The organism is Acidithiobacillus sp. HP-11, from assembly GCF_015100075.1.
In the GTDB taxonomy this organism is placed as follows: domain Bacteria; phylum Pseudomonadota; class Gammaproteobacteria; order Acidithiobacillales; family Acidithiobacillaceae; genus Acidithiobacillus; species Acidithiobacillus thiooxidans.
Window position 1 is genome coordinate 1 of sequence record NZ_JACKYY010000029.1, and the last position, 40,466, is coordinate 40,466.

At 50.2% G+C, this 40,466-nt stretch carries 41 protein-coding genes and 5 pseudogenes; 31 read left to right on the forward strand and 15 right to left on the reverse strand.

Going from position 1 to position 40,466, the window contains the following annotated elements:
• The 3 genes from H7F08_RS09480 to H7F08_RS09490 all read left to right on the forward strand — a co-directional run.
• On the forward strand, window positions 1-533 hold a 533-nt coding region (locus H7F08_RS09480; RefSeq protein WP_193640413.1), incomplete at its 5' end, for a metallophosphoesterase.
• Window positions 534-545: 12 nt separating this feature from the next.
• Window positions 546-830 carry a hypothetical protein gene (locus tag H7F08_RS09485; protein WP_193640414.1) on the forward strand — a complete coding sequence of 95 codons (285 nt, stop codon included), beginning with the start codon at window positions 546-548 and terminating at the stop codon, window positions 828-830.
• 22 nt (window positions 831-852) lie between these two features.
• Entirely contained in the window at window positions 853-1,275 is a 423-nt protein-coding gene (locus tag H7F08_RS09490; RefSeq protein WP_193640415.1) for a hypothetical protein, read from the forward strand.
• Between the two features lie 109 nt (window positions 1,276-1,384).
• Here the strand turns inward: H7F08_RS09490 and H7F08_RS09495 are convergent, their stop codons facing one another.
• Complete coding sequence (locus tag H7F08_RS09495) at window positions 1,385-1,945, reverse strand: metallophosphoesterase (protein WP_193640416.1); 561 nt, start codon at window positions 1,943-1,945, stop codon at window positions 1,385-1,387.
• Window positions 1,946-2,168: 223 nt separating this feature from the next.
• On the opposite strand from H7F08_RS09495, the gene H7F08_RS09500 reads away from it, so the two are divergent.
• The 9 genes from H7F08_RS09500 to H7F08_RS09535 all read left to right on the forward strand — a co-directional run bounded on the left by H7F08_RS09500 (window position 2,169) and on the right by H7F08_RS09535 (window position 10,733).
• Window positions 2,169-2,432 (forward strand): superinfection immunity protein, encoded by a 264-nt coding sequence (locus tag H7F08_RS09500; protein ID WP_193640417.1) that lies wholly within the window; start codon window positions 2,169-2,171, stop codon window positions 2,430-2,432.
• Window positions 2,433-2,528: 96 nt separating this feature from the next.
• Complete coding sequence (locus H7F08_RS09505) at window positions 2,529-5,495, forward strand: type I restriction endonuclease subunit R (protein ID WP_193640418.1); 2,967 nt, start codon at window positions 2,529-2,531, stop codon at window positions 5,493-5,495.
• On the forward strand, window positions 5,485-5,607 hold the full coding sequence (locus H7F08_RS15675; protein WP_264674693.1) for a hypothetical protein: 123 nt from the start codon (window positions 5,485-5,487) through the stop codon (window positions 5,605-5,607). The genes H7F08_RS09505 and H7F08_RS15675 overlap by 11 nt, the downstream gene beginning before the upstream one ends.
• Window positions 5,604-6,893, forward strand: a complete 1,290-nt coding sequence (locus H7F08_RS09510) for a restriction endonuclease subunit S (protein ID WP_193640419.1) — start codon at window positions 5,604-5,606, stop codon at window positions 6,891-6,893. The genes H7F08_RS15675 and H7F08_RS09510 overlap by 4 nt, the downstream gene beginning before the upstream one ends.
• 2 nt (window positions 6,894-6,895) lie before the next feature.
• Entirely contained in the window at window positions 6,896-7,417 is a 522-nt protein-coding gene (locus tag H7F08_RS09515; RefSeq protein ID WP_193640420.1) for a zeta toxin family protein, read from the forward strand.
• Entirely contained in the window at window positions 7,414-7,632 is a 219-nt protein-coding gene (locus tag H7F08_RS09520) for a hypothetical protein (RefSeq protein ID WP_193640421.1), read from the forward strand. Before H7F08_RS09515 ends, H7F08_RS09520 begins: the two co-directional genes overlap by 4 nt.
• A gap of 35 nt (window positions 7,633-7,667) precedes the next feature.
• The gene (locus H7F08_RS09525) at window positions 7,668-9,275 is read left to right on the forward strand and encodes a type I restriction-modification system subunit M (RefSeq protein ID WP_193640422.1); all 1,608 of its coding nucleotides are present in this window, start codon (window positions 7,668-7,670) and stop codon (window positions 9,273-9,275) included.
• Window positions 9,276-9,306: 31 nt separating this feature from the next.
• Window positions 9,307-10,122 carry a PD-(D/E)XK nuclease family protein gene (locus H7F08_RS09530; RefSeq protein WP_193640423.1) on the forward strand — a complete coding sequence of 272 codons (816 nt, stop codon included), beginning with the start codon at window positions 9,307-9,309 and terminating at the stop codon, window positions 10,120-10,122.
• A gap of 2 nt (window positions 10,123-10,124) precedes the next feature.
• Complete coding sequence (locus H7F08_RS09535; protein WP_193640424.1) at window positions 10,125-10,733, forward strand: hypothetical protein; 609 nt, start codon at window positions 10,125-10,127, stop codon at window positions 10,731-10,733.
• 15 nt (window positions 10,734-10,748) lie between these two features.
• Here the strand turns inward: H7F08_RS09535 and H7F08_RS09540 are convergent, their stop codons facing one another.
• Window positions 10,749-11,816: a helix-turn-helix transcriptional regulator gene (locus H7F08_RS09540; RefSeq protein ID WP_193640425.1), complete on the reverse strand. Its 1,068-nt coding sequence runs from the start codon at window positions 11,814-11,816 to the stop codon at window positions 10,749-10,751.
• 219 nt (window positions 11,817-12,035) lie between these two features.
• On the opposite strand from H7F08_RS09540, the gene H7F08_RS09545 reads away from it, so the two are divergent.
• The 12 genes from H7F08_RS09545 to H7F08_RS09600 all read left to right on the forward strand — a co-directional run bounded on the left by H7F08_RS09545 (window position 12,036) and on the right by H7F08_RS09600 (window position 22,037).
• Window positions 12,036-13,937 carry an AAA family ATPase gene (locus H7F08_RS09545; protein WP_193640426.1) on the forward strand — a complete coding sequence of 634 codons (1,902 nt, stop codon included), beginning with the start codon at window positions 12,036-12,038 and terminating at the stop codon, window positions 13,935-13,937.
• A gap of 58 nt (window positions 13,938-13,995) precedes the next feature.
• Window positions 13,996-14,322: a hypothetical protein gene (locus tag H7F08_RS09550; RefSeq protein ID WP_193640427.1), complete on the forward strand. Its 327-nt coding sequence runs from the start codon at window positions 13,996-13,998 to the stop codon at window positions 14,320-14,322.
• Between the two features lie 359 nt (window positions 14,323-14,681).
• The gene (locus H7F08_RS09555; RefSeq protein ID WP_193640428.1) at window positions 14,682-15,713 is read left to right on the forward strand and encodes an ADP-ribosylglycohydrolase family protein; all 1,032 of its coding nucleotides are present in this window, start codon (window positions 14,682-14,684) and stop codon (window positions 15,711-15,713) included.
• Between the two features lie 184 nt (window positions 15,714-15,897).
• Window positions 15,898-16,338 (forward strand): ribonuclease H family protein, encoded by a 441-nt coding sequence (locus H7F08_RS09560; RefSeq protein ID WP_227485410.1) that lies wholly within the window; start codon window positions 15,898-15,900, stop codon window positions 16,336-16,338.
• Between the two features lie 76 nt (window positions 16,339-16,414).
• Window positions 16,415-17,404: a hypothetical protein gene (locus H7F08_RS09565; RefSeq protein ID WP_193640430.1), complete on the forward strand. Its 990-nt coding sequence runs from the start codon at window positions 16,415-16,417 to the stop codon at window positions 17,402-17,404.
• Window positions 17,405-17,455: 51 nt separating this feature from the next.
• Window positions 17,456-18,037, forward strand: coding sequence for a hypothetical protein (locus H7F08_RS09570; protein ID WP_193640431.1), 582 nt, complete (start codon window positions 17,456-17,458; stop codon window positions 18,035-18,037).
• A 24-nt stretch (window positions 18,038-18,061) separates the two neighbouring features.
• Window positions 18,062-18,388, forward strand: coding sequence for an H-NS histone family protein (locus H7F08_RS09575; protein WP_193640432.1), 327 nt, complete (start codon window positions 18,062-18,064; stop codon window positions 18,386-18,388).
• Between the two features lie 4 nt (window positions 18,389-18,392).
• Window positions 18,393-19,406, forward strand: a complete 1,014-nt coding sequence (locus H7F08_RS09580) for a hypothetical protein (RefSeq protein WP_193640433.1) — start codon at window positions 18,393-18,395, stop codon at window positions 19,404-19,406.
• Between the two features lie 282 nt (window positions 19,407-19,688).
• The gene (locus tag H7F08_RS09585; RefSeq protein ID WP_193640434.1) at window positions 19,689-20,195 is read left to right on the forward strand and encodes a hypothetical protein; all 507 of its coding nucleotides are present in this window, start codon (window positions 19,689-19,691) and stop codon (window positions 20,193-20,195) included.
• A gap of 35 nt (window positions 20,196-20,230) precedes the next feature.
• Window positions 20,231-20,782, forward strand: coding sequence for an AP2 domain-containing protein (locus H7F08_RS09590; RefSeq protein WP_193640435.1), 552 nt, complete (start codon window positions 20,231-20,233; stop codon window positions 20,780-20,782).
• A gap of 110 nt (window positions 20,783-20,892) precedes the next feature.
• The gene (locus H7F08_RS09595) at window positions 20,893-21,294 is read left to right on the forward strand and encodes an MbcA/ParS/Xre antitoxin family protein (RefSeq protein WP_142086104.1); all 402 of its coding nucleotides are present in this window, start codon (window positions 20,893-20,895) and stop codon (window positions 21,292-21,294) included.
• A 2-nt stretch (window positions 21,295-21,296) separates the two neighbouring features.
• On the forward strand, window positions 21,297-22,037 hold the full coding sequence (locus H7F08_RS09600; protein ID WP_319803359.1) for an RES family NAD+ phosphorylase: 741 nt from the start codon (window positions 21,297-21,299) through the stop codon (window positions 22,035-22,037).
• A gap of 238 nt (window positions 22,038-22,275) precedes the next feature.
• Here H7F08_RS09600 and H7F08_RS09605 read toward each other — a convergent pair.
• A pseudogene (locus H7F08_RS09605) lies at window positions 22,276-22,484 on the reverse strand (integrase core domain-containing protein); the annotation flags it as partial.
• A gap of 494 nt (window positions 22,485-22,978) precedes the next feature.
• On the opposite strand from H7F08_RS09605, the gene H7F08_RS09610 reads away from it, so the two are divergent.
• Window positions 22,979-23,218 carry a hypothetical protein gene (locus H7F08_RS09610; RefSeq protein ID WP_193640437.1) on the forward strand — a complete coding sequence of 80 codons (240 nt, stop codon included), beginning with the start codon at window positions 22,979-22,981 and terminating at the stop codon, window positions 23,216-23,218.
• On the opposite strand, the pseudogene H7F08_RS09615 reads toward H7F08_RS09610, so the two are convergent.
• A pseudogene (locus H7F08_RS09615) lies at window positions 23,207-23,386 on the reverse strand (transposase); the annotation flags it as partial. The gene H7F08_RS09610 and the pseudogene H7F08_RS09615 overlap by 12 nt on opposite strands.
• Between H7F08_RS09615 and H7F08_RS09620 the strand changes: the two are divergent.
• A pseudogene (locus tag H7F08_RS09620) lies at window positions 23,383-23,550 on the forward strand (transposase); the annotation flags it as partial. The pseudogenes H7F08_RS09615 and H7F08_RS09620 overlap by 4 nt on opposite strands.
• On the opposite strand, the gene H7F08_RS09625 reads toward H7F08_RS09620, so the two are convergent.
• From H7F08_RS09625 to H7F08_RS09650, 6 genes are all read right to left on the reverse strand, one after another.
• Window positions 23,547-24,083 carry a sulfur oxygenase reductase family protein gene (locus tag H7F08_RS09625; RefSeq protein ID WP_227487853.1) on the reverse strand — a complete coding sequence of 179 codons (537 nt, stop codon included), beginning with the start codon at window positions 24,081-24,083 and terminating at the stop codon, window positions 23,547-23,549. The pseudogene H7F08_RS09620 and the gene H7F08_RS09625 overlap by 4 nt on opposite strands.
• Before the next feature lie 73 nt (window positions 24,084-24,156).
• Complete coding sequence (locus H7F08_RS09630; protein WP_193640438.1) at window positions 24,157-24,330, reverse strand: CsbD family protein; 174 nt, start codon at window positions 24,328-24,330, stop codon at window positions 24,157-24,159.
• Window positions 24,331-24,377: 47 nt separating this feature from the next.
• A complete protein-coding gene (locus H7F08_RS09635; RefSeq protein ID WP_193640439.1) occupies window positions 24,378-25,013 on the reverse strand; it encodes an ABC transporter substrate-binding protein in 636 nt (211 codons plus the stop codon).
• 28 nt (window positions 25,014-25,041) lie between these two features.
• Window positions 25,042-25,500, reverse strand: coding sequence for a DUF3568 family protein (locus H7F08_RS09640; protein WP_193640440.1), 459 nt, complete (start codon window positions 25,498-25,500; stop codon window positions 25,042-25,044).
• Window positions 25,501-25,583: 83 nt separating this feature from the next.
• A complete protein-coding gene (locus tag H7F08_RS09645) occupies window positions 25,584-25,844 on the reverse strand; it encodes a hypothetical protein (protein ID WP_075323839.1) in 261 nt (86 codons plus the stop codon).
• Between the two features lie 28 nt (window positions 25,845-25,872).
• A complete protein-coding gene (locus H7F08_RS09650; RefSeq protein WP_075323840.1) occupies window positions 25,873-26,145 on the reverse strand; it encodes an EexN family lipoprotein in 273 nt (90 codons plus the stop codon).
• Window positions 26,146-26,617: 472 nt separating this feature from the next.
• Between H7F08_RS09650 and H7F08_RS09655 the strand changes: the two genes are divergently transcribed.
• Window positions 26,618-27,409: an autotransporter outer membrane beta-barrel domain-containing protein gene (locus H7F08_RS09655; protein WP_193640441.1), complete on the forward strand. Its 792-nt coding sequence runs from the start codon at window positions 26,618-26,620 to the stop codon at window positions 27,407-27,409.
• 649 nt (window positions 27,410-28,058) lie between these two features.
• Here the strand turns inward: H7F08_RS09655 and H7F08_RS09660 are convergent.
• Window positions 28,059-32,627: an autotransporter outer membrane beta-barrel domain-containing protein gene (locus tag H7F08_RS09660; RefSeq protein WP_193640442.1), complete on the reverse strand. Its 4,569-nt coding sequence runs from the start codon at window positions 32,625-32,627 to the stop codon at window positions 28,059-28,061.
• 520 nt (window positions 32,628-33,147) lie between these two features.
• Between H7F08_RS09660 and H7F08_RS09665 the strand changes: the two are divergent.
• Window positions 33,148-33,445: pseudogene (locus H7F08_RS09665) on the forward strand (transposase); the annotation flags it as partial.
• A gap of 644 nt (window positions 33,446-34,089) precedes the next feature.
• Here the strand turns inward: H7F08_RS09665 and H7F08_RS09670 are convergent.
• The 4 genes from H7F08_RS09670 to H7F08_RS09685 form a co-directional block, all read right to left on the reverse strand.
• The gene (locus tag H7F08_RS09670; protein ID WP_024895248.1) at window positions 34,090-35,373 is read right to left on the reverse strand and encodes a Y-family DNA polymerase; all 1,284 of its coding nucleotides are present in this window, start codon (window positions 35,371-35,373) and stop codon (window positions 34,090-34,092) included.
• Window positions 35,374-35,379: 6 nt separating this feature from the next.
• Window positions 35,380-35,853 (reverse strand): LexA family protein, encoded by a 474-nt coding sequence (locus H7F08_RS09675; protein WP_193640443.1) that lies wholly within the window; start codon window positions 35,851-35,853, stop codon window positions 35,380-35,382.
• Window positions 35,846-36,112, reverse strand: coding sequence for a hypothetical protein (locus H7F08_RS09680; RefSeq protein WP_024895250.1), 267 nt, complete (start codon window positions 36,110-36,112; stop codon window positions 35,846-35,848). Before H7F08_RS09680 ends, H7F08_RS09675 begins: the two co-directional genes overlap by 8 nt.
• A 94-nt stretch (window positions 36,113-36,206) precedes the next feature.
• Window positions 36,207-36,872: an SOS response-associated peptidase gene (locus H7F08_RS09685; protein WP_193640444.1), complete on the reverse strand. Its 666-nt coding sequence runs from the start codon at window positions 36,870-36,872 to the stop codon at window positions 36,207-36,209.
• Window positions 36,873-36,945: 73 nt separating this feature from the next.
• Here H7F08_RS09685 and H7F08_RS09690 point away from each other — a divergent pair, with 73 nt between their 5' ends.
• The 3 genes and pseudogenes from H7F08_RS09690 to H7F08_RS15735 form a co-directional block, all read left to right on the forward strand.
• Complete coding sequence (locus H7F08_RS09690; RefSeq protein ID WP_227487854.1) at window positions 36,946-39,144, forward strand: ATP-dependent RecD-like DNA helicase; 2,199 nt, start codon at window positions 36,946-36,948, stop codon at window positions 39,142-39,144.
• Between the two features lie 480 nt (window positions 39,145-39,624).
• Complete coding sequence (locus H7F08_RS09695; protein ID WP_193640445.1) at window positions 39,625-40,038, forward strand: DUF6883 domain-containing protein; 414 nt, start codon at window positions 39,625-39,627, stop codon at window positions 40,036-40,038.
• Window positions 40,039-40,094: 56 nt separating this feature from the next.
• Window positions 40,095-40,244: pseudogene (locus tag H7F08_RS15735) on the forward strand (DUF4926 domain-containing protein); the annotation flags it as partial.
• Between the last annotated feature and the right edge of the window lie 222 nt (window positions 40,245-40,466).

Genomic DNA, 40,466 nt, shown 5'->3' on the forward strand with positions numbered 1-40,466 from the left:
GTCATCCCGATGTTCTCTATCGGCTCATGGATCAGGTGCGCTTTGATGTCGATACGGATCGCCTGTTCAGCGTGGGCGATCTGGTGGATCGGGGTCCAAACAGTGCCGCAGCACTGGATCTGTTGGATGCCCCCTGGTTTTATCCGGTGCTGGGCAATCACGACGCCATGCTGTTGGCGACCTTGAATCTGAGCTGTTTGCGGGAGATGGAGCGGGCTGAATCCCAACGGACGGCAGCCTACGCCGATCTTTTCAACCAAAACGGCGGATGGGATTGGCTGCGTCTGTATCGCAGTGAGGAAGAACGCCTTGAACAGTGGCGATCAGCCCTTGCACAGGTGCCATTGGTCCGCATCGTTGACGCAGAGAATAGGACACCGGCAGGGCGTTTTCAGGTGCTGCACGCCGATCTGGCTGCAGAACGGGAGAATATGATGGCCGTGTGCTGGAATGATACCGATCTCGCAGCAGACACCCATCCCCGTTGGCAGGAGGCGCATCCGGTCATCGGTTATGACGCAACGGGGACTTAGGAAGATCATTTATTGTGGGGACGGAGTTTGCGTTATGCCCTGTCCCATGAAATCCCCATCGTTCCGAACGCGTTATCCCGGACTTATGTGGGTCATACCATCACGCCACCCCGGGAAGGCCGTTTATTGCAAGTCGCCGGACATGTGTTTCTGGATACGGGGGCCGCCCATCTGGACCAGCCCGAAAAATATCGCAATCAGGGTTTGACCCTGTTTTGCCATCAGGAACAGCAGGGCTGGATGACTACGGCCACCGGGATGGAGCGCGTAACGCTGGGCAATGTGCCCGTGCTCTAAAGAAATAAGGGGGAGAAAGCATATGGATATCGCCTTGGAACAGGCCCTGCGGCGGGATTATCCCGTACTGTACAGCCACTACCGGGAAAATCATTTCTGGTGCGAAGACGGCTGGTATCCATTGCTTTGTACCTTGTCACAGACGCTGGAAACCTACGCTCAGGAGCATGGCATCCGTATTCACGTCCATGAAGTCAAACAGAAATTCGGGACAATGCGTTATTATTATGGCTATGACGGCGTGCTGCCGGACCGGCAGAAACATACCCTGTTTCAGATCGTCGAGGAATATGAGAATCGCTCCCGCCGGATCTGTGAGCACTGCGGTTTGCCGGGCACCTTATTGGTCCGTGACGGTTACTGGTATGTGGCCTGCCCGGAACATGCCAAGGACGGTCTCACGCCCGCTGCCTTTCAAAAGTTAGGGTGTACCAATTCGGTGTAGCTGGCTCTTCCGACCAGCACCTATTCGGTGCACCCGTATCTATCTATTAATATATTTATTTATGGTAAGCGGTATAACCGGAATGAGCGTGACACCTCACATCAAAAATTCAGTCCCATTTCCGCAATCGCAAAACATCTGCACGATGCCTCTTGGCGACTTCCGGATCAAAGGGTCCCAGCGCATCGCAAATATCGGCAAGTTGCACGGGCCTGCCACCCCAAACATCCGCACTGACTTCCATAGAACCCGGTTGCGGTTGGAAGTTGCCATGCACATGACCGTATAAATGAATCGTGCCATTCCACATGCCCGGCCATTCCCGCATCGGGTAATGGCACAGAAAAACGCTCTTTTCCTCTACATGAATCTTGGTCATTTCCTGTACGCTGGACCACCCCTTGATCTGATTGGAATGGACAGGATCGTGGTTTCCGCGAATCAGGTGTTTGGTGCCATTCAGCTTGTTCAGAAGCAGCGCGATTTGGTCTGGCTTGAGCATGGAAAAATCGCCCAGGTGATAGACGGTATCCCGAGGGTCCACCACGCTGTTCCAGATACGGATTAATGCACTGTCCATCTCATCAGCATCTGCAAAAGGCCGCTGGCAATAAAGAATGATGTTGGCATGCCCGAAATGACTGTCGCTGGTGAAGAAGGTCCGCAGCATGTATCCCAACCTCAATGCAAAAAATGCATCCTGTCACAACCCGATGAGGCTTTTCCAGATCTGTGGGTAAAAACCCATCCGGTCATGTGCATGAATCGGGATAACAGTAAAAGCTTATTTACGCCCACGTCCCAGATTTGTAAGATCATCAGTAAGGAAAGACTTCTGCTGCTTTCGCAGACTTGATTGTGTTGGCCTGCCCATAGAAAAAAGGATGCCGCTCATGATGCACTGGATGATGGATAGTCGCGCGGGTTTTCTGTTTTTGCTGATAACGGCCTTTGTCATCGCGGCACTGATCTATGCGCTTCCAATCTTTATGGCCTGGACCATAGGCAGTCCATACCTCACTGCCATCACGCTCCTGGACCTCTTTCTGGGCTGGACGGTATTAGGCTGGATTGCCGCTTTAATCTGGGCCATGGCTTCGGGTAACGGCGGCACCTTCGATGAGGATGGTCCCTCCCGGCACAAACCCTCCTTCTGAACCATTTCTGGTTTCTACATCCCTACAAAAATTGACGAAAGCCCCTGAAGCTCGCACCATGCACGGGAGTGTTTACAGGAAGCCGCATCCCGCAACATGACCGAACAAGAAATCGAAGAAGCCCTCATCCAGAAACTGGGCGATTTGAAGTACAGCTATCGCCCGGATATTCATGATCGGGCCGCACTGGAAGCCAACTTCCGGCATCATTTCGAAGCCCTGAATCACGTTTCCCTGAGCGATAGCGAATTTGCCCGATTGCTGGAGACGATTGTGACCCCCGATGTGTATGCGGCGTCTCGCATTCTGCGGGAACGCAACCATTTCGAGCGCGATGACGGTACGGCGCTGCACTATACCCTGGTCAACATCAAGGACTGGTGCAAAAACACCTTTGAAGTGATTCATCAGCTGCGCATCAACACCGATTACAGCCATCATCGCTATGACGTGATGCTACTCATCAATGGCGTACCCGTCGTCCAGATCGAGCTCAAAACCCTGCAGATCAGCCCCCGTCGCGCTATTCAGCAAATCGTCGAATATAAGCATGATCCCGGTAACGGCTATGCCAAGACCCTGCTCTGTTTTCTACAACTGTTCATCGTCAGTAACCGCAGTGATACCTGGTACTTCGCCAATAACAACAGCCGACATTTTGCCTTCAATGCCGAGGAACGCTTTTTACCCCTCTACCAGTTCGCACGGGAAGACAACAGCAAGATCACCCATCTGGATGATTTTGCCGACGCCTTTCTGGCGAAATGCACCCTGGGAGAGATGATCAGCCGCTACATGGTACTGGTCGCGAGCGAACAAAAACTGCTGATGATGCGGCCGTATCAAATCTACGCGGTTAAGGCGATCGTGGACTGTATTCACCAGCATCGCGGTAATGGCTATATCTGGCACACCACCGGCAGTGGCAAAACTCTGACCTCGTTCAAAGCCTCGACCCTCCTCAAAGACAACCCCGATATCGACAAATGCCTGTTTGTGGTGGACCGTAAAGACCTCGACCGCCAGACCCGCGATGAATTCAACCGCTTTCAGGAAAACTGTGTAGAAGCCAACACCCACACCGGTACCTTGGTGAGCCGTCTGCTTTCTGACGACTATGCCGATAAGGTCATTGTGACCACCATCCAGAAACTCGGTTTGGCCTTGGATGGGAATCATCGCTACCACTACAAGGACAAACTGGAACCCTTACGGCATAAGCGCATGGTCTTCATTTTCGATGAATGTCACCGCTCCCAGTTTGGCGAGAACCATCAGGCCATCAAGTCATTCTTCCCGAATGCCCAGCTTTTTGGTTTTACGGGCACCCCGATCTTTGAGCAGAACGCCAATTACCAGCAGATCGAGGGAGAACACGCTTCCTATCGCACCACCGCCGACATCTTCCAGCAGCAGCTTCATGCCTACACCATCACCCACGCCATTGATGACCTCAATGTCCTGCGCTTTCATATCGACTACTACAAGCCCGAAGGGAAACAGGCACCGAAACCGGGTGAAGCCCTGGCCAAACGCGCCATCGTCGAAGCGATTCTCTCCAAGCATGATGCTGCTACCGCTGGACGCAAGTTCAATGCTCTGCTGGCCACCGCATCCATTGTCGATGCCATTGAATACCACACCCTGTTCGAGACCATGCAGGCCGAGAAACAGGCCGAAAACCCCGACTATCAACCGCTGAACATTGCCTGTGTTTTCTCGCCACCACCGGAAGGGAATCAGGATGTCCTGCAAATCCAGGAAGACCTGCCCCAGGAGAAAGCCGACAATGCCCAGGATCCGGATCGCAAGAAAGCCGCCTTACAGGCCATTATGGCCATGTACAATCACCGCTATGGTACGAGCCACCGTATCGGGGAATTCGATCTCTACTATCAGGATGTCCAAAAGCGCATCAAGGATCAGCAGTATCCCCATACCGATCTGCCCCATACCCAGAAAATCGATATCACCATTGTGGTGGATATGCTCCTCACCGGTTTTGATTCTGCCTATCTCAATACCCTCTATGTGGACAAGAATCTCAAGTACCACGGACTGATTCAGGCGTTCTCCCGCACTAATCGGGTGCTCAATGACACCAAGCCCTATGGGAACATTCTCGACTTTCGCCAGCAACAATCAGCCGTAGACACCGCCATCAGCCTGTTCTCCGGACAATCCGGGGAACAGGCCAAGAAAATCTGGTTGGTGGATAAAGCCCCGGTAGTCATCGACCGTCTGCAAGGTGCTCTGGGGCAATTAGAGACCTTTCTGCAGTCACAGGGATTACCCGCTGCCCCTGAAGCCGTACCGCAGTTGCAGGGCGATGCAGCGCGCTGTCAGTTCATACAGTGCTTCAAAGAAGTACAGCGTTGCAAAACCCAATTGGATCAATACACGGATTTAACGCCCGAAGAACGGGAATGCATTGAACAGATGGTTCCGCCAGAAACCTTGCAGGGGTTTCGGGGGGTGTATCTGGATACGGCACAGCGATTACGCGAGCAAAGAGCACAAAACCGCGAGCAGACCAGTCCGGAAGTCGAGCAACTGGATTTTGAGTTTGTCCTTTTTGCCTCGGCCGTAATTGATTACGACTACATCATGACCCTGATCAGTCGTTACACGAACCCCACACCGGGCAAACAAACCATGAATCGGGAAGCACTGGTGGGATTGATTCAATCTGATGCCCAGTTCCTGGATGATCGGGAAGAGATCACCGCCTACATTGATACCCTGAAAGCGGGTAAGGGATTGGATGAATCGGCTATCAGGGAAGGTTTTGAACACTTCAAGAAGCAGAAGCAACAGCAGCGCGTACAAGAAATTGCCCAGGCGCATGGACTGGATGTCCAAGCCCTTCAGGACTTCATGGCGCAGACCCTGAGCCGGATGATTTTTGATGGGGAACAGCTCAGTGAATTACTGGCGCCGCTGCAGTTGGGTTGGAAAGCCCGCACGCAGAAAGAATCTGCCCTCATGCAGGATTTGATTCCCTTGCTGCATAAACAGGCTCAGGGACGGGAGATTTCGGGGCTGGAGGCTTATGAACAATAAACAGTCCAAGAACGCGGCTACCACGCGTCTGGAAACAAAACTTTTGCAGATCGATGGATTAAGTGTGGATCACCCGCTACGGCAGGAAGAACAGGGAAAACACAACGGATGAGCGGAACAAAACACAGTGAATTCTTGCCCAGGTTGCGGTTTCCAGAGTTTCGGGCAGCGGGAGAGTGGGAAGAAAAACAGCTTGGTATTGTCGCAAAAATTAGCGCTGAAAAGGTCAAAGATGCTTCCTGTATCCCCATGAGCATTACCTCTGGCGTTGGACTTGTTAGCCAGATGGAAAAGTTCGGGCGGATAATCGCTGGAAGTTCATATTCTAATTATCTAATTCTTAAAAAAAATTACTTCGCTTACAACAAGAGTGCAACCAAAGAGTATCCGGAGGGATTTATCGCATTGTATTTAGGCGACGAACTTGCTGCTGTACCAAACAGCATTTTCACATGTTTTCACATTAAAGGTGAGTCGCCTGTTCCACAATACATGAACTATCTATTTCTCGATAATCTGCATGGTAAGTGGTTACGGAGGTTTATAGAGGTCGGTGCTCGTGCTCATGGGTCGCTAAGTATCACCGATGACGATTTACTTGCCTTACCAGTGCCGATACCTAGCGGTAAAACATCCATTCTCGAACAACAAAAAATCGCCGACTGCCTTTCCTCCCTCGACGACCTGATCACGCTGGAGGCGCAAAAGCTCGATAGTCTCAAGGCCCATAAAAAAGGGCTGATGCAGCAACTTTTCCCCCGCGAAGGAGAAACACAACCCCGTCTTCGTTTTCCTGAATTTGAAAATGCTGGGGAGTGGGAAGATGGCACGTTGGACGATATAGCTACATTTAGGCGAGGGAGTTTTCCTCAGCCTTATGGGCTGCCAGAATGGTATGACGAAAAAAACGGGATGCCTTTCATTCAGGTTTTCGATGTTGGTGATGACTTTAGGCTTAAAGGTAAAACTAAAAATAGAATAAGCAAATTAGCGGCTGAAAAAAGCGTCTTCATTCCAGAAGGCACATTAATTGTTACGTTGCAGGGCTCAATAGGCAGAGTTGCGATCACTCACTATGATGCTTACATTGATAGGACACTGCTCATATTTGAGAGCTTTAGGAAACCCATAGAAAAAATCTTTTTTGCCCGCGTCATTCAAAACCTCTTTGATATAGAAAAGGAGCAAGCTCCAGGAGGGATTATCAAGACGATTACGAAAGAAGCACTGAGTGAATTTAAGGTTAAATTTCCGACGATCGATGAACAACACCGCATCGCCTCCTGCCTAACCAGCCTCGATGACCTCATCACCGCCCAAACCCAAAAGCTCGAAGCCCTCAAAACCCACAAAAAAGGCTTAATGCAGCAGCTATTCCCGCAGGTCTCTGAGGAATAGACATGCCCACCCCCAAAATCATCATCATCGCAGGACCCAATGGCGCCGGTAAAACTACCTTTGCCCGCTCTTTTCTGCCCGATGAAGCCCAATGCCCACGTTTCATCAATGCCGATCTGATCGCAGCCGGTCTGTCGCCCTTTGCCCCTGAAGTAGCCAACCTGCGGGCAGGCCGGTTGATGCTCGAAGAAATTGCCGCCTGCGTGCGTCGTCAAGAGAGCCTGGCCTTTGAAACCACCCTCTCTGGTCTCACTTATTTACGTCATATTCAACAATGGCGATCACAGAGATATGACGTGGAACTGTTTTTTCTGGCCTTACCCAATGCCGAAACGGCCATTGCCCGAGTGGCCGAACGGGTGCGTCAGGGCGGTCACGATATCCCTGAGCAGGTGATTCGCCGCCGCTTTGATTCAGGGTTGAAGCACTTCGAGCAATACTATCGATATCGCGTCAATAGCTGGGCGAAGTATGATAATAGCGGTCCAGAACCTTTACTGTTGGAATGGGGAGAAAATCCATGAATACCGGCAAAGATATTGCCCAGGCCCGTAATCCGGATTTGCGTGCTTCCATGGCAGCCATGCGCCGCGCCGCCCAACTGGCCAGACAGATCGCCATACAAACCAATACCGGCATTGTGATGGTCCGGGATGGGCAGTGCGTCCGTATCTCGGCCCAGGAACTTCGCGAAGCCGATGCTGCGGCTCAGCAATCATCCGCAACCGCCGATGTCTGAGCGACACGCTTTAACCCAAGGAATCCTCTGCCATCATGACTGAAATCGACCAAAAACAATTGGGCAACACCCTCTGGGGTATTGCCGATCAACTACGCGGTGCCATGAATGCCGATGACTTCCGCGATTACATGCTTTCCTTCCTGTTTCTACGTTATCTGTCCGATAACTACGAAATGGCCGCAGCCAAGGAACTGGGGCCAGATTATCCACGACTGGAAGCCGGTGACCGCCGTACCCCACTGGCCCTCTGGTATGCCAACAATCCCGAGGATATCGACGCTTTTGAAACGCAGATGCGCCGCAAAATCCACTATGTGATTCGCCCCGAATACCTCTGGGGCAGCATCTCGGAACTGGCCCGCACCCAAAACGCGGAATTGCTCCATAAGCTGCAAAAGGGCTTCGATTACATTGAGAACGAATCCTTCGCCAGTACCTTTAATGGCCTCTTTTCGGAGATCAATCTGAACTCCGAAAAACTGGGTAAGGACTACAGTGCCCGCAACCAACAGCTATGCACCGTTATTCAGGCCATCGCAGCAGGGTTATCGCAATTCTCCACCAATCAGGATGTCCTGGGCGACGCTTACGAATATCTGATCGGTCAGTTTGCCGCAGGATCGGGTAAAAAGGCGGGCGAGTTTTACACCCCGCAACAGATTTCCAGCATCCTCTCCGGCATCGTCACCCTCGACAGTCAGGACCCGGCTACTGGAAAGAAAAAACAACTGGACAGTGTTCTCGATTTTGCCTGTGGTTCAGGATCGCTACTGCTGAATGTCCGGCACCGTATGGGATCGCATGGCATCGGCAAAATCTTCGGACAGGAAAAGAACATCACTACCTATAACCTGGCGCGCATGAACATGCTGCTCCATGGGGTCAAAGACTCCGAATTTGAAATCTACCATGGCGACACCCTGGCGAATGATTGGGACTATCTCAGGGAAACCAATCCCGCCAAGGCCCCGCAGTTTGATGCAGTAGTCGCTAATCCGCCCTTCAGTTATCGCTGGGAACCCAACAGTGCGTTGAGTGAAGACATGCGCTTCAAGAACTACGGTCTGGCGCCCAAATCCGCCGCTGACTTTGCCTTCTTGTTGCATGGCTTTCATTTCCTCAAACCTGAGGGCGTCATGGCCATCATTCTGCCCCATGGTGTGCTGTTTCGCGGGGGTGCGGAAGAACGCATCCGCACCAAACTCCTCAAGGATGGAAACATCGACACCGTTATCGGTCTGCCCGCCAATCTCTTTTTCTCCACCGGCATTCCTGTCTGCATCCTCGTCCTGAAAAAGTGCAAGAAACCCGATGACGTGCTCTTCATCAACGCCGCCGAACACTTTGAGAAAGGCAAACGCCAGAATCGCTTACGCCCTGAAGATATCGACAAGATCATCGATACCTATCAGTTTCGCCGGGAGGAAGATCGTTACGCCCGCAGAGTCCCCATGACCGAGATTGCGGACAATGATTACAACCTCAATATCAGCCGGTATATCAGTACAGCAACCCCCGAAGAGGAAATTGATCTGCAAAAAATTCACGCTGATCTAGCGTCCTTGAGTCGTGCCATTGATGCATCTAAAGAGAAACATAATGAGTTTCTTCGTGAGCTTGGGTTAGAGATTTTGCCTTAAGCTGAAACATTTTTGGTCGAAAGGAAATAATATGGAAAAAGAATCTCTTATCAAGGTTTTCAATGAAATGAAGTCTATCATTCCAGATTCTTCAGGAAAAGAAAATGAGTTCAAAATCGATGAATTCGAGAGCTTCTTGACAAAAATGCAAAAGAAAGCCATAGATAAAGCTCAAAAAATCAAGAATTCAATGAAAAATGATCACCCGATGTTTGGGCCTATCAACTTGTTGCGCCCTATGGGTCGCCGGCACAATGAATTGTCTTATACAAAGCTTCTGGCCTATTTCCTTACTCCCAATGAACCTCATGGCTTCGGAGACAAAATTACGCATGCATTATTGAATAAAATTTTTGGATCAGAATTTGAGTATGAGCAGATATTTGTTGACAGTGAGTATTACTGCAACAAAGATTCAAGGATTGATCTTTGGATGACTGGAAAATATGGACATGAGTCCAGCAATAAACAAAAGTTTCTTGTAATCATAGAAGCAAAAGTAGGTGCCTCTTTCGGCGGAAACCAGTTAGCAAGATATTCTAAATGTGCCAGTAAATGGAAAAGAGAAAATAAATCAGAAATAGTGCATAAAATTCTATTGATTCCTGATAATAAAAGGTCATGGAATGCAAGGGAAAATGATTGGCAGGTTTTATTATTCTCAGACTTGTTTAATATAATCTGGAAAGTCATTGATGATAATACAGATAAACCTGGATTTCATTATGCTAGATTCTATCTAACAAGCATCTATCAAGATGTTTTAGATTTAGATTTAAGCCCAGAACCTAAATGCGATCCATATCCATATTTACGATTTCCATTGGATTCAGAACAGGAGGATTGATCATGGCTGGCGAATATTTAGCACTTTATGTAAAGCATCCATCGGATATAGATTTCTGCTGGAATAATGATGATGATGATGAAGTATTCGATAACACTCTAAAAAAATTAAGCTTCAATGACGATGAAATAAATAACTATAAATCTCTTAAAACTGAATATATAGACCTTCTTAAAAAAGAATTAAAAACCTTATGGGATCTTGTTAATGGTAAAATGGTAACAATAGTTGAAAAAAATGGTTTTAAAAGGGTTAATGAAAAAAATCACAAAGTTTATTTAATGCGGAGGATGGAGGAAAAAAAACATAAGATGTCACTTTACTTTCAAATTATTGCAATTGACAATAATGTGATGTGTCAATTTTGGATATGGTCAAAAGGAGGGAAGGCTGCGTCACAAGAAATGCTAAGAATTCTTAGTAATGAATCCTGGTATATTTTGTCCGATTGGCCCCCTGGCTATGTTGTTCACCAAGATATTATTATTAAAGATTTTATGGATATTGATCAAAAATCTGTCGATCTTCAGAAACTGGCTAAAGCAATTGTACAGCCATTTAGAGATATTAATAAGGATCAGTGGAAACAAATCCTGACTATCGCAAATTGATTGTGACAATTGAAATCAAGCTTGGGCTTTTGGCAAACGGTTATACATTGCTGCCATAGCCCCAGTGCGTTCGCGCAATTCCATAAAAAGTGCGGGTGGTTCAAGCACCCGCAGGTTTTCCCCAAAGCTCAGAATCCACCAGCGAAGGGCTTCTGTGTCCTCTACCTGCGCGCTGACTTCACACCAGCGTCTCCCGATCTTCCCTATGACCTGATCACTGGAGAGGGGGCGTTCCTGAATGAGCCGTAGGAGCGATTTGTCTATTTGTAAACGCAATAGAATCTTTTCTGAACCTCTGGATAGCTGCAAGCTACTCCGTACAAAATCCTGAAGTACAAAAGCGGCTGTTGGCTGGCTTGCGCTTTCTTGCATGATTTCAATATGGGCGATGCGATGGGCGGCGAATAACGCAGGTTCTGCGTGGTTCTGACTTTTCCCGACCATATAGAGCACCCCATCTCTTAGCGCTAATCCCCAGATGCTGAGAACATGATTTTTGATTGATTGGTTCACGGCCCGATACTGGATGGTTACCTGTTTACTGGTTTCTATGGATTCAGCCAGTTGCATCAGTAAGTTGGGTGATAATCGGGGCGCTTTCTGTACGCTGTCTGACAAGACCACCACATGTTTGCGCCAGTTCGCCAATGTCGTACGCGCCAAGGCACGTTCTGCTTGTTGGCGATAAATTTCCAAATCTTCCAGCAGGCTCCTGGGCAACAAATACTGCATCTCCTCCAAACCCAAGAGAATCGCCAGTGCCGCAGATGGCTCAAGATATGGGGCCTGAATCCCTGGTGATTGATGTGCCCAGAACCAGCCATGCGGATTGCCATCATCGCACGCGATAGGGTAGTACCGCTCAAGCCAAATCAGATCGCGCTGAATGGTGCGTAAGGTTGTCTGCTGGTTCATTTCTGACAATCGTTTCTGCAATTGCATTACCGTGCGCTTTCCATGCCCGGCCTGGGGCAGGTGTTGAAGGATGGCAAGTCTCCGAAAGAACTGCATTTCATCACGCATAAAAGCCCCCATCTGAAAATTTTGCATGCGACGATTATGGTCGCAACGTGCTGATAGCATAGTTCTCATTCGCCAGGAGAACCAGTCATGTCCAAAAAATCCAAGCCTATCCATAAATCTCGTCCATCAGCTGCAATTGACGACGCTTGCGATTGGGATTGTGAACCAGATGTCCCGGTCTTCATTTCTTGGGAAGACCCGCATTATCTTTGGGCATGCCACTATGCCCTGCGGATACTCAGTCACGACGGCCACCGATTAGGGAGTCATTGGTGGTTTATGAAGGATGATTTTGCTCACGAACTCTTGGAGTGGGACGAACATCGCTATCAAAAACATTCAATTCAAGGACGCTTGCGTCGTGCCCGCAGCCTATTGAGGCGCAAAAAAATACCAGAAACCGCCTGTGAGCTGGACCGGAATGTCGATGCCCTAGCTTCCCGTTTGGGATTCGGTAACGTAGAACAAAAAATCATCCACCTGGCCGCTTTGGTCGATGAATATCCCATCCTGGGAATATTTTTTGAGGATACGGATGATTGGAATACGCACCAGAACCATACCCGCATCGCCATTGCTTTGGATCTTGATCCATCCCGGATATTACAAGCTTTAGGACCTCGTGAAGGGCTGCGTAGCAGTGGGCTTTTAAAACATCTGGAACGCGATGGTTTTGGGTTGATGCCGGGACTTGCTACCGCGTTGCTGCAGGAACAGACGGATGAAACGCAATTGTTTTCTGGGTTATTCCAGAGTCTACCGCCCTCAGCCTTTAATTTGGCGGATTTTCCCCACCTGCAAGCGCATAGCCGTATCTTGACGCGCATATTGACTGGTGCCCAACAAGATCAGACGCAAGGTGTGCATATTCTCCTGCACGGTGCCCCTGGAACCGGTAAAACCGCCTACGCTCGGGCACTGGCGGCAGCTATGGAATGGTGTGTTGTAGAAGTTCGACATGAAGACGCCAAGCAGGAACCCCTGGAAGGAGATACCCGTTTTCAGGCCTTTGCTCTCTGCCAGCGGGCTTTGGCCAAACAAAGTCAGACGCTTGTTCTTTTCGATGAAGTGGAAGATGTATTTGGTGAGCCCCACCCCTGGTTTCCGCTGCCACCCCGACATAAAGCCTGGACCAATCATCTGTTGGAACAGGCCAAGGTGCCGACAGTCTGGATTACCAACCGTATCGAGAGTATTGACCCCGCTTATCGCCGTCGATTTCTCTACACCCTGGAATTTCGCAATCCTCCCAAGCGCGTTCGTCAGAAAATGCTGGATGCCCAAATGCAATCAGTTGAACTACCTGAGGGGCAAACCGCACTTTGGGCAGAGCGTAGCGATTTATCGCCTGGGCGCATCCAGCAGGCATCCACAATTGCTACGCTCTGCAGACCAGAATCGGCTACTGAGAGTGCGGAACTCATTGAGCACGTCTGGTCTCTCCATCAGTCAGCCCAAATTCCTGACGCGTGGACTGCCTTTGACCCGACCCTGATTGAATCGGATACTGACTTGAACAGCGTGCTTTCTTCCTTACAAAAGCACCAGAATGCCACGCTCTTGTTTCATGGCCCTTCTGGTACTGGAAAAACTGCGTTCGCACGTCATCTGGCGGATCAGTTGGGGAAAACTCTCTATACCCGCAGCCCCTCCGATCTGCTCAGTAAGTATGTCGGAGACAATGAACAGAATCTGGCAGCGGCTTTCCGAGAAGCTCTGGGAGAAATCCTTTTTCTGGATGAAGTCGATAGCTTTCTGCAGGAGCGCGCGCATGCCCAGCATAACTGGGAAATCAGCATGGTCAACGAACTGCTACAACGCATGGAATCCTTCGCCGGCATACTGATACTGGCTACTAATCTCCCAGAGACACTGGATCGCGCAATGTATCGACGCATGGACCTGAGTATTGGATTCCAGCCGCTGGGTAAAGCCAAACGTCAGTATCTCTGGCAACAATTGCTCAAGGTGCTGGAAATTCCTGATGCGCCCGATTACGTGCGGAAAAACGCAGGATTAGCGCATCTGGTACCCGCCGATCTGGCTCGGGTCATTCGGCGCCACCGATTCCAACCGTTTCGGGAAGGCAAAGACCTTTGGCAGTTTCTGGAACAAAGCGAAACCCAGCGGCGGAGGGGTGCCCTCCAGGAGGTAGGATTCACAGCCCATTTAACCTGCTGAATTCATCAACACCGGATACAGTTTGTTTACATTGTGTTTTTTTAAGAAGGAGTTTTCCATGAAAAAATTGATCCGTTTAATTGCCGAAGCCAAAGAACTGGAGGACTGCAAAATGATTTTGCAGTTGGTGGTCGAAGACGAAAAACTGGTTGCCCAGGATCATTTTGGTTACCAAAATGAAGAAGGCGATATTTACCCGTTAATTTTGTATGCCCCGGACTCTACTCATGAGGTCATGCAAAAAATGGAATTTGGTGCGTGTTGCGATATTGTTGCCACGACCAATTTATTTACCAAACGCATCATCGTCGGTGAGTATTTCACGTTGATCGAGGATAAAGATGAGTACACCTACCAAATCACGCATGTGACGGAAATGATGTAGTTGCACCTCAAGTTGATGCACTGCCAGCACGCTGGGCTGGCAGTGCCTTCATCCATATCCGTCGATTACCCACGATATTGCCCAAGGAGGACATAATGGCTCAATGCCGATATTGCAAAGCGATTGGCATCAACATGAAACGTTGTAAGGTTTGTGGTAGTTTTTGGTGTGCTTGGTGTTCGCGTCAGGGGCGCGGACCTTACCCTCAGGAGACTGCTGTTAACCGCTGTCCCTATTGTGGGAAATACAATTGCATAGAAACCATGCGATAGAAGCGGGTCGTGTTCAGGTTCTATGAAACAAAAAAGAGCGAAAGAACTGCGCGCATGTTTTCCACTTGTTATCAGGAGAAGGACAGCATGAATCCCACCATTTCACCTACGCCAGAAGACCGTATTCTGGCTGGTTTCATGGGAGGTGCATTGGGTGATGCTTTGGGGGAGCCGGTAGAATTTCTGAGTGTTGAGAATCGGCTAAGTCGCTGGGGACATCAAGGCGTAATGGAGTTTGTGCATCCAGGTCAATGTGGGCATTTTACGGATGATACGCAACTGACTTTGTTTACCGCCGAAGCGTTGATTCTGCATGCCAGCACAGGGGAACCTTTGCAAATTGCCCTGCATAAAGCCTACATGCGCTGGTTATTGACCCAGGAAGTGCCCTGTCGTTTACCTGCTGATGATTTCAGTAGTGAGGGGTTTTTGCTGGATGAGCTAGTGTTACATCAGCGAATGGGACCTGGACGGACTTGTTTGACTGCGTTGGCGCAGGCAGCAGATTGGGGCATACCTGCCATCAACAATAGTAAGGGATGCGGTGGGTTAATGCGGGTAGCTCCCATTGGTTTCTGGGCAGCTATACACCCAGAACATTGGCCATTACAACGTACCTTTCAGGTGGCAAGCAGCGCTGCGCAACTCACCCATGGTCATCTCTGTGGTTACCTTTCTGCAGGGACTTTCGCCGTTCTATTACAGGAAATTATCTCGGACACACCACTTAATGAGGCCTTGGCCGTGGTGATGGATATATTGTCAGAACTTGAGGAAACAGGTCAGAACGTATTGTCTGCATTGCAGCAGGCCAACGATCTGGCGGAAAAGGGAGTAAACTGGTCCGCTGCCTCTATGCTTTTAGGAAAAGGGTGGGTTGCAGAAGAGATATTGGCCATCAGCATTTATTTGGGATTGACCGCGCCAGACTTTTTAACCGGTATCCGTTGGGCAGCCAATCATCCGGGTGATGCGGATTCCATTGGGGCTATCAGCGGCCAATTGTTGGGTGCAATTTGGGGGATTCAGACTATTCCGGAAGACTGGATAGAACGACTGGATGGCAAGGGAGTTATCTACTTATTGGTTTCGCAGTTCCTGAATGGGACCCAATGGTAGCGTGAGGAGTATCAAGCTTGAATAGTTTGAATAAACAAGTAGCTTGCTTTCGAATGGACGGAGTGGGGAAGCAAGGAGCGTCGTTCTTCCAGCGCCACAATAGTTGTCTGGCCATTTTTTGGGGAAACGCTGAGCGGTTGCGTTATACTCCGGAAAGTAACTTTCGATGAAAAGGAACTTGATTTTGAGTCTATGGCGAATTTGGTGCGATGGCTCTTGTGGCCCTACCAATCCTGGCCCCTGTGCCTGGGGTTCTGTTATTCAATCTCCCGATGGAACGCGCACAGAGCATTGCGGTTTTATCCAGAAACAGGGGACCAACAACATCGCGGAACTGACCGCCGCCATTGAATCTTTGCGCAAGGTTCCCGAAGACGCTGAAGTCATCCTTTGCTCGGACAGCCAGTATGTCCTGAAAGGCCTGAATGAATGGATCCCCGGTTGGATTAAAAAAGGCTGGAAAACCGCCGCAGGAAAACCGGTCATGAATCAGGCACTGTGGCAGCAGCTCTATGCCTTGTATAGCGCCCGTAAAGTCCAGGTGGAGTGGGTTCGTGGACACAATGGGCATCCGGAAAACGAACTAGCCGACCAACTGGCAAATCGGGGATTGAGCATGGGGTAAACTATCGAAAAAGGCACCAGACCCATGGTGCAGGGTGGCTTATCCCGAAAGACGTATAACAACCTACAGAGAGATCATGAAAAAACGTAGTGGAAGAATTAATGCCATCCTCGGAGAAATCATGCCCATCGCACATGCCGTGGGAAATCCGCTGTCGTTGGATACTGACCTGAGTCGCATTCAGACCATACTGTATAATCTCTTATGCGAACGTGACGAAGAAGCTTTTCAGGCCGTTCTGGAAACCTTCCGCGCAGAAGGATTGGTCGATCTGTGGCAGTTCTGCTGGAATCAAGCCACGGAAATGGCCTGTGCCAAGTCCTATGAAAACGGTTTTCGGAGTCTCCTGATTGCCGTGCCTTTCCTGGCAAATTGGTCCGGAGAATGCAACGCGACTGACCGCAAAACACTGACCAAGGTGTTGAAGCAACACCAATTGATTCCGCCACGGGGCAAGCTGCAATGGCTGCTGCAACCCCAATCGATTTATCACTTGCGCGCCAACAGTCCCCTGCAGTTATGGATAATGAATACGCCCGGAGCGAACGCACCTTATCCTTGGAATTACAACCGGATGACGGTTCCAGGCATGTACCTGCTGGTAGGCCGATTGGAGTTTCCCGAACAGAATACGCCCCAATGGCCCGATCCTGAACAGCTCGCCCGCGATCAACGTGAAGCCCTGGGATGGCCAGAAGGATCACTGGACGCTTGCGCGCCCTTACATTTCTTTTTGGAAATCGGTCAGGATGAACCAGAAACCGAAGAGGATCACCTGCTGGAAATCAGCTTTACGGTCTTGGGCGCCCTCAAAAAACAGCTCGAAGAAGAACAGCTTTCTGCAGAAGACTGCACGGTTTGTGTGGAGGCCAGAAGCGATAATCACTTAACCGTGACGCTTCAGCCCAAGTATCACCGTAAAGCGCTGCTGTGTAATGTCGAGTACAACGCCACCCGCATTCATCGCCTGGCACTCATGCACAAGATCGAACAGGTTTTGACCGATTACGGGTTTTCTGTAGAAGCAGGCGCGTCTTTGCTTTCACAGCCGACACGCCTGCATTAAACGGAGAGAAAAGCGCCCTATGGATGCCCAATTTCACCGGAAGGCTGCCCGATGACCCGCAATATGATTGATCGACTGCCCCTTCCGCCGAGACAAAAACAGGCCCTGCGGCAAGCCCGAATCAGCGAGAAAATGCTGGCAGATGCCATCGTGCAACGAGATCAGATGAGTATGGAAGAGAAAGCCATACTGATAGACCGCATCGCAGAAATCCAGCCACAACTAATAGGCAGTATTGTGGTCCTTTTCCGTATGGGCATTCCAGAGGCCCGTCTGGAAATGCTGGTGGATTTATTGCTGATGCTGACCTTGGCACTGGATCAGGGAGGCATCACCTTGCCCGCAGCCGATGAGGATCTGGTAGAGCAGTGTTATGAACGGGTAACCCGTCGAATGACCCAGGAAACAGACCTCCGCGTACTTCCCATGGAAAGGCAGCGTGTTTCCCAGGACTACATCGAGCAACATCCTGAGCAATGGTTACTGAGCTATGTATTTCATCTGATTAATCCGCTGACCCAATCCAGCGAGGAGGATCGCGTTGTTACCCTACTTGTGACCACGGCCCTCAATTATGTTGAAATAGTCACCGAACTGCTGCATCCCCGATGGGAACGGAAGCAGGCCCATTAACGCCCACCCTGAGAGAACGAAACCATGAGCATCTTGCAAGAATTGGAAGCCGCCAAAAAAGCCAAAGAAGCCGCTGATAAACGGGTGGAGGAGCTTCTCAAACAAGCCAAGGACGAAGGATTGGCAGAAATACGCCGGATCGTCGAGGACTTGGGATTGACGGCCAAGGACCTCCTGAAACTGGTTCCTTCTGAGCCGCAGAAAACGCGTCGCGTGCGCAAGTCCCCAGCCTTTTGGTATCAGCATCCAACGGATCCCCATCTGGTCTGGAAAGGGGCAGGACCCAAACCTGCCTGGTTCAAGGCGTTGGGTGAAGAAGCCCAACAAGCCTGCAAAAAAGCGGCGGGTTGAATCGATGAAAGCCTCTACCGGCAGTAACGTGGCCTCTCCGCAGGCGCTTGCCATCACCGCACTGGCAACGCGCTATCTGTTGGACAATGAATTTTCTGTGGAACCCCAATTGGGGGAAGCTGTGGACGCATTACTCGTCGAAGAGGACGAAGAAACCCTGCAAACCATTTCCCTGCTGCTGTATGAAAAAGATCCGGATGCCTCTGAAGATTTCTGGGATTATGCGCGGGAACGTGCAGAAATGTTCCTGACCGAAGAAGGGCAGGTCAGCACCCTGTTTGCCGTACCGGTACGCCATCCAGCATTCATTCAGGGATTTTCGGCAGAACGGGCTGCGGCTTCCTTTTTTACGCAAGGACTTGTCTGCGCAAATGCTAAAGTCACCTTTTATCCCGCCCCGGTAGATGGCGGGCAACTGCTGAATATGTCTCCGGTAGAAGTGTTTCGCCTCCATACGGCACTGGGCCAGGACTATCGGGAAGCCGCTACCTTGCTCAGTACACAAACCTATGCTGAAGGCACGCATCCCTATATTTGCTTCATCGGTATTGTCAGCTACTCCGCGCAGATGCCGGGGCATTGTGTGGCTTGGGAGTTACCTTCGGATGACTTTGTGCGCCGCATTCAAAACTGGACCGAACAATCGGATCTGGCCGTGTTGGGTCTTAATAGGCAGCAAAACGCGCTGGGATATCCGGGTCGAATGGTGTTTGCGGTTCGCGAAGGGGCACAGGAATATCAGGATATCGTTCTGGAAGAATTCGTAACCCGAGTGGTTGGGGAAAAGTCGGGCCAGATTCTCGCCCGTCTGCAGGATCACCCGATTATGGAAGGGCTCACGCTGGAACTGTATGATGCCGCCCAAGAGTATGGGTCACTCTATATACCCTGGAAGCAGTTGGATCAGACGCGTGCGGATGTCATTGAGCGGATATTCGATTTACTCCGAGAATCGGGTGTCATGGGCCTCATGTTTCAGGACTACGAGGCGGGTGAAATATCCCGAGTGCAGCACTAATGGAATGGGTCAGCCTGTGGGTAATCCGGAGGGCGTGCATTTACCCAACAGAGGTGATGATGCGTGATCTGCGACAGGCTGGTGGCATTTTACCTCTCGAAAAGTGGCGTAATAGGGCGGTTTCAGTGCTATCTCATGCTTGGATGGCAAGCGCATAAACTACTCGGTATTCCTTCAGTCCATTGAGAATTCTCGGGCACGTATCATGGGTCTGACCGCTTCGATTGCGGGATGATTGGGAAAACTCTATGGTTCGTAAAAAAGAGGAAACTTTATGCTACGATGCGAAAAACCTCCATTCATGAAAAAGTTGCAACCTGCATGACCGTGACATCGTTAAAAAAACGTCCTCTGTCCTCTGAGGCATCGTTGCAAAGCCCTTTGGTGATTATCACGATCGGGGCCACAGCTTCCGGAAAAAGCACCTGGGCGCAGCAGATGCAGAAAAAGTACAGCACACTGGATATAGCGATCATTCAAACGCCCGAAGCATCTGCCAGGAACCAAACACAATGGCTCAACACGGTGAAAGCAGCCCTGCATCACGCCGTGATCATATTGGACGGCAAAAATTTGGATGATGCTCAATTCTGCCGAGACCTTCAGGCACTCAACGCATTGGGTGTCAAGGAGGTTGTCATCCAGTATTTTGCGCCGGAAAGCCTGTTTGTTCTTCTGTCCAGAAGTAAGGGCGTCGGTGGCGAACAAATTCGCCATGAACTGCAGACCATCCAAAGTCAGGCGCATTATCTGAACCTGCTAGATGCAGAAGGGTATACATCTGACTAAAAACGGTTATCTATTTTCCGTGTAAAGAATTGGACATGTCGATAGAACGGGGAAAAATGCCACAGGAAACTGCCAGCAACTCCGAAGCAGATTATGGAATGACCCGACTGGATTATGCGAAATCGAAAGGGTGGTGGGTAAGGCTGTATCGCCCAGGATCGAAAAAACCGGATGCCAGCAAGCTCTTTTCTGACTCCGCGCATAATGGTTACGAAGCAGCGCGCATCGCTGCTCGAACATGGCGGGATGAAAAAATGGCAGAACTGGACATTCAGCCCAGACAGCGGGATGGAAACGGCCATTTTACGACGTATAGCCGCAACCGATCAGGAAAAATTGGGGTGCGGTTATGCCATGATTACACTGCGGACGGCAGTATTTCCCGGATCTACTGGGAGGCCAAATTCATGGTGAATGGCAAGCAGCGGGTGCGCTCTTACTCGGTGTGGAAATATGGCTATGAATGTGCCTGGAGATTGGCGATTGCCGAACGCCAGCGGCATGACGGTGAACCGGTTCGGGACACGGTTCCAGAACGTCCGGACTGGTTGGTGGCACTCGCTGTTACGCACGGTTTAACGTTATAACGGGCTTACTGCACTACTGCAGCTGACGCGTGGACCATTCCAAGAAGACCAAGGTAGTTGCAGATGCAGCATTATTTGTTATAGTTGTTTCATGAAGTGGGGGATCGCTCATGACGCAAACCGCAGTCATCTCAGACAGAGAAAACAAAATCCACGATCGCATAGTCTTGGCAAAGATGCTCATGAAGGCCTTTGAGCTCTGGATGGTGGACAATGAAGGGCAACTTGCCTTACTGGGTTTGGCGGCCGAGAACCGCGCAGCCCTCAGTCGCTATCGCAAAGGGGAACCCTTAGGCGCAAATAGGGATCTGCTTGAACGTGCGGGCCATTTACTTGCTATCCATAAAAATCTACGATTGCTTTTTCCGCATGACCGGGATTTGGCTTATCAGTGGATGACCACCCGTAACCGTGCGTTCGATTATCGGACTCCCGTAGAAGTGGTTCGCGAGTGGGGATTTACCGGATTGTTGATGGTTCGAGCCTATCTGGATCATGCCAGGGGCGGATGATTGTGGCGGAGTCATTTTATGACGGTCTTACCCTGGCGGATACGCACCATACCTTGATTCGCAATATCATCAGTTTGCGGGTATCGGAAGACCTGTTTAACGATCTGTCGGTTAGCCCAGAAGACTGGACTGTGGCACAACAGTACGAAGCCGCTGCCAAGCCGCCCCACTATACTTCCCAGGCGCCGGCCATTAACCGACCCTTCGAGGAAGCGGAATGGTTCGCTGCTATCTGGTTTCCATTTAAAAACTGGACGGTAAGCCGATACAGCGATGGTTCCTTTGGCGTTTGGTATGGTGCGGATACGGTGGAAACCTCCGTTTACGAAACGGTACACCACTGGAGGTCACGGCTGTTGCGCGATGCAGGCTTTGAGCAGATGGTGATTTCTGGTGGTCGGGAAAGCATTACCGTGGATCGTTTATTATATGGGGTCCGTTGTGACGCTGCTTTGGTGGACCTGCGCCCACATGTCGCAGAGTATCCCGCGCTGGTAGATGCAGAAAGTTACCATTTTACGCAGCCGATAGGAATCCGATTCAAGACTGAAGGACACCCCGGGCTGGTTACCATCTCCGCACGATGTATCGGGGATGTGTTTGCTGTGCTGAATCCGGAGGTGTTATCGCATCCCAAAATTCAGTCCTATTTGACGTATCGACTGACGCTACATGGAGTGCAGGTGAATCGGGAAGCTGGCGATTCGAAAGGGGCGGATGCGGCATGGATGTGTGTCCCCTAGCGAGATCGCGAAAACCGCAAAAAAAATGTTGAAATGGGGCAAGATGCCTTATCCTCCAAAACCTATTCGCTGCCGGTTGTAAGGACTTAAATTATGCAACTGTTCCTGACCAAAGAAGAATTATGGTGGACCCATGAGCCAAGACAAATGAGCGAGAGTTTAAGCTAGTCTGGTTTCTAACCTTGCAGCAGAATGGTGCTGCCCCAAATCGTCCCTGAGTGATGGTCATGCTGCAACCCTTCGGATAGCGGTCCACAATGCAGGCACAGCCCTCTTGCCCTGTCAGGTATCCCTGATCTGGTGTCAGATAGCCAAGGGACTGATGCGGGCGCGACTATTGTAAAATACAAAGTGGGCAGTCAGCCCATCCATCAGTTCTGGTACATGAGCATAGCCCCGCAGGGAAATATCCTCATGCTTCACACTGCGCCAGAGCCGCTCCACAAACCCCCTAGATGCAAATGCATATGCATTTGCAATGCATTTGCATAAAAAAACCTAATAAATTCAATGGGCGTTTTTCAATATTTTATTTGGCTACTTATGAGCGCGATTTTTTAACGATATGAGGAAATAGCCCCATGCCCCAAATCTCTGTTGAACGTCAGACCTCCTATCGTGCCAGACGGCCCTTTGCAGGTACTGACAACAAATGGAGAACGCCAAATCAACACCTGGGTGAAAACGGGGACGTATCTGCCGACTGGACAAGATAATTGTCGCTGAGCACAGGGCTCTATGTCAGATTAAGTGGGCTCAGGGGTAGAATCTGGGGTATGTGACGCATGAAGACGAGGACTGGATTGGCTTGTGGCGTTCGCTGTTTCGCAAGGACTGGCGTTATAATGGGCATGGTAACTTCATCAAAGCATACCCAGAAGGCTAGGCAAAACGGCAATGTGCCTTGCCTTTCGAAATCATCTCACTACAGGATTTGAACGATGCATTTGTTTCTAACGAAGGAAGAATTACGCAAATCCGGCAAGGTCTTTTGTGAGGATTGCCAGCATTTTGAATCGGGCTCCACCTTGGGCGGTCTGGGTTTTTGCGCGCTCACCAAAAACCGACAGGCGAGGGTGGAAGAAACCGGTAAAACCGTTTCGGACCGCCAAGGGTTGCCACCCGACACAACCCCAGAACTGGGTTGCGCCGCGTGGTTCCTCGCTGTTTTAAGTGGGTAGCTTGAGATCCAGCTTACCCAGTACGAGGTAAGCCATGTTAATAAAATTCTTGTGGGTGCGATAGCCCCGTGCCCTGGATTTGGCGGACTGGAGCAGACTGTTGAAACCTTCCAGAGTGCCGTTACTCAGATGGCTCTCGAACCAACGTAGAATGCCGTCCCAGTGGTTCTCTACGTTGGTTCGAGAGCCATCTGAGTAACGGCACTCTGGAAGGTTTCAACAGTCTGCTCCAGTCCGCCAAATCCAGGGCACGGGGCTATCGCACCCACAAGAATTTTATTAACATGGCTTACCTCGTACTGGGTAAGCTGGATCTCAAGCTACCCACTTAAAACAGCGAGGAACCAGCTTCCTCATGCCCGTCCATCACCCAATGGTCACCAATGGCAATACTCCGTTTTGCCGATAATGCTACTTTAGGCACGGGCTTCTGCTCTGCGAAAGACTTTCCTAAAACTGCAGGGATATCGGTCATACCCATAATCAGGGGGAGATCGGAACGAATGACTTCATAGTAGGGTTCCCATGGCCCCTCTATGACCATATCCAGGCAGCTTCCACATAATTCAAAAATTTCCTTGAAGTTTTCATGATGCATCTCTTCATGCGACTTCACGTCTTTCCATACGGTGTACTGAAACATGGAAATAGGATTCAGGGTTTCATGCATATCTACAGCGCCACCACCATAGCGCCCAGCCATGGGATGTATACCCGTCTGCAATAATTGTTCAAAACCTAAAAAACCGGGATGAGAGGCCGTAGTGATACAAACCTTGGGCCCAACCTTCATCATGGTTTCATAACTTTCCGGTCGATTGGCTACTTTTGACTGATTGATGGCAATAATAGGATTTTTACTCATACATTAACCTCCAGTAGTTACTCATGGAACAAGTTAGACAAGTGAATTACCGATTAACTCACCTATAATATCCTCAATAAGAGATGACAGGAAAACATTTAATCAGAGCACCTCTCTTTGAAATCACCCATTTTCCCTGTACATATCCTGCTTCCTTTGTGTCTTTACCTTCAGCCTCTTGCTGAGCGTTTCCGGTAATTTTACCGGCGACTTCTTTGACGGCATCTTTGACCTGCGTTTTATTCATAAAACTCTCCTTAGTTGATAGATTGTTCAGCAACACGACCTTGGTTATTACTGGGCTGCGTGAGCTAACTTTTCCGAGTGTTTATCGAGCTCATTCAGTAGCGCATGAATCCCGCCTTTTTTCAGAGCGCCCGTAAATTCCGCTTTCTGCATCGCCAGGTTGCTGACGCCGTTTGTCGTTACATTGACAATTTTCCATTGGCCATGGTTTTGGCTGAGCAGATAATCAAACGTGTTGTTTTTACCGCCATTGCCGGACTTCAACGTACTGCTGACCATCATTCGGTGGCCAGGCACGTTCTTAGAGACGGGTTTGCTAAACTTCTGACCGGCGTAATGGGTAAAATGCGCGGCATAATTTGCCACAGAATAATCGGTCAGCGCCTGCACAAACTGCTTCTTTTCTGGAGCAGACAGTTTATCCCACGCGGTTCCCAGGCTGTAGTGCGCGATCTTTGAAAAATCATGGGCGTGGCTGATTTCGGGATACAATGCGTGAAAACGACTCTCATAGCTACTGGATGGCCCCATTTTCATGGAGTGAATGAGCGCCGTGTTAAGTTTAGTCACCACAGTATCAGGCGCATTGCCTGTTGATGCGACAGCGCTTCCTGTACCCAATATGAATATCGCTATACAAGCACCCCAAAACTTTTGGTTTTCTGTACGTTGTGAAAATTTCATCCTTATCTCCTTTTTCATTTACCTGAAATCAAATAGACGGGGCCTTGACGGTAGCCTGGACACCCAGCGTCTGGTTCAATAGCGAGAAAAACTGTCTGGAGAGGGTTTTATTGCCAAACAGACCAACACCCATCGTCACTTTGGTAACCTCTTGACTCGTGGATTTCAAAATGACGCTGACATCCGTGCCTGCTGTCGTTTTCCCATCAATGATCCATTTGTCCGGATTTTTCTTCACATTACCCACATAGGTAATATGCATTTTCGGGAAAACATGCAGAACGGCAGCCTGAACCGTTCCGTGCGGCCCTGGATAATAGGCATGATAGTCGGATAGAACGCCTGAATGGACAGCAGCAACGCTGCCGGCTCCCGCACCGGCTGCAGCGATAGCGACGCAGCCACTTAAAGGCAATACCGCCCCCATACAGAGAACTGCAGCCATCCAGCCGAGTTGCTTCCCATAGTTTGGATATTGAATACGCATTGTTCATTCCTTGTGTTTGCTGTAAGCATGGAACGGATAGGGCGTCAGGATCCTGCTCAACGAGCAGGACGCTCTATTCCAGTTTACTGGGCATTGTTCGCTTCCCGGGCTGCCTGGTTTGCCGTCTGTTGCGCAGCGTCTGCCCGGTTTAATGCTTCATTTTGTTTATGCTGTAGCGCATCGGCTTTCGCCAAGGCCCGATTGGCCGTCTCCTGGGCAGCGCGTGCATTATTCTGTGCTGACTCGGCTTTAGCGCTAGGGCCGCCTCCGCACCCGGCAAGGGCCAGAGGGGTCAACATGATCATTGTCAGCGTGAGCGTCTTCATCGTTTTCCATACATTCATGATAATTTCTCCTTTGAATCAAAGCACCTCAAGACAAGGCTTTGCCGACACTATGTAGGGTATTTTTAGCGTTATAAGACAATGCATCACCAGAGGCTTTTTCAGCATTTTTGCAGGATTCCAACTTGTCTCGGCCGGCACTGTTTTTACACCAGTCTACTTCCTGCGACATTTTTTTCTGATGATGTAAATACCAGGAAACTGGATGACCACCCTGGGGCCCTTGAGAAACATCTGAACAACCGGCAAGAGCCATGCCGAATAACGGCGGTATCACCAGAAACAATTTTGATATTTTCATATTCTCACTTATCTCCTTCTCCATGTAGATAACTGGATTTAAGATTCAGCTAATTTGATACGTTGATTTATTGTCGATTAATTCTGGTACATTGTCAAAAATTGATTACAATAAAGTTTCTGTAGCTAATTAGCGACTTCTTAACACCTTCTCATATTGCCTTAATTACTGTTTATTAACAACGAGCTTGGTGTGTTACTGAAAATATACAACCTACATTATAAATTTACTTTGTCGTTGGTATGAAACAGCAATTATAAGCATTTAGTTGCACAAAACATGAATGACGTTGGGCAGCCAAACGTTGACTAGAAGAGTACACATAAAAAACATAAAAATCTCCATACAAAATAATAATATAATTAAAACAAATCAAATAATATTATTATTTATCATATAGATATTTAAACTTTGAGAAACTGCTAAATTTATGATATTTTATACAAACCAACTTACCAAAAGGTGAATTGAAATGAAAAATATTGCTTTGATTGGTTGCGCAGCGCTGGGCGTGTTCCCCGTATTGGCCTTTGCCAGTCCACTTCAACATGGTCTGAACTATATCGGCATTTACGGTGAGGCTATCGGTACACCCGATTCATACAACTCTTTCAATACGCAAGATTTCGCACAGTCCTTTAAATCCATGAAACCCGCTGCTGGTGGAAACACCTCGGGTGGTGTTGGTGTGGTACTGAACGGGATCAGTCAGGATGATGTCCTCTTGCATCTAGGGTTTAATTATGGATTTAGCCCCATTATTGGTGACAGTAATGGAAATACCAGCAACAGTGGTCATTCCATGGCTTTTAATGCGCGGCTGGGCAAGGGGTTTCAGTTTGGTCACAACCTCATAGCGGGACCCTATATTGGTTATCAGTACGCGCAGTTCAAATTAGGGATTGGTGATAATGGCAACTTCGGAAATGCTACCTACAATAATAATGCCATCGGTGGTGGATTGTTTCTTGCCATGGAACCTGTTCAAGACCTCACCCTGTCTGCCCATGCCGGCTATATGGTGGGCATATCATCCAATGAAAAAGTGAATTTTTCAGATTTGTCCGTTCAGCCTAGTGGCGTTCCATCAGCCAATGTATTCCAGGTGGGTGGCAAACTAAGTTACCGCTTCCTGCCGAATGTCAGTGGATTCATCGGGGTGAATTACGATCGCTACTTGGCATCCAAACAATTCGGCCCCATCAACGTCAAGACGCGTGTGAACAGCTTACGGGGTATGGTAGGTGTTGCTTATAACTTCTGAAGTTTGGACACGTAAAAACCTTTTGTCTTTGGAGGACAGGCCTTCTCTGGAATCAGTTAGATAAGGGACTGTTGTGGGCGATCGCTATGTTACAACTCAAAGTAAGCGGTTAGCCCAACCATCAGTCGATATGTGGCCACATGGCCCCGCAGATCAATATCTTCATACTCAATACTGCGCCAAAACGACTCCACGAAGATGTTATGTGTGCTTTGCGAAGGAAACGAGTGTCCCGTCGGAATTCAATCCGACCCGGTTAACTTTCGCTCCAGCCGGCGGCACTTGGGGCGGTCCAGGAGGTGACAAATGGGCTGAAGCACTCCGGAAAAAGGCCTCTTCAGGAGGACAGTGGACCCTGCGGGCCGCAAGGTGAGTGAACACCGACAGTCCTCGAAATGTCGTTGCAGAAGCCGACCCGCCGGAATCACGGGGAAGGTTGTGGTTCTTTGGGAAGCGAGCGAGATACGCACTGTCAAACAGCGTTTAAAAAATGACCAGGTAACAGCGCCTAAGATTTATTAGTTTTCAGCAGAAAACTTGGCAAGCGCAGCCCATGCGGAGTGCGCAGAAAAATGAACTTATACCCAATCAGGGATGGAGGTGATCCATTGCAGTTGCTTTGCGACCCATGTCCATTGTTGTTGTCAGGCTACCAACGCCAGACTCCTCCTGCAGCCAGTCCACTGCTACTGATGTTCCCGGCATAACATCCCTCATATTCAGCATACAACGACAGACTGTTTGCTATGCGAATGCTGGTACCCACATTGGTAAGAAATGCAGTTTTATCAGGGGCTACCCCGATTTCACTCACCGGTTGCAAGTCGCCAAGAGTCTCACTGATGCTTCGCCTGTTATTGTCCAGGTTACGCTGTACGGCAATATCGGCGTAGGGAATAATCCGCATGGATCCTAGATGGTAATGACGACTAAAACTCAGGCCTGCACGCACCTCCAAAGCAGATACGGTTTGATGCAGGTAGTGCAGATCAAACAGTGTGGTGGCACCCGTTTCGGAGAATCCGGGTTGTGTTTGCCGATACCAGGCAATACCCAAATTTGGCGTCACAGTCACCACCGGCGTGGCGATAGCATATCCTCCCTGAAACAATGCGTGGATCATACTGCCGTGGTGGTCACTGATCGCCGCAAGACCGGTGTTCGGCAGGTTGCGTACACCGTGAATGACTTCACTGGTATAGCCCAGCAGGCCTTGCAGGTGCAGTTCTCGGGCCTGATATTTGCCATAAAGCATCGAGGTGACACTACCGATAGTAGACTGGCTTCCCCCGGCATAACCCGTAGTAGGAAGATTTAGAACGGTATGGACATAGCCCAGAGCAATTCCTGTGGTGAGTTCGCCGTCCTGCATATCGGCTCCCCCATACACTCCACTATTCTGGTCATTAAATCCTAAAACTGCTTGCGTCCCCTGCGCATTGCTAAAATCGCCAACCCCCTGCAACCAAAGATGAGGCTGATATTTCGCACTTTCATTTTGCTGTACATGCCTCGTGGTGGGTGCAGAGAATTGTGCAAGTTGTCCGGCGACAGCTGTGTCTGTTGACAGCAGCATGGTGCGCGCTATAGCCGCTCCGCCGGAGTTCTCGGCATGGTTAAGAACGAGTGCATCTGATTGTGCGGTCATACCGATCAGTGCGGTAGGGATATCCGCATAGATTTGCCCGCCCAAATACGCCGGATCCGCATTTTTTCCTGTGGCATTCGAAGTGGCAGACAAGCGAATATTGAGGGCATTTCCATTGTTGGTGAGGGTTGGTGTGACATATGCGGGAAATGGATCATATACTGTCGTGGAGAATGCTCCCGTCACACCGCCCACAGCTTGCAGAATCTTATATTGATCGCCAGCCACATAGCTGGCACCGGGATCTACCTGTACGAGCAGTCGCCCGGCAATCTCGGCGGTGCCGGATACTTTGAGGGTGTCGTAAGCCGTGGGGGTGATCTCAATAGCGAGAGTGCCATCAGCATTTTGTGTATAGTTGCCCTGAATGGCGAGAGAGCCAATGCTTCCGCCCGGAAACACCGTGCCATCGTTAGTCACGTTTCCGACGATCGTGCCGTGCCCGCGCAACTCCCCGGCTGGGGTGACCAAAACTGGACCCCGTAAAGACGCTGAAGGATGGCTGATGTCGCCGATTTCCAGTAGGGTAGGCGTGGTTACGGAGGACGCTGCCGATGGACCACCAATAATGGTCTGTGAAGCGCTGTTCGCGGCCCCATTGAGGATCAGTGAACCACCACCAACTATCGTCAAGGGGCCTGCTGTAGGATTGCCGCTACCAACATCACTGCTGAATACATCTGCATTCCCATCGGTATCTATGATTCCACCTGATGTGCCTAGATTGACAGAAAAGTCATCGTTCTGTGCCGCTGTGGTGATCAGGGTGCCGCCGTTCAGGTTGACAGGACCCGTCCCCAAGGCTGTGGCCGAACTCACCGCCAAGGCCCCTCCAGCGATAGTGGTACCACCCGCATAGGTGTTATCTCCATTGATTATCAAAGTTCCTGGGCCTTGTTGCCAGAGCATACCATAGCCGCTGATTTGGCCTGAGACATTGAGAGTGTCTGTCGTGTTGAAAGTCAGGGTACCATTATCTGTAACGTTGCCTGGCAGCGTTCCCGAAGCACCTCCGTCTCCAATCTGCAAATTGGTATATCCCGCAATAGTGGTGCCGCCCGTGTAAGTGTTGTCGCCCGTGAGCACGGTCGTTCCACCGCCTGTAACACTAAGTCCGCCATCAGAGCTGCTACTCATAGGGATGATATTTCCGGTAAAAAGATTGTTGTTGCCATCATTGTTGATGGTTCCCCCTTGAGGACCGATGAAAAATGGCCGGCTATCCAGTAAATCTGATGTTGTGAGGAGCGTTCCTCCATTCAGGGTAATGTTGCCGCTACCCAATGCCCTCTCTGCACCTACCCCTAAAGTTCCCCCGGCAATCATCGTTCCACCGGTAAACGTGTTGGTCCCCGTTAATAATAATGTGCCTGGCCCTTGTTGCCAAAGTATGCCATACCCACTGATTTGCCCCGGAAAGGTGGTCGTATTGGTAGTGTTGAAGGTGAGTGTTCCATTATCGGTTACATCTCCAGAGAGGGTCCCATCAGAGCCGCCGTCCCCAATCTGGAGATTGGTATATCCAGCAATGGTCGTCCCACCTAGGTATTGGTTATTGCCGGTAAGTACAGCGGTGCCACCACCCTCTACGGTCAGACCTCCGTCAGAGATGTTATTCATGGGCATAAAGTCACCGGCGAACACGTCGTTGTTCCCGCCCGTATTGAGAGTGCCTCCATTGGGACCAATGAAGAAATCCCGGGTGTCGTCCAGTGCTGCCGAAGTTTCAAGAGTTCCACCATCCAGGGTAATGTTTCCGCTTCCCAGCGCGCTTTCTTTGCCGACACTCAGCGTGCCGCCGGTGATGAGCGTGCCGCCTGAGTAGCTGTTGTTGCCAGTCAACTGAAGCGTTCCCGGGCCTTGTTGCCAAACCAGCCCAAACCCACTGATTTGACCTGGAAAGCTGATGTTGTTAGTGCGGTTGAACGAAAGGACGCCATCGGTAAGAACATTGCCAAGAATACTGCCCGTGGTACCACCATTGCCTAGCTGTAGTAAGGTGGAGTCTTCGATATAAGTATTCCCGGTATAGGTGTTGTTGCTGGTAAGCGTCGCACTTCCCCCGCCCACCACAAACAAACCGCCCTGGCCCGATAGAAGGCCCGTGAAAATGTCGGCATTACCCTTCGTATCAATGGTGCCACCATTGCTGATTTCCTGTAGATTTCCAGCGTTGGCAGTACCATTAACCCAGGCTTGCCCATTGGCATTGAGTGTATAGGGCCCGTTTCCGATCGCTGCGGTATTCGGTGCACCATTACTGTTTACCAAACCAAAATAGTCGGAAGATGTGCCAAAATAATCGACGCCATTGATGGTCGCGTGATTCATGTCGTTGAAGAGTTCCATGGCCATGCTGCCAAAGACGCCTTGCTGTGCGAGTTCCGGGGAGATCTGCAGTATTTCGGCGTAGGCCTTTGCCGCAATAGCATTCCAGTCTTCGGTATCACCCGCTGGTGTGTAAGGGTCCATCATAATGTATCCCAGCAGTAGTGGTTTCCCGTAGGCCGCCTGTAAATAGCGGGAAAAGGCAATAACCCGACCGGCGATGGTGCTCATCCCCTCCTGCTGGGCGGTCACGACGGTTCCACCCGTGTCGGCACCGCGCATTTCCTGAAAGGTGATGAAATTTAGATAGGGGGCAGCCACACTCAACGAGGGATAAAAATCAGACCATTGGGAGGCATTCTCGGTGCTATCACTGTAAACCCCAAAATCTCCGACACCGGCACTGGTGAGGATGGTTAAGCCGGGATGCTGCGCGTGTTGAAGTATCTGGGACGCCTGAGCAAGCCACTCCCCGAACTGTGGCTGATTCCCAACCCCGGGAACATTGAATTCAGGTTGCAGTACCACTGACACGGTACCATTTAAAGTGGACAGGTAGTTGGCAAGCAGTTGGGTATTCGCGAGCCAAGCCTGGGCATTTTGTTGGACGTAGGCCCAAGCTCCGGAACCCTTTGAGCCGAGGTCACCCAAATAGTAATCGAACAGGACTGGGGCATATCCCTGTTGCATGGCCGTCTGCATGCCAGCCATCCAGTCGGGTTGCCAGCCTTGGGTGAGCCATATTCCAAGAGCCTTGTTGTTGCTGGGGAACTGCATTTGAGTAAGCAGGGAAGGTGTGCTGACGTAGGTGTTGCCCACCGTGTTCAGTGTCATGCTACTACCGACCCCGAAACAATAAGCGCCACCACATGGAGATGTCATGGTAACTGGTGCCGCACCCTGGCCCAACTCGATGTTATTATTGATAGTGGCATTACCGGAAGTGCGTAACGCGCCATTTTGCAGGTCCAGCAATCCGCTGCCCAGGCCCGATCCGGATTCCACGTCGAGGGTGGATGCTGCAACGGTAATTCCGGCATTACTCGTATTTCCTGAAGTGTCGGTGACCGTTCCACCACCACTGATGATCTGCGGACTCGCCAGGGCCGTTACGGGGGTGAGTAAGAGGGACAAACAGAGGCTACGAAGAAAGGGGTGACGAACATCCATAGGCGATGTTTTGGCAGAATAGAGAAAAGTACGATAGGCACGATTGCCGTGCTGTCCAGGTGACGCTGACATGGGAGCACAACTCCTTGCTGGTGCACATCAGAACGAGTCTGTGGGCGCAGATTTCAAAATTGGAATGAATGACCGCTTGTAGAATCCAAAACGCAGTCGAAGCATTTCGGCTGCAGCCATATACGGTGTGACAAGAGTAACATTTATAAGGCAACATGTAATATATTTGATACATGAATTCGATGTCAACTGGAAATAATTGATGTAATCAGTTTGTCGTGTTTTTATTAAATTCTTATGAGTCGAACCTTAACAGGTTGATCAATCGGGATGAATAACATGTCTGTCATTTGGTATATGGCTCGTAGTCATCATTAAAATAATGAGCACACGCACCATAATTACTCGCTTTTGCACTATTTCCATGCAAACTTTAAAGAAATCTTCGAATATATGCCAGTGATCATGTTGAGATTCATAATTAAATTCTGTGTCAGCGTGTTGGGAATACAAATGGGCACCTCGAAAAACCTTCCCATTCCATCTGTATATTATAAAATATAACCATTTGAAGAAATAGGATATGACCATGGAATACCAGCTTCTGGATCGCTACCGCTATCAACATTTCTACGGCCTGCTGGATGCCGCGCGCCTGCCTGACTGCACGACGATCTGGCATTTTGAAAACCGCATTGGGGTAGCCGGTGCCGAAGCCCTGTTTGCGGCTGTGGAGCCAATAAATTCTACAACATAGTTATCTGGCGAGAGGAGGTCAGATCATTGATGCCACCCTGGTCCCTGCACCCAAGCAGCATTTTACCCGGGAGGACAAAGCGCAGATCAAAGAAAAGGCCATGCCCGCTGACTCGAGACCGATCTGGAAGCTTCTCAACAGATACGCAAATAACGAGATATTTGCATGAAGGAAGGATGGTGTGAGTCGTAAAATTAAGCTATATTCACTCTGTAGTGGGTGAACGGCAAGGCATGGTCATTTCGTCCGTCTGGCCGCTTAGTGTTCGCCCAACCAATACATTGCTTTCGGACGAGAGGAAACTTATCAAAGCCGCATGGCGTAACTTTTTGCATTTAACCATAAGGAGCCGACATCAATAATCCCGCCCATCAAAGATATGTCGAATTGGGGTGTCTTTCATGTTCCTGGAAGAAAAGTCTTCAACTTGATGGTGAAGATACGGATACGTTTTTAGCTTGCCCAGAATGCGGTTCAAAAGCTATAACACGCGTCTATAGTGCCTCAATGCTTAACTCCCAGTGTTCTGAGGCCACTAATAATATTAGCAATCCCTGGTGGAAATTCTGGACATGATGGTCTATTGAACGTAACCCCCTGTAAGCTGAGACCCTGAGTCAAAACTTAGTTGACGGCTTCGGACCGAAAATCGGCTGTATAGCTTTGCTCTTCCTTCTTCATGAAATCCTTAGCGATCCATTAGATCCAATCGGAGGTGTCGTGTCCGCGAGATTCAGGACACCTCATTCGCAAGCGCGTTTAATCCTATTCCACTTTCACCCTGGCCAGTTCCTTCCATTGCGTTGTGTAGGCAGGAGATTTATTCCCCCGTTTCATGGCCCATCCACGTGGTTCCTGCCATCCCGCTATGCCGGGCTGCATAATGCTTTTACCAAATCGCGCATTGATCTGATCCAGAGTGGCCATCAAATTCTGAGCGCGATTTTCGGCTTCCGCATCTCCGAACAAATCGGTTTGAACGGATTGGGCCGAACTGATCTCCAGAAGATGAACCCCTGCCTTGGCGTAGGCAAATCCTACTCGATACATCTGAGTCAAAGCCAATTTGCCAGCATGCAGGAAAATCCGGGTATCCTGACTGGGGTGGCTGAGTACGACGGTTCGGGCTGCTTGATATTGCGGCAGATGGTTCTGGAAGGGATAGGTGCGGATATAGACACGTAGCGCTGCAGCCACGGAATCCTGACGCCGTAGTTTGCTAGTGGCTCTGACAATGTACAGGCTGATGGCTTCACCCAGTTCTTCCATGGTTTTGACGGGGTGCCCAAATGAACGGGATGATTGAATTTCCTGCCTGGGCGGTGCCACTTCTTCCATGGCGATGCAGGACTCATCGCGCAGTTCTCGAATCATTCTTTCCATCAGGAGACTAAAACGCGGACGCATTGGTTTGGGGTCTGCATTCTGCAAATCCCAGACGGTGAGTATCCCTATTTTCTGAAGTCGCTGACTCCACTGGCGACCAATACCCCAAACTTCTGAAACAGGTAACTGCTGTAATATTTCAGTTTGTTTCTGTTCGGGTATTTCCTCCCAAACACAGACTCCTATATATTCTGGCCGTTTTTTCGCCAGATGATTGGCCAGTTTGGCGAGTGTCTTGGTCGGGGCTATTCCAACACCTACGGGTAAACCTAGCCATTGCCGGATGCGCTGGCGGGCAGTTTGGCCAATTTGGCGGCATTGTTCTGGCGCAACTCCTTGCAAATCCAGAAAGCACTCATCAATGCTATATACCTCCTGAATAGGGCTGAAGTCGGACAGAATCGTCATCATGCGATGGCTCATATCGGTATAGAGCGTGTAATTACTAGAAAGAGCGATGATGCCTTCTTTCTGAGCCAGCTTTTTCAATTGAAACCAGGGTGTCCCCATGGCTACACCCAAGGCTTTCACTTCAGCAGAACGAGCGACTACGCAGCCATCGTTATTGGACAGGACCACTACCGGTTTACCTTCCAGATCCGGGCGAAAAACCCGTTCGCAGGAAACATAGAAGTTATTGGCATCGATCAGTGCGATAGGCATGATTTTTTAGACGCTGTGCAGCACACGCGTAACCACACCCCAGATGCATAACTCTTCGCCTTCTTTGAGAACAATCACTGGAAAATCGGGATTTTCTGCCAGCAAATGGGCGCTTTCTCCAACACGACGTAAGCGTTTGACGGTGAGTTCTCCATTGATGGCTGCCACTACGATTTTACCATCGCTGGGGGTAATAGCCCGATCCACAATAATCTCATCCCCATCGAAAATACCCACATCCCGCATGGACCAACCTGAAACCCGTAGAATAAAAGTGGCTTCCTGGTGTTGGATGAGATGCGTGTTCAGATCAATCTGTTTTTCCACATAATCATCGGCGGGGGAGGGGAAGCCTGCTGCAATACGGGAAACCATGCGTGGGAACTGGCAACAGGGTAAATCCGCGCGCAAAGGACGGGATGCTGTGGCCAGCAACGCCCGATTCGCACTACCTGGAAACGCGCTGATCGAACTATGCATAAATGTCATCCTGAAGAGGATGCGGCTTTTGACCTTTTGCTGGTTGTCCTGCTCGATCCTGTACCATGCAGTCCCCGATAGAATGGATAACACCAATACCCTGCAACAGGTTCCAATGATCGGGTGCATATCTCGAAGACTGATGTCCCAGCCAACCGGCCAGCAGCAAGGCGGGAATCATGACCCAAATGAAACTTAATGGCCTTGAACCCAGTGACTGCATTGGTTTCTGGGAAGATTTTGCGTGAATAGTGCGCATGAGGAATCCCTCTTGAGTGGTTACTATATATTTATATAGTAAGTATTCCATGCGACGCAAGTCCGCTTTTCGCCTGGTGAACGGTTGAATGTCCTTATGCCGGTGGTGTTCCATCCCAAGGCAGAATGGCCTCTGGTTCATCAAAACGGAGGCTGTTCACCTGTGGGGTCACGGAAAAGCTTTCCCAAAGCGTCGCTGCGGGTTGTAAACAGGGTTCCAGATGTTTGCGCTGGGCGTGCGGATGCCACCAAAGCGACCAATGCTGAGGATTCAGAACCAGCGGCATTCGCGGATGCACCGACTGCAGTGTGGGTGTGGCAGGAACGGTGAGAATGGCAAAGGTCTCCTCGGTTTGACCCTCTGTGCCCTTGTGTCGATCCCAGATACCGGCCAGCCCCAGAATGCTCTGATCCCCGGCACGGATGAGTACGGGCTGTTTTTCAGAGGGATCTTCAGGAAAAAAAGGCCACTCAAAATACCAGTCTGCCGGTATCACGGCTCGCCGCAGACGAAAGGCTTCCCGAAACAGCGGTTGCGTCGCGACAGTTTCCACCCGCGCATTGATCGGTCGTATCTGGGTGCGGGTACTCCAGCCCGGCAAGAATCCCCAGCGCATGGGCACCAGTTCGAGACGCATGACCGGATGCCTCTGACCTGGTGCACGGTTGTAAGAAGGCGGGAATGCGCCATGCTCCCGAAAAGCTCCCCAGGCCTGCTGAAGATCTTCTGGACTGTGAATGAATCCATAGCGTCCGCACATGCATCCTCCCCAAATTACAGCTTTTGCTGACCATGCTACCATTTTACCAAGGTCAGCGGAGAATCGCTGCGTCATGAGTCTTGCTTCTATGGCTAAATCGGAGCGCCCCCAGCAGGATGTGCCCACAGAACTCCTGGGTGGCCTGATTGAGCGGGTGACCTTTCATAACGACAACAATGGCTTTTGCGTCCTGCGCATCAAGGCCCGTGGTCATCGGGACTTGGTCACCCTGGTGGGCCACGCAGCGGCGGTTACGGCCGGTGAATGGATCACCGCATCCGGTATCTGGGTCACCGATCGCGATCACGGCCTCCAGTTCAAGGCGGCCTTTTTGAAAGTGTCTGCACCCACCAGCAGAGAGGGTATCGAAAAGTATCTGGGCTCCGGCATGATCCGGGGCATTGGTCCGGTTTATGCCAAAAAGCTTGTGAAAGCATTTGGAGAACAGGTATTCACGGTGATCGAAGAAACCCCGGAAAGACTGGCTGAGGTGGACGGGATCGGCCCCATTCGCCGGGAACGGATGGTTGCCGCCTGGGCAGACCAGAAAGTGATCCGGGAGATCATGCTGTTCCTGCATACCCATGGGGTAGGTACCGCCCGCGCTGTACGGATTTTTAAAACCTATGGCATCGATGCTGTCCGGATAATGACAGAAAACCCCTACAGGCTGGCCCGGGATATACATGGGATAGGCTTCAAAACGGCCGATGCCATCGCCATGAAAATGGGTATCGCGCAAAATGCCCCCATACGGGTGCAAGCCGGTATTTCCTATGCGCTGATGGAAGCCCGGGATGACGGTCACTGTGGATTACCCCACGAGGCATTGACCCCTCTGGCAGAGCAATTACTGGAAGTACCAATCGACGCCATCGAAGCAGCCATAGCAGCCGAAATACAGGAGGGGACCCTCATAGCCGACCAGGTGCAGAACACCCCTGGGGTTTTTCTGGCCCCCTTATACCGCAACGAACAAGGCATCGCCCAAATCCTGAAAAAACTCTGTGCGGGCCAGGCGCCGTGGTCGGGTATTGCCGCTGATGCGGCGATGGATTGGGTGCAAAAAAGGTTGGACATTGTCCTGGCCGATAGCCAAAAAGCGGCCATCCGTATGGTGTTGCAGGAAAAAGTGGCTCTGATTACCGGCGGTCCAGGCGTTGGTAAAACCACCCTCGTGAATGCCATTCTCCATATCCTGGATGCCAAAAAGTTGCGCATTGTCTTGGCGGCCCCGACCGGACGAGCCGCTAAACGGATGAGTGAAACAACGGGCAAAGAAGCCAAGACCATCCATCGGCTTTTGGAAATTAATCCGCTGGGCGGTGGTTTCAAGCGCCGGGAAGACTATCCCTTGGAATGTGATCTGCTGGTTCTCGACGAATGCTCCATGATTGATGTCCCGTTGATGCATGCGCTGCTCAAAGCCTTGCCGCCGACTGCAGGGCTGTTGATGGTAGGGGATCCCGATCAGCTCCCTTCTGTTGGACCTGGGCAGGTACTGGCGGATCTGATTGCCGCGCAAACACTCCCCGAAGTGCATCTGACGGAAGTTTTTCGCCAGGCCGCAGAAAGCCGGATTGTTCGGGCCGCCCACCAGATTCATGCCGGGCACCTCCCTGATCTCCGTCCACCCGAAAATCTCAGTGATTTCTATTTTATTGATGTGGAGGATCCCGCTGAAGCGGCTGACAAGCTGGTGAAAGTGGTGACGACCCATATCCCCCGACGTTTTCACCTGAACCCCTTGCGCGACATTCAGGTGCTCTGCCCCATGAATCGTAGTGCGTTAGGTGCTCGTGCACTCAACGACGCTCTGCAGACGGCGTTGAATGGTGAAAGCACACCGGTAGTCGAAAAGTTCGGTCGGAGATTCGCGCCCGGTGATAAGGTCATGCAGATTCAGAATGACTACGAAAAAGACGTCTTCAACGGCGACATCGGATTTGTGCAGGCGGTAGATACCGAAGAAAACACCCTGACTGTGGACTTTGAGGATCGTATGGTCAGCTATGGTTTCGGGGAGTTGGATCTGTTGCAACCGGCCTATGCCATCACAGTCCACAAGAGTCAGGGCTCGGAATATCCCGCAGTGGTGATTCCTCTGAGTACGCAACACTATCCCATGCTGCAGCGTAACTTACTATACACAGCGGTAACTCGGGGCAAGACGCTGGTGATACTCATTGGCCAGAAGAAAGCGGTAGCCATGGCGACACGGAACGGTTCCAGTAAAAGACGCTGGACAAAACTATGCGATTGGATGGTATGACATTAAAATGCCGCTGAAACCAACTAAACACTTCTCGCGCCTTTCCCGGCGCACACCGGCCCTCAAATGTAACAACAGTTAGCGAGTGATAGCCTAACCACAGCAGAGTTGAAAGTTTGTCGCCATGCAGCCATCTGTAACCGACTCATCCTTATATGGATTGGCACCAATCTGCCAAGGCCCACAATTGCCTAGAATCTGCATTGGGTCAATTAGACGCTTATGTCCATTCCAGCCCTTCAACGGGCAACCTCGACCGAGCAGGTGTTGGTCGATACTACTCGTTCTCAATCTACACAGAAAGAGACGCCTCCGCTGCATCACCGACCATTCACAGCGCACAGATCACGCTATCCGGTGCTCCGGAACTTTATGGTCGGCGCTGAGACCAATCCGGGAAACTTCGGGTGAAGGGCAAAACTTGCTACTCATTATTCAGCCGCGTGAGACTGAGAATTGCCAGGGCTGACTGGCATAGATATGGTCCAGCTGCAGGAAATGCTCTATGATCCTGTCTGGTATTCGTTTGTAATCGAAGGCTTGCCTCTGACAGGTATGATGCTACCCAATGCAGAAAGGGCGATCCTGGACATTCGCAAGCTACGAGAATACACCCTGAATCCCGGTCACCTTGCCGGAGGTAACAAGGCCAGGGTGTTCGCCTCGTGCCTGGGGATAGGCCAGCAAGATACCGAGCTGCTGCGCTCAGTATACCTCCGTGCCATACTGAGCAATGATGCCACCGAGAAGGTGACCGACAGTCATGGCAAGCGTTACCAAGTTGATTTTGTCATGCAGCACCAGGGAAAGTCCGCGATCGTTCGCACAGGTTGGTTCATCAGGACTGGAGAAGGCGTTCCCAGGCTTAAAAGTTGTTATGTGAGGACATCATGAAACTACTCGACGTTGTAGCGCTTTTGGAACCCATACCAAAGTAACACCTTCTACGTGGTCAGGTCGGGACCGTCGTGGAAGAGTTGGATCCTGGTTACGTGGAAGTGGAGTTCCTTGTGGGCGACGACTATATCACCTTGGCGGTTGCGGCGGATCGCCTCATGCCTCTGCACTACACTCCAAACAAAAGTATTCGCGCGGCGTGATCTATAAGGAGTACCACAGAAGTTTTTTCGCACTAAGATGACCGTTAAAGACTGATTGCAGTCATTCAGTAGCTGAAAGGAGTTGTCTGGTTAACCGCGTCAACTACACCCTCCATGTATACCGGAAATTATTGCCAGTATTTGTTAAGGCATTTCATGTGTCTATAAGATCTTCCGGGTATGTGCACTGATTAGAAGGAAGATGATTTCCTTCTAATCAAG

Bases quoted from the DNA above. Each gene is read 5' to 3' on its own strand.
- H7F08_RS09490 (WP_193640415.1), top strand. From the start codon at position 853: ATGGATATCGCCTTGGAACAGGCCCTGCGGCGGGATTATCCCGTACTG.
- H7F08_RS09495 (WP_193640416.1), bottom strand. From the start codon at position 1,945: ATGCTGCGGACCTTCTTCACCAGCGACAGTCATTTCGGGCATGCCAAC.
- H7F08_RS09500 (WP_193640417.1), top strand. From the start codon at position 2,169: ATGATGCACTGGATGATGGATAGTCGCGCGGGTTTTCTGTTTTTGCTG.
- H7F08_RS09505 (WP_193640418.1), top strand. From the start codon at position 2,529: ATGACCGAACAAGAAATCGAAGAAGCCCTCATCCAGAAACTGGGCGAT.
- H7F08_RS15675 (WP_264674693.1), top strand. From the start codon at position 5,485: ATGAACAATAAACAGTCCAAGAACGCGGCTACCACGCGTCTGGAAACA.
- H7F08_RS09510 (WP_193640419.1), top strand. From the start codon at position 5,604: ATGAGCGGAACAAAACACAGTGAATTCTTGCCCAGGTTGCGGTTTCCA.
- H7F08_RS09515 (WP_193640420.1), top strand. From the start codon at position 6,896: ATGCCCACCCCCAAAATCATCATCATCGCAGGACCCAATGGCGCCGGT.
- H7F08_RS09520 (WP_193640421.1), top strand. From the start codon at position 7,414: ATGAATACCGGCAAAGATATTGCCCAGGCCCGTAATCCGGATTTGCGT.
- H7F08_RS09525 (WP_193640422.1), top strand. From the start codon at position 7,668: ATGACTGAAATCGACCAAAAACAATTGGGCAACACCCTCTGGGGTATT.
- H7F08_RS09530 (WP_193640423.1), top strand. From the start codon at position 9,307: ATGGAAAAAGAATCTCTTATCAAGGTTTTCAATGAAATGAAGTCTATC.
- H7F08_RS09535 (WP_193640424.1), top strand. From the start codon at position 10,125: ATGGCTGGCGAATATTTAGCACTTTATGTAAAGCATCCATCGGATATA.
- H7F08_RS09540 (WP_193640425.1), bottom strand. From the start codon at position 11,816: ATGCTATCAGCACGTTGCGACCATAATCGTCGCATGCAAAATTTTCAG.
- H7F08_RS09545 (WP_193640426.1), top strand. From the start codon at position 12,036: ATGAAGGATGATTTTGCTCACGAACTCTTGGAGTGGGACGAACATCGC.
- H7F08_RS09550 (WP_193640427.1), top strand. From the start codon at position 13,996: ATGAAAAAATTGATCCGTTTAATTGCCGAAGCCAAAGAACTGGAGGAC.
- H7F08_RS09555 (WP_193640428.1), top strand. From the start codon at position 14,682: ATGAATCCCACCATTTCACCTACGCCAGAAGACCGTATTCTGGCTGGT.
- H7F08_RS09565 (WP_193640430.1), top strand. From the start codon at position 16,415: ATGAAAAAACGTAGTGGAAGAATTAATGCCATCCTCGGAGAAATCATG.
- H7F08_RS09570 (WP_193640431.1), top strand. From the start codon at position 17,456: ATGACCCGCAATATGATTGATCGACTGCCCCTTCCGCCGAGACAAAAA.
- H7F08_RS09575 (WP_193640432.1), top strand. From the start codon at position 18,062: ATGAGCATCTTGCAAGAATTGGAAGCCGCCAAAAAAGCCAAAGAAGCC.
- H7F08_RS09580 (WP_193640433.1), top strand. From the start codon at position 18,393: ATGAAAGCCTCTACCGGCAGTAACGTGGCCTCTCCGCAGGCGCTTGCC.
- H7F08_RS09585 (WP_193640434.1), top strand. From the start codon at position 19,689: ATGCGAAAAACCTCCATTCATGAAAAAGTTGCAACCTGCATGACCGTG.
- H7F08_RS09590 (WP_193640435.1), top strand. From the start codon at position 20,231: ATGTCGATAGAACGGGGAAAAATGCCACAGGAAACTGCCAGCAACTCC.
- H7F08_RS09595 (WP_142086104.1), top strand. From the start codon at position 20,893: ATGACGCAAACCGCAGTCATCTCAGACAGAGAAAACAAAATCCACGAT.
- H7F08_RS09610 (WP_193640437.1), top strand. From the start codon at position 22,979: ATGCATTTGTTTCTAACGAAGGAAGAATTACGCAAATCCGGCAAGGTC.
- H7F08_RS09625 (WP_227487853.1), bottom strand. From the start codon at position 24,083: ATGAGTAAAAATCCTATTATTGCCATCAATCAGTCAAAAGTAGCCAAT.
- H7F08_RS09630 (WP_193640438.1), bottom strand. From the start codon at position 24,330: ATGAATAAAACGCAGGTCAAAGATGCCGTCAAAGAAGTCGCCGGTAAA.
- H7F08_RS09635 (WP_193640439.1), bottom strand. From the start codon at position 25,013: ATGAAATTTTCACAACGTACAGAAAACCAAAAGTTTTGGGGTGCTTGT.
- H7F08_RS09640 (WP_193640440.1), bottom strand. From the start codon at position 25,500: ATGCGTATTCAATATCCAAACTATGGGAAGCAACTCGGCTGGATGGCT.
- H7F08_RS09645 (WP_075323839.1), bottom strand. From the start codon at position 25,844: ATGAATGTATGGAAAACGATGAAGACGCTCACGCTGACAATGATCATG.
- H7F08_RS09650 (WP_075323840.1), bottom strand. From the start codon at position 26,145: ATGAAAATATCAAAATTGTTTCTGGTGATACCGCCGTTATTCGGCATG.
- H7F08_RS09655 (WP_193640441.1), top strand. From the start codon at position 26,618: ATGAAAAATATTGCTTTGATTGGTTGCGCAGCGCTGGGCGTGTTCCCC.
- H7F08_RS09660 (WP_193640442.1), bottom strand. From the start codon at position 32,627: ATGTCAGCGTCACCTGGACAGCACGGCAATCGTGCCTATCGTACTTTT.
- H7F08_RS09670 (WP_024895248.1), bottom strand. From the start codon at position 35,373: ATGCCTATCGCACTGATCGATGCCAATAACTTCTATGTTTCCTGCGAA.
- H7F08_RS09675 (WP_193640443.1), bottom strand. From the start codon at position 35,853: ATGCATAGTTCGATCAGCGCGTTTCCAGGTAGTGCGAATCGGGCGTTG.
- H7F08_RS09680 (WP_024895250.1), bottom strand. From the start codon at position 36,112: ATGCGCACTATTCACGCAAAATCTTCCCAGAAACCAATGCAGTCACTG.
- H7F08_RS09685 (WP_193640444.1), bottom strand. From the start codon at position 36,872: ATGTGCGGACGCTATGGATTCATTCACAGTCCAGAAGATCTTCAGCAG.
- H7F08_RS09690 (WP_227487854.1), top strand. From the start codon at position 36,946: ATGAGTCTTGCTTCTATGGCTAAATCGGAGCGCCCCCAGCAGGATGTG.
- H7F08_RS09695 (WP_193640445.1), top strand. From the start codon at position 39,625: ATGGTCCAGCTGCAGGAAATGCTCTATGATCCTGTCTGGTATTCGTTT.